Below are 57671 nucleotides of genomic sequence, written 5' to 3' on the forward strand. Positions count from 1 at the left end.
TTTCTGTTAAATTATGGGAATGGTCGAAAGATTTCTTTGTTAGCCTGAATGTTTTCCCCGAAGCAATATGTTCAAGAAATATATCCTTTTCATCCTGCCCTTTATAAAGAAAAAAACCACGTATTCTTTTGGAGATATTTAAATATGCATCATGAAAAGGGTGTTCTTTACCAATAATACCAGCCACCCATTCCTTCCCTTTTAAACCCAACAGACGAGTACAACTGTTTTGTAACGTAGTCTCCCTGTTTTCATTCAAAAACATCATAAGGTTTTCATCCATCCCATTTTCTTCAATTATTCCGGCTTCACTTTCTTCAAGCCGGAATAAAGTGTCGGGGTAGAACAGGTAAGTTTTAAAAAGTAATGTATCAATGAGATTCCGGGAATCGTAATAATCAGCATCTTCACTAATTGTGTAAATTCTTTGTAGTACATTATTCTCCGGCGCATACTCCCAGGCTTCATCAAAAACAGTAAAAACATTTTTGGTGCTTTGTTCAATAAATTCGTTATAAGGCGAAATAAATTTATCGTTTTGTATGGTATTCATAAAATACCAAATAAGAAAGCCTAAGTCTTGCGGGTTAATTTCGTCGTCGAAATACTCTTCGCAATCGTAAAATGGCAATGGTTTATTGTACAATTGTTTGTGTTGCTTCACAAAAGTACTGTATATATTTGTGTCGGAAATCAGGTCTTCAAACCAGGCGGTTAAAAAACAGGCAAGAAGGTTAATGTCTTCTTTTTCTATGTAGCTATAAAAAACTACCGATGCTTTGTCTGAAAGTAAAGCTTGTTTAACCTTATTACAAAGTTTAAGATAATAGCTATCAGTTAGTGTTTGATTTTCGTATGGTTTTAAAGTTAACCAGTCATCAATATATATTTTGTCTTTTTCCATATTAAAGAATATTACTTCAACCCTCTAAAGCAATGTTTTCGTTACCTCCACGAATTATAAGTCAAATATTATTATGGGCTAAATTTACAATCCCTTTCACAAAATACCTACATTTTCGGGAAACAAGAAGCCCTCCAGGTTTTCAAAAGCTTCCGACATAAAGCCATTCATTCCAAAACCGGAAGAGTTAATTTCTTCCATCGCACTTTCCTAATTTCAAAAGGACTTAACCTGCGTTAACTCCGGTTAAAACTTTTTGAAATCCTTCATTAACACTTCTGCTTTTTCCATTCATTTTTTATTTCTTTTCCTTTTGAAAATTTTCCGAAAATGTTTAACGCGGTGTTTACGGGTTTGAAATAGAGTCTTATGCTTAATATATCTGCAAGATAGTGTATCTTTATGGAGAAATAACAGGCGAAATTAACACCGATATAAAAAACTGATATTTTCACATCATATTTACATCTCGCGCAATTCGAGTACCATATAAGAATCTAATAATGTGCCTATTACACAAAAACTACACATTCTGTATCGGAAAGTAATCCTAACTATTTAAACACCTCCAAAATTTCGTCCAGTGTAACATTTCCAAAATATTCCGAAAGGTTCACGGATGAAAGGATTTTTTGGATATTCTCTGTTTCGTGTTTTTCGCCACCAAATTTTTCTTCCAATTCTTCAATCGGCTTGGAAGCAAAAAAATCACCAAAGATTTTTGCTTTTTGAATGGTTCCTTTTTTTACATCGAGATGAGCTTCAATAAAACCAGCCGGAACTTTAATGGCTTTATTAAAATTATATGCCGGTGAAACACCAAAATTCCAGCCCCAGGTACTGTATTTTTCATCGGCCAGTTTTTTAATTCCTTCCAATTCCTCCTGCGTTAATTGATGAATTCCCGAATTGGGTTGGTTCTCTTCCAGAATCTGAGTAATCAAAAGCGTTTTAAAAGATTCTACCGTAGTTTCATCCGGCAAATAGTCTATTAGATTGGTAACGCGGGCCCGGGCAGATTTTACTGCTTTATCTTTAAATTTCAGAGGATTAATTTTTAGTGCTTCGCTCAACACTTTCATTTCGGAGTTTAGTAAAATAGTACCGTGTTGAACTATTTTTCCGTTTCGCGCCAGTTTTGCATTACCGCTAAATTTTTTCCCATCAACCAACAAATCGTTGCGTCCTTCCAAATTTGCGGGAACATCTAATTTATTTAATAGATCGATAACCGGCTGTGTGAACTTCGAAAAATCAGAAAAATCATCGTCGCCCATTGGCGCGTGAAATGAAAAATTCAGATTTCCCAAGTCGTGATAAACTGCTCCCCCACCAGACAAACGGCGCACAACTTTAATTTTATTTTCCTGTACATAATCCAGGTTGATTTCAGCAAGCGTGTTCTGAAAACGCCCAACAATTATTGACGGGGCATTTACATACAACAGAAAAATTTCTTCATCAGGATATTTTTGAAGCAGAAATTCTTCAGAAGCAATATTAAAATAAGCGTTATTTGAAGGAGAATCAATTATCAGCATAAATAAAAATTTTCGCGAAAATAAAGATTCTTTGGCTTACAATTAATTAATATTTCCTAAAAAATAACAAAACGCACATATGTTCTTTTCAGAATAGTCAGAAATATTTAGTTTTATCGCTCAATATTTCCAACCAATATTCCGCACGACAGAGGTTGGATACTTTAAACAATGTTAAATTTCAAAAAGCCAAAATGAGAAAACTTCTTATTGTTTTATTTATTTCAATCGCCAGCTTTACAAAAGCGCAGGAACAATTTATTGGAATCCAAACTGGTATTAACTTTACAAATATCAACAGTGATGGTTTGGGAGATATGGAAAACAGAACAGGCTTTACCGGAGGTATTAGTTACGAATACCAGCATTCTTCGAACTTTCAATTTGGAGTTGATGTTTTATATTCGCAACAGGGTTTCGCCAGCGAACTGGACTTAGTTAATGAAACAGGGAATTACACAGGAGATCATGACCTTAAATATAAGTTCGACTATTTTAATTTACCGATAAAAATAGGATATGCTTTTGGGCGGTCAATAAAAATAGTTCCCAGAATTGGTATTGAGCCAGCCTATTTAAATAAATGTGAATTTGAAGTTCCTGCTTTAAATATGAATGGCAAAATTACCGGCTCCGAAATTTATGAATTAACGGATAAAGCTACCCGGTTTAATTTAGCAGGATTAACAGAACTGGGAATAGAAGCCAAACTATCAAACAGGATTGTTTTGTGCCCAGCAGTGAGTTTTAAACAGAGTTTTACTTCTGCCGACAATACAGACTTTTTTGAAGGCTCATCTCTGAAGCACCATGGGCTTTCAATCACAATAGGTGTTAAATACGAGCTGTAAATTTGCAACCGAATCCAATGTACTACAACTTACCATAAAGAGTTTGTGTATAGTATTATCTCAACATTAATGTGTTACATAACCTGAAGAAAATGCTTTATTCCAAATTGTATACAAAAAAAGGATTGGCATCATTTACCGAGGCTAAATACAGTTTATTTCTTTGTTCATCAACGCAAAAATAGCCCCAGTTATCCAGTTTGTATTTTGCCACCGGATTTCCGTTCCAGTCGTATTTCTCAACAAAGATGTAGTACATTTTTTTTCGCCATTCCTTGGTTACATCAACCGGTGAACGCCCACTATATAAAATATATACAAAATCGTTACCTGCTGACATTCCCCAATAGTGGGTTGTATTTTCCGGACTCATAATTGAAACAGCATTGCCTTTTTTTGCTTCACCTGAATTGAACTTCAGGCTTCGGGATGTGTTGTTTTTTAAATCAATAAAAACAAGCTGTTTAAAATATTTGTAGGCATAAACCACACGTTGTTTCCCGGCGTTGGCACCAAAATCACCGATGTAAGAAGCCCAGCTTTGATGTTTCTCTGAAAATGAAAGATTATAAATCATTCTATTCTGAATGGAGTCGTTTTGAAAAGAGAAATCAAAAACAGCCTTCCCTCCTTTTACTGATTCGGCATATACAAATTCATGGGAAGAAAAGCTCACAAGCTGTTTGTCATTGATCTGTTGTCTTATCTGAGAGTCGGTCAACTTAAACGGTAACGCTGAAATGGTTAAATCCTTTTGCAGAGAAAAAATATGATTATTTGCCTTTTCATAGATATAACATAAACAATCTTCGTTTTTTGCCGGAACCAATTGAGGGTATTGAAATTCTCCCGGTCCCCGCCCCATTTTCCCAAATGACTTTACCAACCCGAACCCGGGAAGTGAAAAGGCCATAAACATATTTTCACTGTTCAGGTTGGCCATAATAAGCAAACTGTCTCTTACCAGCATTTGAGTTTCCCTTACTTCAAAAATGGCATCGGTTGTTTTTTGTTCTCCCTGCAATTCAATGATTTCGCCAAAACAGTCCTCTTCAAGCTCGATTTCGCCCGGAACTAAATCGGGATACGTTTTTACAACTGTTGACTTGTCGGCCAGACTGTCAACCACTGGTTGTTCAGATTGTTTAGAGCCCGAATCTTTCGAATTGCAGGCCGAAAACAGGATTAAAAATACAAAAAGATAAAAGGCAGTTTGTTTTAACATGGTTTTGACGTTTTAATATTATTCTACAATTACCAAAAACGGATTCTCTTCCAATCCAATTTCCAGTTTCTGATTTCCTAATTGAATATTTGTTTTATCTGCGGTTGAATTCTTATCAAAAAAATCGGTTGGATTGGCCGCAAAGACGAGGTAGTCCTCATTGATTTCACAGGGATTCTTAAACGATTTTACCTTGGGCAAATTTAAATAGGCGGAGATTGGGCCATTAAAAAAAACATTGCTTCTATTCTTTTCATTAATAGCATAACACGAAAAATATTCATCACCAAGAATTACCAGATTATAATCATTAAAATAGAAAGAAGCTTTCATATAAGGGACATATCCGTTATTCAAAGCTGCTTTTTCAAATGCTGCCATTCTCCTTCTTTTTTCAAATTTTTCAGAAAATCCTGGCGGTACTTTTCGTGTTCCCAAATCGTAGCTAATTATTTTTTCAAATTGGCCGTCTTTGAACTCATAAAGGCCAAAAACAGTAGAATTTGCAAAAAATAGTCGGTTTCCTTTTTTGATAAAGTTATTGGTCATTGACCACATTAACAGTGGATAATCACTCTCTTTCGCCGGAATAAATTTTTGAGTTATAGAATCTTTGCTTAAATCATATTTCCCAATAAAAAAAGGATTGCTATGTAAAGGAGAGTTGTTTTGTAAAAAAAGATATTTTTCATCAACAGGCTCAACTGTGAGCATGTAAAAACTCTCTTTTAATTTATCATTTTTCAATACAGTCCCGTCATAGTCAATTATGGTAATGTAGTTAGCCAAAGCCTGATTAACAAAAATCAATTGCTGTTTTTTATCCACAGAGAAAGTTATAATATCATACAGTTCTTCAGGCCCCTTTCCTTTTTTTACTTTTGTAATAAAGTACCCTTTTGCGTCAAAAATAAACAAAGTGCCGTCCGACAAAACGAAAATCCGGTCATTCTCACTATCAACAGCAGTTTTCATAACAGAACCAAGTAGCGATTCGGGAGAAGTCTGCAGTTTTATAATTCGTGTTGGTTTTCCGAGATTAAGTTTCTCTTTATGTGTTGGTTCCAGGCTTACAACATTATTTTGTTCAGAACTGTTACAACTACATAGAAAAACGAACACAAGTATGCTTAAATAAGAAGATAGATTTTTTGATTGATGTTCCATTTTCACCATCTATTTAACCACAACTAAAAACGGATTCTCTTCCAATCCAATTTCCAATTTCTGATTTCCTAATTGAATATTTGTTTGGTCTGCAGTTGAATTCTCATCAAAAAAATCGGTTGGACTAGCCGCAAAAACGAGGTAGTCCTCACTTATTTCCACCGGCAAGCTAAAAGAACGAATATCAGGTAAGTTAAAATAGCTTGTGATTGGTCCGTTTTGAAAAACTTTTCCCTTGTCTTTTTTGCTGATGACATAACAACTTCTTTTACTGTCTTCGATAATTGCCAGATAAAAATTTTTATAACAAAATGAGTTGATCAAATACGGTACAAGATTATCGTTTAAAATTTCTTTATCGAAGTAACTTTTTCCTTTTTCCGTTGTATTTTGAATTATACTTTCCGGTATCTTTCTATTCCCCAAATCATAAGAAATTACTTTATAAAAAACACTGTCTTTAAACTCGTATAGCGCGAAAATATTTGTTGTGGAAAAAAAATATTTCCCTTCTGTAATAGTAAAAGCGTTGTTAATAATCTTTGCTATTTTGGGATAAGGGCTGTCATCCCGATGAATGAAACGTTGAGTTATTTCCTTTTTTTCAAAATTATAAATTCCAACAAAATAAGGTTCTTTGTCGTAAACACTAATGCTAACTAAAAAAACATTATCATCGTCAATAACTTGTATATTTTTTCCATAAAATTCACCTAAACGATAATCACTTTTTATATCTCCGTTATAATCAAAAACACATATCCGGTCAGAATTATCAAGAACGTAAACCGATTGGTTTTGTTTATTTAAAGAAAATGAGATAATCATTGAAATCTCCCCCGGCCCTCTTCCTTTTTTTAATTTGGAAATGAATTTTCCATTGGTGTCAAAAATAAAAATATTAAAATCTGCAAGCACAAATATCCGGTTATTTACCCCATCGATAGCAGTTTTCATAATAAATCCCAACTGTGATTCAGCCGAGGTTTCCAGTTTTATTATTTGTATTGGTTTCCCAAGATTCAGCTTCTCTTTATGTGTTGGTTCCAGGCTTACAACATTATTTTGTTCAGAACTGTTACAACTGCATAGAAAAACGAACACAAGTATGCTTAAATAAGAAGATAGATTTTTTGATTGATGTTCCATTTTCACCATCTATTTAACCACAACCAAAAACGGATTCTCTTCCAATCCAATTTCCAGCTGTTGAGTTCCTAGTTTAATTTTCATCTTATCTGATTTAGAAAATAGCTTAATGAAATCAGTTGGTTTGGCAACAAAAACCAAATAGTCTTCATTTACTTCCATGGGCAAACTCAAGGAATGAACTGCCGGCAAATCAAAATAGGAAGAAACAGGTCCATTAAGAAAAACTTTATTTCTATTTTCTTCAGGGATTGAATAACAACTTCGCTCTTTATCATCTAAAATAATCCAATAATGACTTTTAAAGTAAAAAGAGTTTAAAAGGTATGGAACATACCCTTTTTCAAGCGCTAATTCGCGAAATTTAATTCGGTTATTGGTTGCCGTTATATTATTGACAAAGCCAGACGGAACTTGCCTACTGCCAATATCAAAGTTTATTATTTTTTGAAAATCATTGTTGGCAAACTGATAAAGACCCCAGATATTGCAGCAGGAAAAAAAATGCTTTCCATTGGCAAACGTAAAATTTCTTCCTTTTATCATCGCCAGGTCCGGATAAAAGCTTTCACTGCGCGGAATTAGCCTGTGTGTTATTTCTTTCTTTTCAAAATTAAAAATAGCAACATACCAAGGATTAATTTCATTTGCCCTAAAATTAAACAAAAACATATTTCTGTTATCAATATATTATATGTCAATTACGCCCGCAATATTTTTCAAATTTTGTCTGTCAATGAGGTTTCCATCGTAATCAAAAATGTAAACTCTGTTATTATTGTCAAGGACATAGAAAAGCTCCTCCTCAATAGCGAGCGAAATTGACACAACCATTGTCAGTTCTCCCGGTCCTCTTCCCTTTTTTAATTTTGTAATGAATTTGCCTTCAGAATCAAATATAGAAACGTTGTCGTCCGACAAAACAAAGATCCTATGAGCGTCAAAATCTGTTAAAACTTTTGTAACTACCCCCAGGTTCGATTCAGCCGAGGTTTCCAGTTTTATAATTTGTGTTGGTTTTCCTGATTCAAGTTTTTCGCTTTCTGTAGGTTCAAGCGTAACGATGTTGCTTTGTTCGTTTTCCGTACAGCCAACAAAAAGAGAGACAACAACCGCAAATAAAAAGATTCCTTTGAGGTTTATTTTCATTTTAAAGGACTTTGAAGTTAATTCCTGACTTGCAGCAAAATACAGACCATAATCCTTAACACACCAATAAAACTACCGGTTTATGTTTAATTTATATTGAATCAAAAAAGTATTTTCTTCAATCCGATCTTTTCAGTTTTAAAAACAACGGCAGATAAACAATTATCGCAACCATTGAGAACAACAAGCCGCCCATTGCTCCTGCTGCAAACGCAAACCAAAATACCTCTTTTTGTCCTCCCCATACAAAAGGAATTAGTCCCAATACGGTTGATAAGATTGTCAAAGTTATGGCAACAATCTTCTGGTTAAATGCTTTTAGAAAGGTTCGAACAGTAACTTTTTTGTTTTTGCGCGATACCAGATTATTAAAGTCGTTAATAATGTAAATGGCTGCGTTTACAACCAGTCCGCTTAGTAAAATAAACGAAGCAAATCCTCCCTGGTCGAAATTGAATTCAAAGAGATAAAACGTAAGAAACACGCCAATAAATGAAATCGGAATCAGGCTGATTACGGCCAGCGGTTTGAGCAGCGATTCAAATAAAATAGCCGTAATAAAATAAATAATTACAATAATCAGCAACAAAAGATAATACTGTTTTTTATCCTTATTATCCCAGTACCAGTATCGTTCAGGCTCCTGTGCTTTATAACCCAGTGGCAGTACTTTGTTTATTGCTTCTATTTCGCGTTCCTTTACCATTTTGGAAAGCGGCCCCGGTCCCACAAAGTTGTAATTCAAATATATTTGATACACCTGATTCTTTTTAATAATGCTCTTCCCCGCCAATAACTTGTGAATTTCGCCTGCCTGCGAAAGTTTCTTTTGTCCTTCGGATGTATTAACCGGAACATTGTAAAAATCCCATTTATTATACGAATCGCTTTGATTTGAAAGCAAAACCACGGGTTGAAGTTCTGTTTCATTATAAAACGGTGCGAGGTTTTGGGAATACAGCTGGGTAAAAAGAGAGCCTGTGTAGTCGTAATAATTGAGGTTTTGTAAAGCCAGTAAGTCTTTATCCACTTCTAATTTATATTCGTAACGTGTAGTCGAGCCCCAGGAATTGGAACTGTTTATCTCGGTGTTGTTCACCCGCGGGTTTTGCAACAGTTTTTGTTCCAGTTGCTCGGCATATCTGTACAATTGGTCGTAGTTGTATCCGGTCAGCAAAATGTGGCTGTTTTTGTAATCCATATTCAGTGCATTTGAAAAACCTTTTCCTACACCGAGAACACTCCAATCCATACCCCCCAGAGAAATGGCTTTTGATTCCACCTGGCTTTTTAGCATAAAGGGAAAAGAAGATTTCTCCGCTTCTTTTGTAAACTGGATGGTAATGGACGAATTCCGGTAACTGGTAATGCGTGTTTCAAACTGCTCTACTTCGCTAAATTGGCTGATATATTGTTCCATTTTCCGCACTGCATCGTTGAGTTGTTGAATGGTGCATCCTTCGGGCATTTGTCCGCGTACATACAGTTTCGTTTTTCCGGGGTCAGAGTAAAAACTACCCTCAAAAACAAATTCTGTAAACAAACGGAGTGCCCCTCCAAAAACTTTTTCAAGAACAGGTTTTATATTTGACTGAAATTTTTCTGCTCCCAGCGTTTTATTATAAAACTGTACAACTTTGGTTTCAGGGCTTGTATCGTTGTCGTTTTTTTCAATTTCGCCGGGAATGGAACCCACCGGCAGTCCAAAAGCCAGAATAATCAAAATAAAAAATGCCCACTTATAACGTTTTTCAAAACCGATAAACCGTGAATACGCTTTTGTAATTTTTACTACTCGTTTTCGCACTCGTACCGGCGCTTTGACTTCCGATTTTTCATGATATAGCTTCTCCATCAGCGAAGGAACCAGGAATAACGAAACGACCAGCGAAACGGAAAGGTTTATCAGCATTACATAGGTAAAATCAATTAACAATACTTTCTGATTTTCTTTTAAAAAGAATACAACTGAAAGTGCTCCCAGTGTGGTTAATGTAGCTGCCAAAAGCGAAATAAAAACACGCAAACCTTTTTGTTTCTGCAAATGGGTAACCATTAAAATGCTATTGTCAATAATTATTCCGAAGGAGACGGTGATTCCAGCCAGTGAATAGATATGAATTTCAACTTTCAGCAGATAATAAAACACACAGGCAATAAGTAAGTTGGCTATCAGAGAAACGGAAAGAATGGCCAATACGCGAAATGAGCGGCTGACAACCAGCACAAAAAGCAGTAAAATTATTAAAGAAAAAAGTGTTCGTAAACCTATTTTTGTGAGCTCTTCGCGAATATATTCAGTACTGTCGGAGGCTACCTGTACAGAGTATCCAAAAGGTAAGTCCTCTCTTATAATATCAAGTTGATCGTAGATTTCACCTGAAAGTTTTATCTGGTTTTCACCCTGAGCCGAATAAATAACAAGATTGATTGTATTCTTTCCGTTGATCCGGTAATACGATTCAGGCGGTTTTTCTTTTAATTTTACGCTGGCAACGTCAGAGAGTTTTATGATGCGTCCGCCTTTGTTGGCAAGAGGTAAACTTCCCCATTTTTCGGGTTTTATGTACTTTGTGGAAGCCAGCACCGGAATCGACGAACCCGATACATTTTCTTGGTTACCCAAAAAAATTTTATCCCCCAATCGGTTTAAAGCGGTTGCGATCTCGTGGGGCGAAAGTAAAAAGTTTTCGAGCAGTTCAGGGTCGAAATTGATTTCCCACTGATAAGGAGTGGAGCCATAAAGTGAAATATCGGCAATGCCCCTGATTTTTAAAAGCGACGGGATGACCTGCTGATTAGCTACTTTTTCAATATAATGAGTGGAAGCACTGGCATTAAGTGTAAGCACCATAAAACTGACTACGTCATCGTTGTCTTCTGCATTGGTAACAATTTCGGGATAGCTCATCCCATCGGGCATGTTGCTTCGAAGCTGGCGGATGAGTGTAGAAACCTCGTAGCGTTTTTTGTTTAAATCAACTGTTTTGTCAAATTCCAGCATAATGCGCCCGCTTCCCACCGAAGATGTGGATTCAATGCTTTTCACCTGTCCCACTTTCCCAAGTACGCCTTCTATTTTCGAAGTTTCTTCTTCAATTACTTTAGGTGAAGCATTTGTCCACCGAAAACTAATAGTCAATTGTGGCAAAGTGCGATCCGGTTTGTAACTGATGTTAAGCATCGGAATAAATGCAATCCCGATAATCATCAACGCCAGGAAAACCACAATGACAGAAAAAGGTGAAAAGGCTGATTTTTCTTTAATAGCAGGTTGCATCTTGTTTGTTTCAGGTTTATTTGGCAATTTAACAAAAAATGTGCCTTTGTGTCTTATTTTTTATTAAATTGAAATATTTTCAAAACAAGATTATTTTCTTCGCTAAAAGAAGGTGTTTTTTCTAAGTAGTTTACTGTTTTGGTTTAGCCGGATTTTGAAAATTATTCTTCATTTTGTCAAACGGAATAATCTCCCATCCAGTTGAAACTATGGATTAAAAATCAAATTATTGCTCCAAATACAATTTTGCTTACAGTTGTTAGCTCCAAAAAAATTAGAAAGAGCAGCTAATTAATTTTTTCCGGGTTTACGACCAGGTATTTAATTGATTTTTTGGTTTCACCGGTTCGCGAAGAATAGGTAATATGAAGCAATCCATCCCGGGTTTGAATAAGACTCGGATAAGAATAACTTCCCCCACCCTGTTTTGAGTCGTTTTCCAGGTATTCTTTCCATTTCCATGTCTCTCCCTGGTCTTCAGAAAGCATCAACACCATTCGGTACCTGCCATCGTCAATATCATTTCCAACAAATGCCCAGCGACCGTCTTTTAAAACCAGAATCTCAACACTGGCTGTGTTTGGAATATCTGTTTTTACGGAATAAGTCCAACTCTCACCTTTATCTTTCGAAATACTTTTATGAACACGTGCCGGAGCATCTCCGCTATCACGCATAAAAGCAACTATGTCACCATTCGTTTTTAAAGCAAGAGCAGGTTGAATCGGCCCTCTTCCAACTATTGGTTTTGAAGGCCGCCACGTTTCGCCGTCATCATCGGAAATCGCACAAATCGAAAAGTTATAACCATCCGAATAGAGTGGTAAAATAATCCGCCCACTTTCCAGAATAAGTGGCTTTATCCGGGTCATCCAGCCAATGCTTCGGTTTACTTTGTTTTTACTGGCTTCAATAATCAAATTGTCATAAAGAGGAGCATAACCTGCCCACCCGTGCTCCAACTCCGGCATTTCAGCGAACTTTTCCTCTACTTCACTTTCAAACTCCTCTCCGGGTTTTAGTAAGATATTGTCTTGCCATTCCCAAACAGGAGATCCGGCCTGATTATAATTTGTTGTGGTGCGCGTACGTATGATTGAGCCTTCCCACATGTTTCCCTGAACAGCAATCCAAACCAAAAAAAGTTTTTTACTGCTATTCAGAAAAAGAACCGGATTACAATCGGGCAAACCGGGTGTATCGGCCATTACAAAAGGTTTTCCCCAGGTTGTTTTTCCTTTTTGAAGCCGTGAGCCCATAATCCTTACATCATCCGATTTGCGTTCGCCACTTCCCTGAAACCAACATGCCAGGAAATCACCATTGGGCAATGCTACAATACTACTGCCATGTGAATGTTCGGATTGAGGTGTAAAAATAAACTTCTCTTCCACAATCGATTTATATTGATTTTTCTGCTGTGCCACAGAAGCAAAACTCAGCAAAGCAAAAGTCAGACATAATATTTTATTCATTTTAAATTCAATTTTGTTAAACAATTTTAGAAACACCTGCAATTTCATTTAAAAAAGCAGGTGTTTAACAAAATTAATTCTTACGAACATAAAAGGATATCCACAAAATATAAAGCATACAAATACCCACAACTGCTATACTCGCCAGCGGAGAAACTGCGGTACTAACAAACCCCATTACCGGAGGAACAAAGGCACCACCGGAAACAGCCATAATCAGCAATCCTGAAATCTCGTTAGCGCGGTCGGGCATTTTTTCCAATGCCAGCGAAAAAATAATCGGGAACATATTTCCTGCCCCCAAGCCGACGACAAAAATAGCTACCAATGCCAAAATATAGGTTGGTGCAATAAAAACACCAATTACTCCGGCCAGCGATACAAGAGCCACCAACAAAAGGAAAGGACGCGGTTTAATCCAGTTTAAAGTAATTGCTCCTGTTAAACGAGCTATCGTTTCTCCTGCAAAAAACACGCTAATTCCAATTGCAGCTTTTTCCAGTGTTAGTCCAAACTTGGCAATTAGAACTGTTGTAATATTTGTATTTACAGCAACTTCTGCTCCTACAATTAAAAAAATTGAAAGCGCCATTAAAGCGACAAAACGATTTTTCAACAGCCCGAAACAAGAAGCAAAAGTGGCCGGGTCTCTTTCCGGCTTTGACTCTGTAATTGGAGTTGATGCCAACCAAATTGTCGCAAAAACGGAGGCAATTCCATAAACGGCAAAAACCAATCGCCAATCACCAAACTGAACAGCTAAAAAAGTTGCAATCAGAGGCCCGGCAAAAGATACCATAGCTTTTACAAACTGCGAAGTGCTCAGAAAACTAGCCAATTTTTCAGTAGGAGAAACGTCCTGAAGCAGCGGATTTGCCGAAACCTGGATAATGGTATTTCCAATTCCTAAAAGAATAAAGGAAGCGAACATCATTCCAAATGAATAATGCACAAAGGGCAAGCCCAGCCCTACAGCCTGCAAGGCCATCCCTGTATTTAACATATTTCGCTTCCCTACTTTGTCCTGTAATATCCCAACAGGTACTGAAAGCACAAAAAACCATAATAGCACCATCATTGGCAGAAATTGCGCAATAAAATCGGAAACTTCAAAATCCTGCTTCACGTAGCCCACAGCAACACCAATAATATCGATAAATCCCATTACGATAAAAGAGAGAAAAACGGGGAGCAATTTTCCCCACTGAGTTTTTTGAGTTGTCATTGTTTGATTTTTTTTTGAATTTTAAACGGTATTTAGTTTATTTTATTTAGTAAATCCCAATATATCAATTACTTAAATATATTTTATTTAAAAGAAACCGGAAGTGTACATTCCTGCAATTTTTTACCAGTTCCTTCGCGAATCCAGGAATCGAATTCTCTTTTTCCTTCTTTCAAAACAACCACTCTGCTCCCCAGCCCCGGTTTTTTCTGGTTTCTGATTTTGGACGCCCGCCCGTAGGCAAGGGCAATATCGTAATAATTTACTACAAAATCGTTATAATGGTCGTGCCCAACAAAAGTTCCCATTACATCTCCGCATTGAACCATTGCAGCAAACATTCCGGTATTAATATCAGGACAACAAATTGGTTCCCTCTTTTTTCCAATCTTTGAGGCTTTTTTGTCGTTCCAGGCCAAATCATATTCCGGAAGCGGTATATGAAAGTAAGCCAAGGCAGGCAAGGGTTCGCCGCCGTTCAGCATTGTATACTTTTTACTGTTTCTGATATACCATCCAATTTGCGATAAATCGAACCAGCCATAACCATCAACACGAGGCTGCAGTGTACTTCGGGAGTTTGAATCCAGACAATATAAAAGTGCTTCTGCTTTTTCCGAATCACCATAAACGGGTAGTACAAAATTGGAACTGCCGGTGACACCCCCGTCATTGGCCACATTCAAACAAAAAGGTAACGATTCCAAAAATAAAGCAATATCTTCACGCGAAGCGCTGTCCTTTGAATCGTGATTTCCAAATACAACAGCCCACGGAAGTTTCTCTGTTTCAAAAAGCTCTAAAAAAAAAGGATAGGCTTCTTTCCACTCATCCTCTGCAACTACATCTCCGGTAACCATCACCAAATCCGGCTTTTCTAATTCAATAATTTTCTGAAATTGTTCAAAAATATCAAGGTTCTGCCCTTTTTGAATATTTACATGAGTATCAGTAAATTGGATAATTTTGAATTCACCGTTTGGGTTAAATTTTAGTTTAATTTTATTTTGTGCACTTAGTATAAATTGGGGAAATACACACAATAACAGAATAAAGATACTTTTCATATTTTAACTTATTTCTTTAAATTTAATGAATCAATTATATTGTTCTCTGAGTCTATTGATTTATAAATCAACTGATCGTCATCTATTTTAATATACTGATAAAATTGCCCTTCCATTCTTCTAAGTTCAGCGTAAGGCTCTTCTGTAAAATTTTCAGTTTTTGAAGGGATACCAATCGAGATAATATATGCTGTTCCATCGTTGTATGATGCAAGCACTTCGCCTTTTTTCAAAGGCTTTGAACGCATATAATAGTGGATATGGCCTCCAAAAACCATGTCAACGTGGTATTTGTCAAATACCGGCACCCATTCTTTTTGAATATCCAAATAAGGTTCCTCCCAATTGTAAGGTGGAAAATGAAATACTGCAAACGTCCAGGTTGCATCTGAATTTTTTAATTGATTCTCTATCCATGCCGTTTGTTTTTCAACTGGTGAAGTGGCATCAATCATTAAAAACAAAGAATTCTTATAGGTAAATGCATAGGTTTGTTCCGGGTTAATATCATCCGGTCCGTTGCCGGGATAACTAAACATATCTCGATACATTTTTGCACCAAGTCCGAGGCGGTTATCATGATTTCCAGGTACATTCATAAAAGGACGCTGACTGATAATGTCTTTGGAGTATGCGAACAGTTCATCCCACTGATTTCGATGCAGGCCATCGCTTACCAAATCTCCGGCAATTGTATAAAACGTGGCATCCGGGTGATTTATGAACGCAACATTGGCCACCTTACCCCATTCAGGTGAATAATGAGTATCGCCAAACCAGATGAATGAGAATGAATCACTTTCGTCTTCGGTTGTGAATTTATATTTTTCGTTCCATTCATTCTCAGGGCTTATCTGATATTCGTATCTTTTTCCTGGTTTTAAACCCCGGAGTTGAGCCGTAAAACGATTACAAAACCGATCGTTCATCAACCTTAAATCTTCCATCGTATATTTTTCTGCATTAACCGAAAAAAATTCACTGCTACCCTCTTCCCTGTAAACGACACTGCCACTGTTAACTGTTGTATCTGTGCGCCACTGAATATCAATACCCGTTGCCGGATTGGAACTCCAGGTCAGCATTACCTGATCAGGAATACCGGATGAAGGATAATTTGTTTTCCGAAACGCGCCAACCAAGTGCGTTTCTACGCCTCTTCCCCGTATAGTTGTTAAAAGTTTTTGTCCTTTCAACGTAGCAGGTACATCTTCCAGCACCAGTTCATCCCAGTCGTGATAGGTAAACGCACCATTATCCATTGTTCCCACATATTGATTTTCGGGGAAAAAATTGCTCAAGATCAATTTATCGTCTTTATTCTGCGGGCCAACGGAAACAAAATAGTGCAAGCCGTAATTCCCCCAACCATTTATACCAAGCCCAACTCTCCCTGAATCAAATTCTTTTTGCCATATTTCGTAGGTGGTCATTTCATTTTTCAGGCTCATTTCGGTTTTTGTAAATCCACCATTTTCCAGCCAAAACGGAGTATTTTTTTGTTTTACACTTCGAATTACCGAAACAACAACAGGTACATTTACATCAAACATCCAGTGCTTGGATGCCAGGGTTTGCTTTTCTTCTTCTGAAAAAAGCGCGAATGCCTGTTCATTTGTCAACGCTGCCAGTTCTTCCTCACTTCGGGTTTGATACAGAACCGTAATAGCCTTATCTATCACACCTTCAACAGACAAATTGTTTTCCCGCTTTTTTGTCTCACACGCAGAGAAAACAAAAATTAAAAAGGTCAATCCAAAACTCAAATTCATCAATCGTCGCATACTCATCCTTCTTTCCTTAATTTTTTGTTTTATGTACTTTAAAAGATTTCAGGTCTCGGTTCACCTTTGTATGGTTTAGCCCCTTTTTGTATTTCTCTGTTTCTTTTTACCGAGATAAATTCAGAATCGGTAGCAGTTGGAGCCTCAATAAAACCGTGATAACGCCCCATCCAATAATCGCGAAGAAAACCAACCGGTTCCATCACCCTTTTTCCGTTAGAACCACCATCCAAATCTATCGGACTCCGGCTGGCACGTTTAACACTCATTTCCCGTGGAGAAATTCTTTTTCTTCCTCCTTCATAAGAAAAATAACCAGATTCAACAAACAGGTCGTCTCGATGTGAGTTTTGGTAACTGTATTCTGTACAGTCAAGCACCCATTCTCTAAGATGCTTTATCATTTTAGCTTCATCGCAATCATTACCGGTAATTGCACCGTATACAAAATTAAACCACGGGATTTGTTCCATCCGTTTTACTTCCCATGTTCGTTCCAGGCTCCGCAAATACATGTTTCGAAGACGGGGATCTTCCGCGTAACGAAGTAATGTATAGTAGCTACGGAATGCGTGATTATCGTCCCATGTTGCAATATTTTCGGGCGGGAACACATTTTTTTGGCGAAGCGTGTTCTCCGGATACCCCCAATCAATCAACTGTTGATAACCTTCTTTAAACTTTTCATCACCGGTTAAAGCCCAGGCTATTTTGGTAAAAGCCAGTGCTTCCAACCCATTAATTCCCCGATCTACATAGCCATAAGGACGCAGCAAATACTCAGGGTTCCATCGTCCCCAGCGGGTTGGCTTTCCATCCATGTCATTTAAAACCCAACCACAATCGATGATATACGAAGCAATTCGTTTTAAATGCTCCTTTGCTATGTCTTTTTCTTTACCTCTTGCAGCCAGTTCGTAAAAAATAGAAACCGAATAGAAGTGAGCAATGACTTCATCGCTTGAAGTATCCCCTTTCCAAATCCATTTCCCGTCAGAAGTTTTATACCATTTGGCAGGCAAACCACCGGAGCCGTGTTTCGACATTTCGTCTTTGTCGCCGCCGGGAGAGTATATGGCCCGTGCAAAAAATCCCTCCACAGGACTGATTTGTTCCAGCCAAATCATCGCTTTAAAAGCATCAACAGCTTTTTTTCTGTCCTCTTCATCGCCGGTTACCGCATATTTATAACTCATTGCCGCCAGATAGGGCGATGTGTGTCCTCCATCGTTGTCGCTGATTTCACGTATCCATTTGCCCTCTTTTTGATACAAAGTATGAATAAATCCAAGTCTTTTATGTCCCCACTCTTCCAAATGACGTTCATAATAATCCGCTTTTTTTTGTAAGGTAAAAGGCTTGTATTTTATAATTCCTAAGCCTCCGTCGGTGGCAATATAAACCACGCTGTCACCGGCGGCAATATCGTTTACATTGTTATCAGGAAGCCACAGTCCGGCTCCAAAATAGTGCCACTCGTTTTCCAACATTCTAACGGCTCCCCGTTGGGTTCCGATCCAAACGTCGCCATCAAAACCTTTTGTCAGACAGCTTGTGTTTTCTACCGGCAGTCCGTCTTCTCCTTTTAATGTTGCCAAAGTTGCTCCCCGCAATACAGCCAGTCCGCGGTCGGTGTTTATAAATAACCTACTGCCCAGCGAAAGCATTTCACCCGTATTTTTTGAAGGCAAAGACCCCCAGTCAATAAAATCTTCATTAACAACCAACCCGTCAAACAATACCAGTTGTCCGGGACGCAAAACATACAATGTTCCGCTGTAAGATTCAATTTCGGTAATGGGCCCCAATTCTACCGGATCAGCGTGAAGCTGGGTCCCATCTTCCATAACCATGGTCAGGTTACTGGAATAATATCCGTGTTCAGGTTTTGTATTTATAAATTTCTTTCCGTCAAAGCGGTAAATTTGATTTTTAGTAGCGGCATGCACAGCTTCGTTATGCGTGCAAATATCAACATATTCTTTATTGTCAATTTTTTGCCAACTACTTTCTTTCCGTAAATAGATTCCGTCAGAAGTAAGTATCCAAAGTGAATTATTTTCGTTCTGTATTTTTTGAATTCCAGAAGGAGCAGAAGGTTCAGGCGACAAATTCCCATTATGTAGTACCTGCAATTTTCCGTCTAACACTACATAACATGTTCCGTTTAATTCAGCAACACTTTGGACAGGTTTTTTTGTGCTAATCTTTTCAGCAACTTCCTGAGGATAAACCTCGTCTTGTTGCGGTTTCCAAATATGTTGCTTTCCCCCGTACAATTGCTGTCCGGCAAGTATTTCTGAAAAAAGAACAAAACATGTGCAAGTTAAAACTGCAATTTTGTCTCTGAACCTCATATTTCACTTTTCTTGTTGATTATTTTGTTATTTCAAGTTCCTCGAAAGCCTGAACTTCCGGAAATGTTTGGTGCGGTTCTGATTGATACCAATATGCGACTGATGACAATTCATCTTCCAATTGTTTATAACGTCCTTCACTTTTCCAACCCAAACTCTGAATTGTAATTCTGATGTCTTTTTTAAAACGAACCGGGTCCATCACATGCCAGCGATACTGTCCAATCATACTTCGGTATTTTGGTCTTTCTTTTAAATCCCTGAAATAGTGAAATCCGGTGTAGGGCCCGCTAAACGGCGTATAAACTTCATAACCGTATTCATTTCTTCGGTCGTTGTATCCATATGAGCCACAGAAATAATCTTCTTCGCCGGTTCCGCATATTGTTGGAAATTCGCCGTCGCCGTCAATATAAAATTTCACTTCGCCCTCTCCAAACCATCCTGAATTAAATGCGCCACGAGCCAGATACATTCCAACAAACTGGCCGGCTCCCTTTATGTCATCAAGAATGGTAAAAACTTTACCCTCCGGCAAAGCATCCACATGGCGAAACTGGGCGTGAAAATACGCTGCATCTTCGGGAACATCCGTTAACGCATAATCAATCTGGTAATACAAACGCAAACCTTTTTGGTCGGTATTTTCCATGGTGATTTTGCATTTATTTCGGAAAGGCATTTGCCAATAAGAATTAAAGCCGCTTCTGGGATTCACACAAATCGCAAAAGAGTTGATCTGCGGTTCGTAGCCCGAACCCCAGCCGGAGGCAAAGAAATCGCCAACCGGAACTTCCACCGAGGGCGTTTCCTCACCATCCCAGTAAAATCGGATAACATTTCCACGGTAATCGCCGGCCGGTGTCATCCAAATATGCTGAATTACACCCTCGCCTTCAATTTCAGCTAAAACAAAAGTTTCACCCGGTTCGATTAAAACATAGGGATTAACTTTCCAGCCCTGTCCTAACTCGCGGGCTGCCCGGGCAGCACTTCCTTCTTCCAATGTTGCCATTCCTCCTTTTCCTTTTTCGCCTGTAAAATTCTCCGGGCTTATTGATCGGGACTCGGCTTTGGAGAGACGATAGAGGTTGCCCATATTCAAATCCATTCCATTAAAATTACCCGCTTTTTGAGCTGAAGCAAAAACTGCTATAAGCAGCATAACAATAATTAATGTAACTTTTGTTTTCATTTTTTTAGTTTTTTGAATTAGTTAGTATTTTACGTTTATAAAACTCATATTAATCACATTGTCGACGACTGAAAGTTCTCCCGATTTTTGAATGGTTACATTTTCCAGTTTTACATTTTGAATGGGCATCTCCGGTAAACCGATCATACTTATGGCTTTTTCCTGAGCTATGTTACATTTCAAATTCCGAATCAGAATATTTTCAAATGCGGTGGGATTGTTTCCGCCACTGTAACTATGATACTGGTTGGTAAAACTGATACAGGTTTCAGCGGTGTCTATTTGAATATTATCAAGAATAACATTCTTCAGGTAGCCCCCTCGATCTTTATTTGACTTAAATTGAACACCATAGCTTCGAACCTTTTTGAAAGTAAGATTTTGGCAAATTACATTTTCAATTCCGCCGGAAAGTTCACTCCCAAAGGAAATACCGTGCAAACAGTTTTCCGAAACACAGTTCCGGATTAAAATATTTTTACTGGGTTTATTCACTCGCCACCCGTCCTGATCGCGACCCGACTTTATTGCAACAAAATCGTCTCCGGTATTAAAATTACAGTTTTCGATGAGCACGTTCGTATCCGAATCAATATCAACACCATCGTTATTTATAAAGCGACTGTCAACTTTTACACCCCTAACTGTAATGTTATCGCAATAAGTTGGCTGAATGAGCCAAAATGCCCCGTTTTTAATTGTAATATCTTCGAGCAAGATATTTTTACAATTCAAAAGATGGATCAATTGCGGCCGCAAAAAATGGCCTTTGCCAAAAATCCGTTCATCTACCGGAACGCCATTTTTCCCCATTTCGCGCAGTTTGTTCTGGTCTTTTTTCTGTAACGACCTCCATTCCCTAAAACTCCCTTCAGCAGAGCCATTTCCATCAATACCCCCCTTACCTGTGATGGCAATATTTTCAACATCTTTGGCATAAATAAAAGGTGAATAATTCCAGGCTTCTGTTCCTTCCCAACGAACCAAAACCACTGGCAAATAGTCTTCCGGATTCTGGCTGAAAACAAGTTTTGCATTCTTTTCCAGGTGAAGGTTTACATTATCTTTCAAAATAAGCGAACCTTCACAAAAATACTCTCCCGATGCCAAAACTACTTTGCCACCTCCGGCTTTGGAACATTCGTCTATTTTCTTGTTAATTACATCCGCAACATTTTCTTTTTTTACAGTTTCTGAACTTATTTTAAAGATTCTGTCAGGGAACTCAGGTTCACTTATCTTTTCCAGAATTTCAGAAGCATCAACTTTCCAATCCAGTTGTTGTGATTTTGCGCTAACTGTCGCCAAACAGAGAAATACAATTCCTGTAAAAACTTTTATGTTCATCGATTTATTTTTTTTTCAGAAAACACATAAAATTAATGTTTAATTCGAAGAAAAACCTGTAAAAATCTTTGTTAAACCTGCACTTAAGAACTCTTGTTAAAATCACTCATGTTTCGATAATTTATTACTAAAGTTTAGAAAAGAAAAGACGTACCGCAAATTTTCTTATTGGTACGTCTTTGTGTTTAACCAAACCAGAAAAACACAGTTGTAACTAAAAACTATTTTTGAACAGGTTCTCCAATAACGCCTAAATAGCGCCCGATCCAATAAGGAAGCAACCAAATATCTCCGGCGCTGTATTCCGAACGGCCATCACTGCCACCATCCAAATCAAAACGATTGGCGTTATGGCGTGAAATTCGCAGTTCATCAGGCGGAAGAACCTCTTTTATTGTTTGTTCTCTAAAATTTTCAGGAATAAGTTCAATGTCCTTTCTGTGGCTGTTTTTCACTGTCCAGTTCACCAAATCGAGCGGGTATTCCTGCAAATACCAGATTGCTTCTTCAAAATCATAATCATCGTCACCAACAATCGCTGTCATAATGTTCCATAAGCCTTCTTTTTCCGGTCGCTCTGTTTCCCAATGATCAACAATTGCTTCTTTGTATTTTGCTTTTAATTCATCGTTAAACGCATAACGGTACAAGCCCCAGTATCCACAGTAATACATTTCATCATCGGAGTGATTCCAGCTTTCAGACAACATTCTGCTCCAATCGTCAGCAGTTTCCGGAGCTCGGCTGATTTCGCTCATGGGTCGCACGAGATTTTCCAGATAACCATGTTGATCCATCAAACCGAACGCTGTCTTTTTGTATTTTTCTTTTCCTGTAAAATGATATGCTGTCTGGAGCATGCCGATGTAATTCGATGAATTAATTTTGCGGTCACCCACCATAATCGGGCGCGCGTTAACATATTCCTGGTTCCAGCGTCCCCAGGTTGTTGGTTCATCGTTCCAGTCAACCAGATAATGATCATTTTTTATTGTTGTTGACATTAAAGTGTCAATTAATAAAATGGCCCTACTTTTTAATTCGGCATCATCAACCAATTCGGCAATGGCCCCAAATACAAAAATGTGACCGATGGCTTCGTCACTGCTCGTTGTGGATTTCCAATCCCATTCCGGATCTTCGGTTCTTCGCCACTTTTTATCGTGATATTTATAGCCGCGGCGTTCAAATGAACGTGATGGAAAGCCCGGAATTTCGTTGATTGTATATAAACGTTCCATCGCATCGAGCGACTCCCTGATATTTTGCAAGGCATCCTCCGATTTTGTCACTGCGTAGCGAAAAACCTCACCTGCCAGGTACATCGAGGTCCACAAGCCATCATTATCCGAAGTTTCCATACTTCCACTTGTAACATCACCCTCTGTCATACCTGAAACAGTAGCATTAAAACCGTTACGGATATGACGTTCACGAACCTGCTTTTCAAAAAACATGGCTTTGTCAAACAATGTCATTTCTTTTCTGCAAATTCTTGCCAAACCGGCATCGGTTAAAATCAAAACTGAATTTTCAGGGCCTTTTGAAATATCAATCACATTATCAGAAGGGAGCCACCTTTTGGAGGCGTAATAGCTAAATTTATCGTTTTTTTCAAATTTAAAAGCCCCATGTGTTGAGCCAAACCAGATTTCGCCATCCACCGACTTTATGGTTGTTATTTCAGGCCATGGTAACTTTATTTCAATCTCACTGATTTGCTTTTTCGATTTAGCATCAAATTCAAAAAAACCGTCAGAAGTTCCGGCTAAAACTTTTTCACCTGCCACTTCAATACAGGTTAATTTATCGTTTTGAAGAACAAGTTCCAGTTTATTCTTTTTAGGTGAGAATGAATAAATTTCTCCTGTACTCAATATAAAAAACTGGTCATTTTCCGAATCATATTTTATGTCTTGAATTTCAGTATTTAAACTTCCTTTCCACAGTGTTTCCGAATCTTTTAACAAGTTCAGTTTCATTTCGTCGGCTATCAGAAATTTAAAATCCTGACCTGCGGAAACTAATTTTGCATTAGGTAAATCATGTCGGGAATATAAATTCCCTGCCCACGCATTACTCAAAACCGCTTTATCATCAATGTATATTATTTGATTTTTATAAATATCTGCGTCTGTAATTCCTTTGTCTGATGTTGGGCGATATTGCACATCATTTACCAATTCTCCCGGAAACAGAAATTGCCCCGCTTTTGGACGCAACAATCCGTGAGAGGAAAGTACCTGTATGTATCCATTACGATCGGACACAACACTGTTTAATGTTACGCGCTCATTCGTAAAATTGTATTTTATACTATATTCCTGAACAAAAGGTTTATCAGCGATGAAAATAGTTGAACGTTGTCCAAAACAGAAGGTTGTTCCCAATGCAGCAACCAGCAACAGTGTAAATATTATTTTCAATTTTGTATTCATTTCAATCTGCTTTTTTTATTCCAAAAGGCTGTGTTCCGGTTACAGACTCCGGTCCAAAAATCTCAGCACGCACATAACCCGATAGATTTGGAATTTCAGAGAGACTTAATTTTCCACCTCGCCCTACTACATTATTTCCTGAAATCCAACGAATTGAATCTTGTCCGGAAGACACGATTTCGATTGTTGCTTTTTTGGAATTCACTTCAATCGATTTAATATCAGGCACCTCAGGACCATTGTGCCCATTAACCGCATAAACATAGAAAAAACGTCCTTCAAGCATTCCTATCCGAATCCACTCTTCGTTTAATTCCGGCAAAATAAATACGTTCCAATTACGTCCCAACCTTTCCATTCCTACATGGAAATCGTCGTTTGAGTAACCCCAAACATTCCTCCCGGGCATCGTTTTTTTCAAAACTTCGTCCCAAAATTCACGGTCATGCGGATACCGATCCCCTTGATTATAGACTTCCATTCCTGTAAGAAAATCATAACTATTAAATATGTCAACATACCAGTTAACATTATATTTTTCAGGATTTCGGGTTGTGTAGCGCCCCGGATGATTTAAAAGTGCAAGCCCGTTCTTTTTACCAATTTCCCCTAATACGACATTCTCTTCTCCGGGTTGCTCCTGATAATCAGTAAAATAACTTCCTGTATGATGTGGAGCTGATACTTCGTTTCCCTGAATAGCAAACATTTCCATTTCCCCGGGATTGCGGTTTTCGAAAACCAGTTCATCTGATGTTATATCTCCCCGCTCAAGTCGCTCATGAGCGGATTCACTGGGCAACAATTCAGAAAAGTTTGTCCAGGGATAGGTAACTTCATTATGATCTGTAATCGCCAGTATTTTATACCCTAAACTGTGATAACTATCCACCACTTTTTGGGGACTCATTCTTCCATCGCTCCGTGTAGTGTGGGTATGCAAATTGGCCTTATATTTCGTGTGATTTTCCCAATCCACATTTTCGTACGGATTATTAATTTCCCATTTTGATGAACATCCAGAAAAAATAAATCCGGATGTTAGTACCATTATTAAAACCTGAAATAAGCTTTTCATAATATAAATTCTCTTGGTTTTTTTATTTTTGAATATTAAAAATATCATTTAGTTCATCCATAGCCAGTTCCATCACAAATATTTGCATGAAGCCGCGTTCTTTACCCGTATTTTTATTGGGCTGAAAGATGTTGTATGCCAACATTTCTCCATTTCCTGAGACCACCAGTTGATTTCTGTCCTGTTTGTCGTTTGTTAACATTACACTTTTTCCAAAATTATTCCCAGGCTTTGTACATGAAGCAGCAATATTTCCGTTAACTATCGAAAGAACCCAGTTACCGGATGGGTGCCAGCGCACACAGGAAGCGTGGTTGGAAAAATGACTAAGCTGCAAAGGTTGTTTTCTTTTGTCAGAAGAAAGTTCTGAACCATCAGCGTCGATAAGAAAAATCTGCTTAACTCCTTCTTTATCGCCGGCCAGGTAAGCAATCTTTTTTCCATCTGCAGATCCTCTTACAATATCTGAAACTGATCCGGAATAAGTTAAACGGCGAATCTTAATACCTTCCGGTGGCTTCGGATAAGTGTCTGAATCACCGGAAAATGCTGTTGTTATATCCACATTATCGGGAATATCAGCAACAAAAAGAGAGGTGTCATAGTCCAGACCATTCCCGGCCCGTACCTTTCCAATAAACGCACGCATTGTTCCTGCAGAATCGACCCATGAATCTCCATATGCTTTTTCAATCTGTCCGGCTTTTGACCTACCTTTCCCGGCAGGTTTAACAATTACTGAAAAATAATGCGAGTACCCCTCAGGCGAATCTTGATTTTTTTCCATATAACCAATAGTCCGGTCAATATTAGTTACCAAAAAATCATCGTAAGTAAATCCAATTCGTTTTCCGTTTCGGGAATATTCATGGCGATGTGTTCCTCCCCGTTGTGCCCCCGGAATGGTTGGCCCTTCGGTTGAAACATCACGCATATCAACTTTTGTTATTGCTCCTTTTCCATCAGTGCTGACTTCCACACCCGTTCGGTTTTGCTTGCCATAATATCCTCTCTCTTTAACTTCCTCAAGCAGAGGACCTTGAATAAAAATAACTTTTTCTTCCGACGGATGCCATGACACCGCCCCAACGCCGGGTGCTGCCTGCTCGCCTGTTATCGATTCAGGTTCATACAAAATAGTTTCTCTCCCTGTTGCAATCTCAATCTTTTCAATGGTTTTACAATTGCCAATATCTTCATTAAAAATGGTGCCCCGGGTATCGTAACATAAAAAATTACCATCGGGGGAAAAATTATCGTTGTTGTCCAGTACATGGTTTTTATCCGAAAAAGATATTTGTTTTTCTTTCATTACTATTTGTGAAGCTTCATTTTGATTTTCTGTAAAGCATCCGGCAAGCGCCAATAAGGCAAGCCATAAATATGCGTTTATACTGTTATATTGTCGTTTTCTTTTCATTTATTCAGCTGGTTATTTCACCCTGAAAATACGGTTTTCCTTCCAGATTTGGTTAAACATATCTGTAGTTTTAACGGTAAGGGTGTATGTTCCCGGATCTAAACCATTGGGTAGTTTCCCCTGCCACATATGATGACAAATGCTGGGGTAATCCATCGCATAGCCAAACACTTCGTCAAGCGGCTGATTATCTACTATTCTTTTTAGAAAGCTGCTTTTTTTATACATCTCAAAACATGCCGGATCAACAGTTTGAACTGTATCCATTCGAATCCAGTTTTTATCCTGGTTGACTGACATCTCTACTTTTGAACGGAATGAACCGGCAAAAATATTTACCAAGACCTTTGTTTTTTCCAAAGCGTCTGTTTCTATCTCTTCCGGAATATAAATATTCATCTGATAATCGGTGGGGCGCCGGGCAGCTTTAAACCGAACGCTATATGTATTTCCATCGAAAGTAATAATGGAATACCCATTTGGTGCTCCGTCATTCATAGTAGCATGCGGAATACCTCTTTCATCTTTTAAACCACACCACCAGCTTCCACAAACAGTAGCATTGATAAGGTGATGATGCATTGCTTTCCCCTGCCACCCCATTTCACTATCTACAAAAACATTAATTTGCTCGTGTACATGTCCGGAAATCGAAAATGTATGCTCCCTGTTTTGAATTAGCTGATACATTTCCTTCTGGTTATCACAGGCAATAATTGGTGCGTGCATCATTAACACGACGAGTTTATCCCTGGGAACAAATTGCAGGTAATTTTTTATAAAAGTTAGTTGCTTTCTGGTGAAGTGAGGATGATATTTCCCCTTCTCGTCAAAATAAATATTATTTATTGAAATAAAGGCAACCTGCCCGTATTCAAAAGCATAGGTGCTTGGGCCAAAAAAATGTTCAAACGTTTTGTCTCTTTCCCGGTTGGTTTTTGCATTACGATCGTTGTCATGATTTCCAAAAACGTTGTACCAGGGGATTCCTATTTGCGCTATTCCCTGGCTGACATCATCCATCAGCCCGGGATCGTCTGCGACAATATCTCCCAAAGAAACGCCAAAACTTGCGTCAGTTGTCCCAATCAGCTCTTCCGCAACGTCATGAAATACATAATTAACTTCCTTCATTCCCCGCGCCTGCGGATCTCCAAAAAACAAGGCAGAAAAAGTATTCTTTTCTGCTTGCTGAACCAAAGGAAAATTAATTGATTTTACATCTTTTCTGTTCAATTCATCACCTGTTTTGAAATAGTATTTTGGCGAATTAAAAGAATTTAAAGGAACCTGATATCCTGAAGGTTTTATTATAAAGATTGTAGCTCTTTCATTGGTCTCCAACTGCCATTTTCCATCCTCGTCTGTTAAAACAACTTCTTCACCATTTGTTACACAAACATTTTTTACACCGATCTCTCCTTTGTCAAAAACTCCGTTATTATTAAAGTCGATATAAACTTTACCAGTGGTACTGCCTGTGGTTGCAAATAAAATGTTCGTTACAAATACAAAAAGAAAGAACAAAAAACTTTGGAAATATTGCATGGTATTTTTATTATCGAAAAAGAAGAGTTGAACTTCCACCTGTAAAAGAATATAGAAAAATAAAGAAGACAGGGAGACTCCCCTGTCCTCTTATTAATATATTGTTTATGAGAACTAATATGGTTCTCCGGTTCCTTGCAAAAGCCATGTTTTTGAATAAACGCTGTTTTTACCAATAAGCCCTGAATACTCTGTTGTTTCGAGTCTTTCAATAGCAGCATTCACATTTGACGTGTTATTATTGAGTTCATCACTCCCGTACCCAAAACGAAGTGCAGGGTATGGCGCCCGCGCGATTTCATCAGAAAGAGTAAACTGAGGGTACCCAGTACGTTTATAGTCGTTCCATGCTTCTGTTGCATTACAAAAACTGGCAACCCATTTCTGCGTTAAAACCTGGTCTTTAGTACCATTAAAGGAAACTTCCGTAATAAAAGCATCATAGTCATCCTCAACTCCCCAGGTTTCAAGAGATGCTCTGACACCTTCATTGTAGTGGTTTTCAGCATCTCCTACATTCCATCCATCCAAAGCCATTTCAGCCAGGGTAAAATGCATTTCGGCAGCAGAAAGAATCCGTGCCTGGAGTAAATCTCCGGGTTCAGGACTTCCATCCATAAATATGGAGTTCAACATCGAAACGTGATAATTATGTCTTCCCTGTGCTCCGTTTTCACATCCGTTAAAAGAATGAATATCGGCTTGTAGCAGTCCAGGTGGGACTCCAACGTATTCGCTGTCGTTACGCTCTACATCGTTGGGGTTATACAATCTTGTATATTCAACCTCTGTTCCCTGATAATCAATCCAATCAGGTAATATTGGCGTTGGAACTCCGTCGGCCAACATATCTGAAGCCTCTCCTTCAATATTAGTATCAGCAACCCATTTTACTGCAACAGGTGCAAACCAGACACTTTTCCGGGGGTCATTGGTGACATTCAATTGATCAATTATGGTAGAACACGACAAGTTGCGGGTTGAACTTGTTTCGCTATCATAAACCAATGGCCATGTATCGTCTGAGCCTCCTGTATAATCCATGGTAGCATCTTCCGATGCTGATTTTATATACATTCCGCCTGCAACAATTGCCTCAACAGCTGCCTGAGATTCGGAAGTTTTATTTGAAATACGAACGTAATAACGAATCAACAACGAATTCGCAAATTTTTCCCAGGCTTCAGGATCACCACTAAAATACAAATCAGCATTTCCGTCAACAGAAGTTACGTCTCCCGAAGCAAAAAGAGTTACTGCCGTTTCCAAATCAGAAATAATCCCACTATAAATGGTTTCCTGTGAATCGTATTCCGGATACAGATAATCAATTTCACCAGTATTTCCCTGCAATGCCATGGTATAAGGAGCATCTCCCCAATAATCAGCAATCTGGCCAAATAAAAATGCTCTCATGGTCAAACCAACTCCTTCGTGAAAAGCTAATCCATTTTTGTTCGCATTCTCTATAAGTAAAGCATTTGTGCGTAAAATATCGTAATAGCTTTCCCAGCCTTCGTTATCCCATTCAAAATAATTTGTTCCTCCAGCCCATCCTGATTGTTGTATAAACTGCATAGCACCAGCCATGTTTCCAATACCTAAATTCAAATAATTTTTTGCCGCTGGTCCTAAAACAGATGGCATTAAAAGATTAACGTTACCATCTTCAGCATTTATAGCATTTGGATTTTTATTTAAATCTGTTAAATCCTCACACGCAGAAAAAATTCCGATTGCAAAAATTAAAACCAACAGCTTTATATAATAGTTTCTATTTTTCATTTCTATTCGGATTTTATATTAAAAATTGAAATTAAGCTTAATACCACCTGATGCAGACCAGGGCATTACGTTCTGGCGTTCAAAACCTTGTTTGAACTGACTAACCGTATTTCCTTGTGAGCCTCCATTTGCCTGAAAAGCTCTCTCTGGGTCGATTCCGATATCAGCAGCGGTCCAGAGCATCAGGTTGCGCGTATATAAAGCAATTGTTGCATTTTTTATTCCTTTAATATCAGGTAACTTGTATGAAATTGACAACTCACGAAGTTTAATAAAAGAAGCATCGAAAGTTATGTTTTTGTTGTAACTCCAAGGGTATGTGTCAACAATGGGAATAACTGCAGTTCCTTCTCCGCCAAGATGTTCAACATAAACATCATCACTATAATCGTCAGGCGTATCCTGTCCGGCAGTTTGCACAACTCCGGGAATAAAAGCACCATCATAGTTTCCATCCTCCAGAGGCATTCCACCAGTTTCCTGGGTGTGGCCTCCTACCCTGGGGTAATTTCCTCTTCTCGGAATAATATACCTTTCGGGGTCTGATTTCAACAGAGCGATTAATTCTTCTTCTGAATAAAGGCCTCCGGGAATTAAATCATCTATCTGACGTTGGGATTTCCAGTCTGATTCTCCGTAACGATATGTATAAGAAACAAATTCTCCCCCTTGTCGCCAATCAATACTTGCACTAATTCCCCATCTGCCCATACTAAGGCTTGTTTGCATACCGAGCATAAAATCAGGATTAAAGTTACCTACTTTTTCCCAATCTTCGGTATTCTCAAGTCCAACCCACTCGGTTCCCTCAATAATAGGCCATTTATAATAAGGTGAGTTTGGATCTTCTACCTGCGCTATACCATAGCTGTAAATATCTCCAATTTTATCTCCAATAAAAGAATATGCTCCCGCATTCTCTCTCCATATCTGAATAAATTCCAGGTCATCAGTAAGTTCCTCAACAGTTGTGCTGTTGTTGGTGAAATTAAAATTAATATCCCAGTTTAGACCTCCTACATTAGAAATGGGTGTGCCTCCGATTGATACCTCCCATCCTTTACTTCGAATTAATCCAGCATTAATTAACTGACTGCTGTATCCGGAAGATCTTGGCAACGGTACTGAAAATATCTGATTTACATTATCAACGGTATAATAAGTTCCGCTAAACCTGAGTCGATTGTTATACATGTTTAGATCAATACCGCCCTCAACAGAAGTTGCTTCTTCCGGTTTCAAATTTGGATTCAGCAATGTACCTGTTACAGATTCGGTTGTGAGTGAATTCCAGGTTCCTGTGACTAATGTTGGTTCCAAACGATATGGTTGAGTGTCGTTACCAACTTTCGCCCAGCCTCCTCTCAGCTTAAACAAACTAACTGATTCGGGTAGCTCAAATGTATTATTCACCAACCAGCTCAAAGAAGCTGATGGATAAAAATAAGACCGATTTTCTTCAGGCAATGTACTTGACCAGTCGTTACGACCTGTAATATCAATATAAACAGTGTTTTTAAATCCGATTGATGCCAGGGCATACAAACTATAAATTGCTTTTTCTAAAGTATTGCTGTTTACGCTAATATTTGACAAAGGAATATTACTCACCGTATATAATCCCGGAATAACCAATCCATTTCTTCTGTCGCTACCTGAACCAACAAACGAGTCTGCGTTATCGCGATTCATAATGTTTCCTCCGCCAGAAATACTTACATCCCAATTTTCAATTTTCTTTGAATAGGTTGCGAGGATATCAGCATTATATTCCTGAAATGTCAGATTTTGAAGAGAATAATTTCCCTTTGGCATTCTCAGTGCGCTAAACGGTATTTTTGTTTCCCTTTTTTCATTATATCGATCTAATGAATAGCGCGCCTTTACAGAAAAATCTTTGGAAAATGTGTAAGTTAAAGCAGCATTTCCGTAAACTCTGTCGCGTGAAAATGAGTTAGACATAGCATAAGCAATAAAATAGGGATTATCAGAATCAGGAAGAGCATTTTGCTGAACGCCTTCCTGTCCGGGCAACCAGTATTGTTTCATTCGTGAAACAGGTATGTGCGACACTGAATAAACAGCCTGTAAAGGATTATTATTCCGGTCGCCGGTACTGGGAATGTCATTCGAATGTGTCCGGGCAATTGTTACATTCGAAGAAAAAGTCAAATTATCAAGCAAATTGTAATTAATGCTTGTTTTCAAACTATTGTTAAATCGATCATGATTTGGTATCATTCCCTGCATCGACATATTGTTATACGAAACCCTAAAGCTCCCTTTATCTCCGCCGCCAGTTAATGCTATATTATTGGTTGACGTAACTCCGGTATTTAGAAAGTCTCTCATATTGTCGGGATAAGACTTAAGTTCAGCAGGCTCATCCAGGCCCCACTGTTCAGAAATAATCCCGGCATCAAGCTCCGGCCCGGCCCAGTATGCTGAACCTTCCGTTAAAACATGGTTTCTTTCACCGTTTGCATATTTATAGTGAAAATCCAAGAGTTTTGTAGGAACTTCAAATAAAGTATTGGATGAAAATGAAACCCCCAGTTCTTTTGATTTCTTTCCCGATTTAGTGGTAATTAATATAACCCCGTTACCAGCCCTGGTTCCGTAAAGAGCCGCTGCACCCGGCCCCTTTAGCACTGTCATTTCTTCAATATCATCGGCATTTAAATCAGATATTGCATTTCCATAATCCACCTGATTACCACTTCCCATTTCTGAGACGTTATTAAGCGTATTATTCATGGGGACGCCATCAATTACAAACAGGGGTTGATTGTCGGTAGTTAAAGATGTTGCACCTCTAATGACTACACTTACAGACGACCCCGCAGTACCTGTTTGATTGATTTGAACTCCGGCGACTTTTCCAGCCAGAGAATTAATCACATTATCCTGCGAAACCGATGATAATTCTTCTCCACCTACCTCGCCGACAGAATATCCTAACGACTTTTTCTCTCTTGAAATTCCTAAAGCCGTTACCACTACTTCGTCAACGCCTATGGTGCTGGTTGCCAATGTCACATCTATAACCGATCTGCCATCAATCCGAACCTCTTGTGTTTGCATTCCCACAAAAGAAAAAATCAAGGTTGCTTGTTCGTTTGGCACAGAAATAGAGTAGTTCCCGTCAAGATCGGTAACGACTCCGTTATTTGTACCTTTCTCTACAATAGATACACCGGGCAACAACTCACCCTCATCGCTTTTTACAGTACCCGTAACATTTACCTGAGCAAATGACGTTACAGCAAAAAGTAAAAACATACCTAAAAAGAATGTTTGCAAAATACTTTTTTTCATACAACAATAATTTGGTTAAATATTTACTAACGATTTTTGAAATCGTTAGTAACAAAGTTCTGTAATGAGCTGTATTTAAACCAGTGGAATTTTATTACATATACATTAAATATTAACCCAATATCCTATACGAGAAATAAAAAAAATACAATTATGTTAATATTTAATTAATTATAATTTAGCCTCTTAATGTCTCTTTTGTGGAAGCTAATATGTTTTTAAAATAAACTGGTAAATCAACCAAACCGATTATGGGCTCCGGCCATCTCTCCATGAATACTAACAGAAATCAGTGATAAAATTGACACAACAAATAGTATTGCAATCAAATATTGTATATAATAATTACTCTTCTTCTTATTTACTATTGTCACAGGAAATTTTATAAAACTATTTTTCAGCAGCATAAGAATTACAACCAAATTTGCGATATATAAAATATGATTTAGCATAACTTTACCGGATATTATTCCTGTTACAAGAAAACTTAAAACAATATATAAACCAAAATAGATGGTTGTAACCCATCGTACCTCCCGTCGTTCAGCTTTGAAGTTTAGCTTTCTAATTAGCAACCATATAAACAGAGCAGCCAAAACGATAAAAAATGCTGATAAAATTGCACTAATAAGCGAGATATCTCCTGATTTATCAAAAATCTGAAATCTGGAAACAAAATTTTTCATTTGCAACGACTCACGAAAAATGATTAATGGAATACAAACAAAAACCGCAAGAAATGAAATATTATTTTCCCATTTTTTTGTTTTTTTTTCAGATACCGGCCATTCAGAAGTAAATATCGCATATGCCATTGAGCCACCTCCAAAAAAACCTATACTATACTCCATCACATTCCACATGTTAAAAGGGATTTCGAGAACAGTTCCCACAGTTTGTAAAAAATTACCAAAGGCAAAGCCAAAACCTGCTCCCAATGAAGTATACAGGGCCACCCGAAAAGAATTTACAAAACCGTTTCTCAACATATACCAAACCATGGCAAGCCCCGCCCCTAAACTCAATGCCCAGGCCTCAGAACGAGGAGGAGTCATCAAAACTTCTAATTGAACAACAAGAAGTCCGTAAACAATTAGTGCGCCCGCAGTCATTTCAACAATTAAAGACGGCCAGATAACTTTTTTATTTGTTGTTGAATCAAGGGAAAGCGCAGTTAAACCGCCTCCAATCAAACCAAATAAACCACCAATTACAAAAAGCATAGACAAACCGTAGAAGGCATTGACAAAATCATCGCTTCGTCCATAGCCTACTACCCTTCCGTAACTTATCATTCCTGTTAATCCCCACCCCAAAGCTGAACTTAACGTAACCGGAAGCATTTTTGAGTACCAGTCTTTTCTTTGTGCAACTAATATAAGGACAAGAGTTCCAATTCCTCCTGCCCAGGCAGCTCCCTGCTCATGACCGAATTGCCCGCGAATCGCCCAGGAAGTTCCTAAAGCCATTGCAACCACAAGAACGGCAATCCAGCTATCTGTTTTATTTTCTTTCAACCCCATTTAATCCGTCGGAAGCTATAAATATCCTACTACTTCTTTCAATTTATATATTGCAAAAAACAAATTAAAAAGTAAGGTCTTGCGATGTGCGGCAACCTTACTTCTGATTAACTAAACCATTCAAATTTAATGTTGCCATTATGCATTTTCATTTTATTAAAAACGAATTTTATTTTTTACAATAAGCATCTGATAACAACAATAAATCATGCGCTTTTTGATACCAGTAAAATTATGAAATTTACAAAAAAAGAGTTTCTTATATTTTAGGCAATACACATTAAATTTTAACCAAAACAAATAGAAACAGACAAATCAAAACTAAATTTAAATCAATATAATTTACATATTAAGAAAAACGCTGAATCGTAGGCAGGATAAGCGTTTTAGTGCTAAATCCTTTTAGCTGTTTGCGCTTAAATTGCTAAATTTGAGACAAAAAATAACCAACAAAGATGCCATTAAAAAAAATAATGATATTTATCCGACAGATATGCCTTAGAAATATATTTTACAAGGACACTGACTGCAGTTCCTGCAACAGATCGTCTAAAAAAACCACTATCGCCGATAAAATTCCAATCATAATCTTTAAAGCTTTTAAAACTTTCAATGTTCTGTTGTATCAAAATAAATCGATTTTAAAAGTTAAAATTTCATAAAACAGAAACAAATTTCTATTTGTTTACCATTTTACACTTCCTTAATTTTAAAGACGAAAAGTTAAAATAATACAATAGCGATATAAAAGAGAGAAGCGTTTTTATGACTTTAAAGAAGGCTAATGTTCTCTGATATTTTCTAAATCATATCTTCAACACATTTATTCTTAAAATGATAACACAACTATTTGGAATTACTTTAATCTAACTTTATTACTATGAAGAAATTAATCCGTTATTTATTTTTTTGTTGTACAATTGGAACTTTTATAGTACTTCAATCGTGCGAAGAGGAAGCTGAGCTACAGGTATTTCCGTTATCTGCCGACATTTTTCACAGTGTAAGCGATAAACAGGTTGCTTTTACAGCATTAACGCACAGTGCAGTAACCTGGTCGTGGGATTTTGGTGACGGGCAAACCAGTAACGAAGAAAATCCGGTACATATTTATGATGAAGGAGGTTATTATGTTGCCACACTTACTGCGACAGATAGTGAAGGAAATACGGCAACGGCTGACGTAAATCTTGCAATTGCCCTAACTCCTTATGCTCTGCTAACAGGTGATCATACAAAACCTGATTACGATGGAAAAACATGGAAATTATCTCAAGCTCATTCGCTTAACGATAAACTTGTAAACCCGGATGCTAATTTTACCTTACTGGATGAAGATATCGAATATTTGCCAACCGGAGCCTTTGATTTATATCTCGGATTAAAGGAAGCTTATAACGACGAGTTTACCTTTTATAATGATGGCAGTTACAGGCACGACACCAAAGATGGCTCTTCTTTTGGAGGGATTGTTTTTGCCATGGTTATGCAACAGTTCGGACTTTCAACTATTACAGAAACAGGAGGAGAAGCTGTTTTTGGTGCCGATGCATTTGCTTTATCAACATATACACCTGAAGAAAATGCGACATTCACATTTGTCGAAAACGAAGACTTTTCCATTCCTACCATTCCAAATTTTGCAACCGGTGTTAATTCATTGAATATACCGATAGTTACGTATCCCGGCGTAATGACCATTGATTTTCAAAACTCAACAGAATTTGTGGGGATTAAGGATTTCCATCGGAAAGTTATTGTAGAAGAAATAACAGATAACTCAATGAGACTGGTCATGTTTCTTACGCTCAGTCCCGATGCCATAGTCAGTCAGGATCCATTAATTGCTTTGAGCACAACTGCAATGATTCTCTCATTTGAAGTAGTAGAATAAAACACCAAAATAACAGACATGAAATATAAAAATTCATTATATAAAACGGCAAAGAACTTTGTTTTTATTGTTCTTTTATTCACATTTACTCAAAGTGTTTTTGCCTCTTCAACAGAAACTAAATTAGATGATGCCCGGCAAAATATGACAGTAACAGGAACGGTTACATCTGCAGGCGACGGACTAGCACTTCCGGGATTGAGTATTTTGCAACAGGGAACAAACAACGGTACAGTAACTGACATTGATGGAAAATACAGCATAGAAGTTCCTCAAAATTCTACTTTGGTATTTTCTTTTATTGGATTCAGAACACAGGAAATCGATGTTCAGGGAAGAAATACCATAAATGTAAGCATGGAAGAAAACATTGAATCTCTTGATGAAGTTGTGGTTACAGCACTTGGTATAAAACGCGAAGAAAAATCGTTGGGATTCTCTGTGGGCAGAGTTGCCGGAGAGGAATTAACCCGCGTTGCACAGGAAAATGTTTTGAACTCCATGGCAGGTAAAGTCTCAGGAGTAACAATAAGCTCAACAGGTGGAACCGGTTCCACCGTTAACATGGTTATTCGCGGTGCCACTTCACTGAGTACCGACAACCAGCCATTGTTTGTTGTAGATGGTGTACCGATGAATAATACAGCAGATAATGTGGGTGGTTTTGGGTCAGATAACCGGGTCGATTATGGAAATGCCATTGCCGACCTTGATCCGGAAAGTATTGAAAGTGTATCCATTTTAAAAGGGCCCAGTGCAGCAGCACTATATGGAACACGGGCCGGTAACGGAGTCGTACTCATCACTACAAAAAAAGCCCAGGCGAATCAAGAATTAAAAGTAACTGTTACATCAAATACCGTATTTGATATTCCTTCTCGCTTTTTAAATGTGCAAAAACAATTCTCCACAGGATTTTTCTCTTTTCGTCCGGAAGACGTTGGCAGCAACATTCTGCCTGAAATTACGGCAGGTGATGCAACAGGTTCGGGGCCGGAAACGGACAAAGGTTACTGGGCAGTACAATGGCAGTCTCCTGTTGATGCAAATGGTGTTCGTGTGCCAGTGGAGGTTGTCTCCTACCCCAACAATGTAAAGAATTTTATTGATGATTTTGCAATTACAACTACAAATGGAGCTTCGATTGCAGGCAGCAGTTCAAATTTAAATTACCGTTTGGGAGTGACCAACATGACACATAGTGGGCTGGTTCCCAATTCCGACTTAAACAAAAATAGCGTGTCTCTTTCTGCTAACTCGCAGGTTCGAAAAAACTTTAACGTAAGCACTGATGTCAATTTCACAAACAGCTGGGCTAAAAACAGGCCTGCATCCAACCGGGGAACCAATCCAATGCAATGGGCATACAACCATCCGCTAAATACCGATATCAGAGATTTACGTGATTACAATACACCCGACGGAGTTCTTCGGGTTTCCGGAAATCACGAAAATCCGTATTTTCTGGCTTACGATGTAAACAACAGTTTCAACCGGTATAGAATTTATGGTAATATCACAGCTACGTGGGACATAACTTCTCACTTTAGTTTAATGGGAAGATATTCGTTAAATAAAACTGATGAAGTACGTGAAACAAAAATCGCTCCGGGCTATACCAACGAGCCTAACAATGGAGCATATGGGATAGTAAGTGCAAATGGTCTGGAACGAAACATGGATTTTTTAGCCACCTATACCAATAAATGGGGCGATTTCGATGTATCTGTTTCCGGAGGAGGAAATATTTTGTATTCCAGATCTTCCAACATAAGCAATTCGTCAAAATCAGGCTCGGGATTAAATGTTCCCAATGTATTTACCGTTCAGAATATTAGTTCAGGAGCATTAAATTACACCAACTACAGAAACGAACGTGAAATTAATAGCTTGTATGCTATGGCAAATCTCAGTTGGAAAGAAATTGCATATCTTGATCTGACTGCTCGTAATGATTGGTCGAGTACATTACCCGCCGAAAACCGCTCCTACTTTTATCCTTCGGCCTCATTGAGTTTAATGGTTGACCAGATATTTGATTTGGGTAACAAAGTTAACATGTTCAAAATAAGAGGTGGCTGGGCGCAAGTCGGAAACGACACAAATCCGTACCGTCTCTATCCCGTATATCAGGATGCGGGACAATGGGGTGAGGCAGTCAGATTATCCAAACAAGGTAAACAGTATACTTCAAACCTTTTACCGGAGGAAGCTACTTCCTTTGAGATAGGTACTGAAATCAGATTGTTTTCTAATCGTTTGCGCTTTGACGGAACATATTATAAAGTCGATAACAAAAACCAAATCCTTGATGTTCCATTAGCGTCATCGACTGGCTTTAGCGAGGTCCAAATAAATGCAGGCCTTTTACAAAGCAAAGGTGTTGAGTTTTTAATTGGGTTTACTCCTGTAAGAACGAGCGATTGGAACTGGGATATAAATATAAACTTTTCCAAAAACGAAACCCGGATTCTTGAACTTTCTGATGGAGTTGAGTTTGTTGAATTCTGGGATGAGGCAAGGGTTAAAAATATCGCCTACGTAAAAGATGGAACACACGACGGATTGATAGGAAATTTGTATTCCAGAAAGGTAACGCGGGTTGAAGATGAAACCTCACCGTATTACGGTTATCCAATTTTGGGGAGCGGACTCGATGCCGAATGGGTAGCAGAAGAAGAATACTCTAAAGTTGGAAATTATAATCCCGACTTTATTATGGGGATGCAGACCTCCCTTTCATACAAAAATTTCTCACTAAGTATGACTTTCGACTGGCGTTCAGGAGGCCAATATGTATCACAAACCTACCGTTATCTTTCAGAATCGGTGATGACGCAAACCTGGCTTGATGAATTGGTACATCCCGGAGATTTAGGTGGCGGAGCAAGCCAGGAGTTACGTGATTGGGTCGTGGCAAATGCTGACCAATTGCTGCTGGCAGACCGCCTACGCCCGGTAGGTGGACCTACACCGGCCTATGGAGGTTTTCCCGAAAGTTTTAGTGGTTTTACTGTATATGATGGAACGTTCGCTCCGGGTGTAATGGGAGAGTATGATGAGAATGGGAAATTTATTCTGGAACAGGAAAACCTTGGTGGAGAGGGAACAGTATTCCTTCCTTATGTAGTTAGTTATCCGTGGGATATCGGTGAAGCAAACCTTTTTGATGCAGATTACATAAAACTTCGGGAAATTTCGCTTAGTTACAGGCTTCCCAATCGATATTCGGAAAGACTGGGTATGCAAGATGTGAACTTCTCCATTTACAGTCGTAATATTATGCTTTGGACAAAAGATGCAGACCTGGGGATTGATCCGGAAAGGGCTTTCCAGGCAGAAGGAAATGGAAAATTTAGTCAGGGAGTTGAAAGGTATAATGCCGATCCCTGGGTAGTTCCGGTAGGATTTAAACTAAATTTCTCCTTCTAATTTTAAATTATGAATGTCATGAATAAAATAAAAAATAGCTTTATTATCGGTTTAACTATCGTTTTTACTTTAGTTGTTTCATGTAAAGATTTGGATGACTTAAATATTAATCCAAACGGAGTAGACCCTGAAAATGCTGACCTTAATTTGTTATTGCCAACGATTATTACCGGCATAGGGCAAACTGTAGTCAATTTGGGTTTTGGAGACATTGCCGGAGTCATGCAACATACACAGTACGATGGATGGTCGAGCGGACACAATGATTATGACTGGGATAACCAGGATAAAAGCTGGTCAGGATATTATTCCATTTTGCGAAACGTTGACGAATTTTACCAAAAGGCCGTGGAAGGAGGATATGAATTTCATCAGGGAGTAGCGCTGATAATAAAAGCCTACACATTCGGTCTCATCGCTGATCTTTGGGGGGACGCACCTTATGCGGAGGCGCTTAAAGCAGAAGAAGGATCAGAATATTTTAATCCTGTTTTTGATGATCAAAAAACAATTTATGAAGGAATTCTCGCTGATTTGGAAGTGGCCAATACCCTATTGTCTGGCGCCAGCAGCTCTTATGAAAATATAAATGATACGCAAGACGTACTTTATGCAGGAGACGCAACAAAATGGAGAAAATTTGCAAATTCTCTTGCATTGAGGTATTATATGAGATTATCGGCAAAAGAACCTTCTCTTGCTGAACAAGGCATAAGTAAAATTACTTCTGCACCAGACACTTACCCAGTGATTACATCTGCAAATGACGACGCAAATGTTGGTTATGTTGGTAATTCTTCTTCTGATTCATGGCCAAGTACTATGGAATTTGAAGAAGATCCAAGTGGAACATACATGCGTAACAAATTATGCGCAACGTTGGTTGATGCTCTTCAGGAGTTAAACGACCCCCGTTTGGGAGTTTGGGCGAACAAAATAGAAATTCCGTTGGTTTTAGTTAGTGGCGAAAAAGTCGACAGGATTGTGGATGGCAAGCGCGAAATTTCACAGGATATCGTTGACGACTATGAAGCAGCCTGGGGCGTTGGAATCGATTACGATGAAGATTTTGTAGGGATTCCTCCGTCTGTTTTTGCAGCTTCTCAATATAATTTAAATCCAAATCTCGATCAGGGAGTATATAACCCCCACTGTTCTCAATTGAATGATATCTACAAAGAAAGTGACGGGCCGCTTTTACTTATGCGATTGATGTCGGCAGCCGAGGTACATTTTATTCTTGCTGAAGCTGCATCCTACGGATGGGTGTCCGGTACGGCAGAAGAACATTACATGGGGGGAATTCAGCAATCATTTAACGCATGGGGAGTTGGAGACCAGTTTAGTGCATATATTGATGGCGCTCCTTATGACGGATTGGAGAGTATTATTAAACAAAAATGGATTGCCAGCTGGACAGCTGCGGCAGAATCGTGGTTCGATTATAGGAGAACCGGACTACCCGAGCTGCAAACAGGTGAATCGGCCAAGCGGCAAGCTTTACCTTTGCGTTTTTATTATCACTATGATGATGAAATTTCAAAAAACACTGAAAATGCGGAAACTGCGATTGCAAAACTGGAACCCACCCAATATAAGGGTACTGATGTGAGCAACAACAGTGCATGGTCAAAATTCTGGTTATTGCAGGGAACAAATAAACCCTATTAAAGCATATTTATCCCATTTTTTTAATAAGCAGGCAATTTATGCAGTTGCCTGCTTATTATTGTATCAAATTCAAATAAAATATTTAAATGAAAAAACTGATAATAATTTTTCTTACTACACTTTGTACAGCGGGCTTTGTATTTGCAGGAGAAAATGATCCGGTAACACCCGAGAATGCACTTCAATCGTATTTAAATAACGGAGATAAATCTTTTGCTTGGGAAGTTGAAGAAAAAATGGAAGCAGATGGCGTTACGCTTTACAGAATCATATTCACGTCTCAAAAATGGCGCGAATTGATTTGGAAACATGAACTTACTGTTATGGTGCCTGATGATTTAAAATACCAGGATGCTCTCCTGTTTATTACAGGAGGAAGTATTAAAAACGGCGAGCCCAACATTCACGAATGGGATAAGGACGAAATCATTTTATTTAGTCAAATTGCAAAAACCAATAAAGCCATAACAGCAATTGTATGGCAAATTCCCAATCAACCAATTTTTGACGGAAAAACAGAAGACGAAATTATTTCATACACTTTCCACAATTTTCAAAGCGACAATGACTATACCTGGCCCCTTTTATTTCCAATGACAAAAAGTGCAATCCGCGCAATGGATGCTATCCAGAAATTTGCAAGCTCCGATTTACAAACCAAAGTCAATGAGTTTGTTGTTTCGGGTGCCTCAAAACGAGGATGGACAACCTGGCTAACAGGGGCAAGTGATAAACGCGTAAAGGCGATTGGCCCGATGGTTATCGACATGTTAAATATGCCCGTAAATATTCCTTATCACAAAACTGCGTGGGGCGAATACAGTATCCAGATTGAAGACTATGTAAAATTAGGTGTTGCGCAGCAGGTAGGCTCTGAAGAGGGAAATGCCCTGGTAAAAATGATTGATCCCTATTCGTACCGAAAAGCACTTACAATGCCTAAAATGATTTTTAACGGCAGCAACGACGAATACTGGCCTGTTGACGCAATCAAAAACTACATCGACAGTATACCGGGCGATAATCATCTTTGTTATGTACCTAATGCCGGTCACGGACTTGGAGATAAAACAAAAGCGATAAACACCCTCAGTGCATTTTTTGGCGAAGCCATTACAGGAAATGGTCATCCAAAATGTGATTATACTGTTAATGAAGAAAATGGAACGGTTAAACTGAAGATAAAAGCTAATGAAAAAATTCTGAAAGATGCTGTGTTGTGGAGTGCCGAATCTGATGATCGTGATATTCGCGATGAAACATGGAAAGAAAAAAGCCTTGGGGAAAAAGGGAAAAAGGAATTTACGGTAACTGTAAAATATCCTGAATCAGGGTTCAAAGCATTTTATGTTGATCTTGTTTATCAACCTCCTTTTGGAAACGATTATACACAAAGTACCCGCATATTCTTGATGAATGATAAAGAAATACTCCTGGGCCGCGGAGAGTAAAATCACTAAAATGAAAAAAAGTATAATAATTGTCTTTGTATTGTTCTTTGCAGCAATACAAGGACAAACACAATCGTTTAAAGCCGGTGCTGCAATGCGTGATATAACCCCGGAAAATCTTATCCCAATTTCCGGAGGAATGGGAACTCCGGTTATGCCTGATGATTTCCGGGGAAAACTTACTGTCCGTGCACTGGTTCTGGAAGAAGGTGATACAAAAGTTGCTATTGTTGGAATAGACAATATTGGCTGGCCCGCATATTTGGGAGATCGTTCCCGAAAATTGATAAAAAACATTGCGCCCGAAAATATAATGATTGGTGTTACTCACACCCATAGCGCTCCGGATGCTTATGGATTTCCAGATGAAAACGGGAATACAGGTGCTGATTTAGATTATCTGAACTGGTGTGTTGTACAAATTGCCGATGCTGTAAATGATGCGGCAAAGAACCTCCAACCAGCAGAATTAAAAACAGCCGTTGCCAAAGCAGAGGGAAAAATTGCCTACAACTATTATGCTCCACGCCTGTACGATCCGCGAATGGGTGTAATACAGGCCGTTGCAACAACAGGAAAAAACAAAGGAAAAACAATTGCTACGTTGGTGAATTATGCTACTCACCCGGAAATTCTGGGAACAAAAAGTAAACTAATTAGTCCTGATTTGTGTGGCCCGTTATACGACCGCATTGAATCAAAAACAGGTGGCGTTGCCATTTATATAAACAGCGCCCAGGGAGGAATGGTTACTGCTGATAATCGAAGAGAAAACGGAGAAGAAGCAAACGACTGGCAGGAATGTATGCGGATTGGAAACCTGATGGCAGATGAAGCTTTACGTATTATTCAAACCGCTCCTGTTCAAAAAAAACCACAACTTTACTGTATTTCCAAAATAATTGAATTGCCAGTTGACAATGAAGCAATGCAATTTGTATTTCAACACTCACCCGTTGCACAACTGGGCAAAAAAAGGGTTGACGATTTTAGTAAAGTTTCAACACAAATAAATCTGGTAAATATCGGAACAGCACAGGTTTTAACTATTCCCGGAGAAGCATTGCCCAATATTGGCTTTTATTTGAAGCGATATATGAAAACAGAGCAACCTTTTCTCTTTGGTCTAACGAACGATGCTTTTGGGTATATACTTACTAAAGAAGATTTTAATAGTTTTGAAAGATACAACTATGTTTCAAGGACATCGTTGGGCGAAATGACAGCTGAAATATTGGAAAATGAGGCTTTAAAACTCATCAACGAAAATCCGGCTGCCGGAAATTGATAATAAATTTTCGCTACCCTACTTGTACATTTCCCTGGCTGTGTAAAACCTCCAAAACCGAATTTTTGTAGCTTCTTCCTATCGGAAGTTCTTTTCCGGGTAATTCTATACTGCTTGATGTAAAAGCTTCTATTTTTTGCACCGATACGATATATGATTTATGAATACGTATAAATCCCGAATCCGGTAATTTTTCTTCCATATTTGTCATACTCGTTTTTGTAATTATCTTCTTACTATCGGTATAAATCTGGACGTATTCACTCAACCCTTCAACATACATTATTTCATTTAAATGAATTTTAATTACTTTTTTATTTTCCTTCACATAAATAAAGGCTTCTTCATTTTGAACGTTTGCATTCACCGGCTGCTCTGCGATCAAATCTTCCTGTGAAACCTGGTAATACTTATTAACCGATTTTAAAAATCGCTCAAAAGTTATTGGCTTTAGAAGATAGTCAACCACATCCAACTCAAAACCATCAAGCGCGTACTCGCGATATGCAGTAGTTATTATTACTTTAGGCGGGTGTTTTAATGTTTTTAAAAATTCGATACCAGTAATTTGTGGCATTTGAATATCCATAAACATTAAATCAACGGAGTACTTTTGCAACGCATTAAGTGCTTTCATTGCGTCGCTGCATTCTTCAACTATTTCAAAATTTTCCAACTTCTCAATGTGGCTTCGCATCAAATCACGCGCGAGGGGCTCATCATCAATTACGAGACATTTTGTTTTCATGGCAAAAATGGGTTAGCTTTTGTTATCTGTAGCTATTAAGTTAGTAATATTTAAAATCAAATCATTACATCTTTTAATGAAACAATTCAATACTAAACTCTCTAAAATTATCATCAATGTTTTCAATTATTCTGAATTTCCCGGGAAAACTATAATTCAATCGTTTTCTCGTAATTTCAGCATTTTTGTTTCCTGTTAATCCAAACTGTTTCTCGCTCCAAAACGAGAAAGAAAAAAGTAAGTATTTCTTTTCTCCTTTTATAAGGACGGTACTTTCGAACGATTCGTTACACGAATAACCTAATTTTATCGCATCATTTAAAAACGGCAACAACAAAAAAGGCGGCACCAGATACGACTTGAGGTGGCCACTAACAAAAAAATTACTGATCAATCTATCTCCCAATCCCAATTTATGAATTTCAAGAAATTCCTCAATAATCTTGATTTCCAGTTGTAAAGGAATTAATTCATCGTCGCCTTCGTATAAAAAACGATTCAGAAAATTGGAGATTTTGATAATCATATTTGGTGTATGTGCTTCCTTAGCCTGCGATATCTCTTCAAGCTCCTCCATTAACGACAGGATAAGTATGGGTTGCAGTTGATAACGATAAATTTCAAGCTCCGTTTCCATATTCGACTGCATCAGGTCTTCCTGTTTGGTTTTTGAAGTATACCAAGACCTCCCCGCTTTTATTGCCAAAAAAACAAGAATAATATAATGATTTCCGATACCGCTGATAATGATATTTTTTATATTCAGGTAGTTGGGAGCAAATACTTTAGAAGAATCAAAAGGCTTAAAAATTAACTCATTGCTGATTACCAGCTCAATAATTGAAAACACAATAAGAAAGACAAAAAGGGCAAAAACAAACAAAAAATAACTACCTCTGAAAAAAGTTTGCGGTATAAGCAAATAAGCAATTAAATAGGTATGAACCATAAAAACGGGAAGTGTAACAATGTAATACATAAACCAGATAAAATACTCATCTACACCGAATCCAAGACTCTGAATCAGAGTAAATGAAACAACCCACGAAAGCCAAAAAATGGCGTGCAGCATTATTTCCGATCTAGCGATATTTTTTCCGGCTAACTTCAACTTCTTTTTCTTTTAAAAATAAATCAACTTTAAAAGAATCATTTTTGCTTACGATATCAAGTTCATAACCTTGTTTTGAATAAATTAAATCGAGGCGCTTTTTAAGATTCGTATATCCCCTACCCTCCATCTCATCGTTTTCTTGCTTTAAATGGACTTTAGGCCTGCTGTTTTCTACTGTCAGGAAAATTTTTCCAGGTTCAACTGTAATTTTAATTTTAATCCACGGAGTTCCCGCATCCAAACTACTTCCGTGCTTAAAACTGTTTTCTACAAGAAAAAACAAAATCATTGGGGGTATCTTAAAATATTTTACTTCTCCTTCTTGCTTAAAATCGATTTTCAAACGTTTTCCGTAACGCAATTCCTCAAGTTGAATATAATTTTTAACCAGTACAATTTCATCCTCTAATTCAACAAACTCTTTTTGGCTTTCATCAATTATATAAATCAATACCGTTTTAAACCGGGCAATAACATCGAGTGTTTTTGCCGGATTAAGCAATGACAGCGCATAAAGGTTATTAATTGTATTAAACAGAAAATGAGGATCAAATTGCGACTGAAGAAGTTTTCCCTGGGCCTCCTTATTTTGCTTCTCAAGCTTTTTATGGAGACTCTCGGTGTATAAATAGTCCTTTACATATTTTCCAATACAAAACAATGCCACAATAAATGTCATGTCTTTTGTATTCACAATGATAAATCGAAAATTTACAATCCCCTCTCTTTCAATATTCTCAGGAGAAATTGAAGAATAAAATATATTGTTTGACACCACCAGTTTCAACGCTGAAAGCGCAACTCCAACCAGAATAAATAAAAGTATAAACCACCAAATGTTTCCTTTTAAAAGGTACTCGGGAATCAATAAAAAAATGGTAATGTATGCATAACTAAAAAAGAAAAAAGCGTTTATAAGCGTTACCCAAAATGAATGCAATAAATTGTCGGTTTTGTTCTGAACATGCAAAATGATGGTAAAAACAAAAACAGTAACAAGGAAAAAGATAACATGTCTTACCGCCCGATACTTAAAACTATTTTCAAAAAACAGCTTATTCATTTTTAATTTTCAATGCCTAAATACACTTTAAATTTAGTTTTTTCTTGTGTTATTTCAAGCTGATATTTTCCTGAATAGAGAATATCCAGTCGTTTCTGAACGTTCTGTAAGCCAATTCCTCCTGCCCTGTTTCTTTTTTCAACTCTATTTTTAGGAATACTGTTCTCAATCGAAAATTCAGTTTTTGTATTTGAAATTTTTAAATCAATAAAAATAAAAGGATTCTCGGGGTCGTTACGGCTCCCGTGCTTAAAACTATTCTCAACAAAGGTAAAGAGCATCATTGGCGCTATTTTCTTTTCACTGGCTTCGCCTGAAATATTAAACTGAAAATTCAATCTGTTTCCATATCTCATTTTCTCCAGATCAATATAGTTTTTTATGAGATTCACCTCCTTCTGCAGGCTGATTTCTATTTCATTACATTCATATAAAACAGAACGGAGTAATGCTGAAATTTTTGCAATTCCCTCCGATGTTTTTGATGATTTCTCAAGTGAAAGGGCATACAAATTATTCATTGTATTAAACAGAAAATGAGGGTGCAACTGTGCTTTCAATAAATTAAGTTCAGTTTGCAAAGTACGTTTTTCCATTTCCAGTTTTTCTTTTTGCTGCTCAATCCACTTTTTCACAATTTTTATGGCAAAAGCGATGCCTATCATAAAATTGGTTTCCAATAAAAGATACAGGAAAGTAATCCCAAAAATACTATCAACTGTTAAGGGCAAAGAATTTAGTTTCCGAAGAAAGATACGTTCACCTAGAGTCACCAAAAACAATAGAAGAATTAATAAAAAAACAGATAAAACAAGTTTTCTCTTTTTTAGATAAAAAGGTAAAATACCATAAATAGTTCCGTAAGTAGCTATCATTACAAAAGGCAACATACAAAGCGATTCAAGAAAATACCATTTGTAATCGTTGCCGTATTTACCATAAATCATTCCAAAAAAAAAGACATAAAAAAGCCAGAAAAATACATGGGGGAAAAACCGCTTGTGAATTGCTTTGTCAATAATCTTAAAACTCACCCGATAGATTTTTCTTTAAATATAGTCTATAAATCATCTCCGGGAAAACGGAATATGCAAAAAAAATAAATCAAACACCTGAAAAACAAGGTTTTTGGCAGACTAAATTAAGTCGTTGGCAGATATTTTATTGTTGTTAATTGAAAAACCCTGCATGAATTAAAATGCAGGGTTTGAATTGAAATTCAAAAATTCACGGCTCCTCATACCGTGTTGTTTTGTTCTCTTTCGCAAAGGGAATGAAAAAGCTCCTGTCCTCTGACAGGAGCTTGTATTTTTCATATCTCTATGAAAAAAATTGCGCTGTTTTAGTATCTATCTAATTCTTAAAATGAAGCCTGATATTCATCGTTGATAAGGTTTGGAAAGTAGCAGGCAATCAATCCTAAAAGTTCGTCTTCGGTTTTTGGATTCTGGCAAATTACACGTTGAGCGTAATAACTCACTTTATTTAGTTTTTCGTTATTTGAAGCAGTTGGTAAAGTCTGGAACTTTTTGTCTATTTTTTTTACTCCAAATACATGTTTGTTACACTCGTACATTACTTCAAATTCATCAGAACGAACAACAAAACTGGTACAATCTTTTTCCTTTAAAACTCCAATCCGAACACTGCCGTTTACGTCGTCGTACATTAAATCATAGGTTTTTACCACTTTGTTATCTATTACCATTGGAGCGTCGGAATTTACAATGGTATATTTTCCAAATTCGGTTAGTGAATTTCCTGATAATGCTTTTCCGTCTCTGATTTTTGCATTGGCACCCAGGCTTAGAAGTGCAACACAAACGATTAAAAATAATACTCTTGCTTTCATCTTTTTTAATTTAATTGTTTTACTATCTCAAATTTACGTAAGCCCCTGGTCAATAAATTCTTATTTCAATTAATGACCTTCCAATAACGACAAAAATGTCTTTTAACTCTATCAACTGTATTTCGTGTCGTTTGCAGACCCAAAAGCGCTGTACACAGGCGATTTTTTGTTTTCACTGATAAAAAGGTGCATTTTACAGCTTAATGAATTGTTCTTAGAAATAAATCTCCCAAACAGATTATGTAATTGAAATTTGTATTTATGCAGACTACACAAAAGAACAAGAAAGAAATGGGTAGCTTATGTCACTTTTGATTTTCCTTACACAGAAACAATAAAAAATGAAAGCGGAAACATTATTTACAAGTATCGACAATGCAAGGGAGATTCTTACTATCGAAATCCCTGACAAAAATTTTGAAGAAATATTAGCAAAACATGAAAACATATGGAACGAACTTCCGGGAAAAAAGAAATGAAACGCGGCATACTCAATTTTCTAATAAAATGATCAGCTGAAGTATCTCAATGATGCACAAGCTATTTCTATCGGGAAATCTATAGAATTATGAATGAAAATTAGCTATAATTAGGTATTTCAAATGAGGTAGAATTGCGATAAGTTTGAATTTATCATATAATATTAATACCCAATCGTATGAAACCTGTAAAAAACTTTGTTTTAATTGGCCTTACACTATTTATTGTAACTGGCTGTGATGAACTAATAAAAAAAAATGTTGATGTTCCAATTACTTTTGAAGTTTTTCAAGAGATAGATAAACAAGAAACGAATGAGCAAAATCCCACTTTTAGTTTTGAGGGATATTTCGATATTCTATCGCATCCTGATGTTGCCAATGCAATAGGAACACCCGATAAAATAAAAAAGATAAAAATCACTAAAATACAATACGAGTTCCGAAATTTTGAGGGAGATGTAGATGCGGTGATTAACGGAAAAATTTATTTACCGGAAGAGAAATCAGTTTCAGATCCGAGTCCTGAATACTATACATATTCAATACCACCTGTAAAGGTTGCAGAATCTGTCTTACTTAAAGAACTATATACACTCGACGGATATTTCAACAAGGTAAATGATTATCTTACAGAAACTACTGTTTTTGAATACTCTTTTCATGGTTACTCATCTCATTATCCGGTCAATTTTTATATGGTTTTGCATGTTTCTGCCACAGTTTCTGTTGAAGCCAGTATTGACTATAAGGGAAACTACAATTAAACTGAATAAAATTCAAAATGCAGCTTATTTATTTACTTTGATGAATGTAACCCACATTCTTTTCCTGAATTTTGTTCCCACCACCACCGACCTGCACGGAAATCTTCACCAGGCCTGATAGCACGGGTACAGGGAGCGCAGCCAATACTTACAAATCCTTTATCGTGTAAAACATTGTATGGTACGTGATTTTTGTATACATATACCTTCACATCTTCCAAACTCCATTCCAACAGTGGGTTGTATTTGATAATCTGGTTGCCCTCATCCCACTCAAATTCCCTCATATCACTGCGGTTATCCGACTGTGAAGCACGCAGACCCGTAATCCAGATTTCATTACCGTTTAAAGCGCGTTTTAATGGAATCACCTTCCGGATAAAACAACACTCTTTCCTGTTTTCCAACGATTCGTAAAAACTAAAGGGTCCCTTCTTTTCCAAAAGTTCCTCCACCTTCTCAGCGGGTGGGAAATATGCCTTAATTGGCTTTTTGTATTTTTCTACTGTACTGCGATAAACTTTGTATGTTTCTTCAAACAAACGCCCGGTATCAAGCGTAATTACCTTAATCGGAAAATTATGCGCGAAAATATAATCAGTTATCACCTGATCTTCGTAACCAAAACTGGTTGTAAAAACTATTTTCTCCGTATATGTTTCAGCCAGATATCTCATTTTTTCAATCACCGACATCTGATGCAATTCTGTATTTAAAAACTCTGCTTTATCTAAACCGTTCATAATTTTATCTTTAAGTTTACCAGACTATTCAACATATAAAACCAGCCCTTTTAAATATTCGCTTTCCGGATGATAAATATTTACCGGATGATCAACGGGTTGAGTGAGCTGATGTAAAATGCGCACTTTTCGCCCCGAAATGGCTGCTGCCGAAAAAACAGCTTCTCTAAACCTATCTTTCGAAACCACCTGCGAACATGAAAATGTAAATAAAATGCCTCCGCTCCTGATTTGTTCAAAAGCACGTGTATTTATTCTTTTGTATCCCTGAAGTGCCTGGTGTAACGAATTCCTATGTTTCGCAAATGCGGGTGGATCAAGAATAATTAAATCATATTTGTTTTGAATATCTTTTAAGTATTCAAAAGCATCAGCGGCAAAAGCATCATGACGTGAATCTTTTGGAAAATTTAATTCCACATTCTCTTTCGTCAGGTCGATTGCCTTGGCTGAAGCATCAACCGAATGAACCAGTTTTGCCCCTCCTTTCATGGCATAAAATGAAAAACCACCGGTATAACAAAACATATTTAAAACCTCACGACCTTCTGCATATTTCTGAACCAACAGCCGATTCTCCCGTTGATCAATAAAAAATCCTGTTTTTTGCCCGGTTTCCCAGTCAACTTTAAATTTCAGCCCGTATTCCAGAACTTCCGTTTCGTTGCTTTCGCCAAAGAAAAAACCATCCTCAGGTTCTATTTCAGCTTTAAATGGCAATGTTTTGGCGCTCTTATTATAAACTGCTTTTAAATGGTCACCCAAAACATCCTTCATTACCTTAACCAACTCTTCACGAATAAAATACATTCCTATAGAATGCATTTGCATCACAGCTGTTCCATTGTAATAGTCAACTATTAATCCGGGCATTCCATCTCCTTCAGCATGTATCAGACGAAAAACATTGGTTTCGGAGTGCTCAACAAACCCCATTTTTTTTCTGAGTTCCCAGGCACTTTCTATTTTACTTTTCCAAAAATCGTAATTGGGTTCTATTTCGGTGAACGAAATAATCCGAACAGCAATGGATCCAATCTGGTAATGTCCAATTCCCAAAAACTCATCTTTGTTGGAATAAACAGACACCAAATCGCCTTCATTCAAATTTCCATAGGTTTTTTTTATGGCTCCCGAAAATACCCAGGGGTGAAAACGCTTTAATGATTGATCTTTTCCTGATTTCAGGACAATTCTCGTCTTTTCCGCCATACAATTAATTGTTTGAAAAATTCTCAAATATCTCCAAAGCCGTCCAGGCATCGGTTGCAGCATAAATCTCCTGCGCTTCGGTTAAAACGTCAGCTTCCCAATTTGAAAGCTGTTGTGATTTTGAAATTCGAAATCCCAGAGCAATGGCAGCCAGTTTTTTGAGACTAAAATTCTGAATTCCCAATTCTTTGGCATAATCCTGTAATTCGATAAACCCACCAGGTTTAAAATAAGAAAGACTTTGCAGCCCTTTTATATCGTCGCGAATAGCAACGCCTGGTTTTATAATACCCGGATTTGCAAGAATATCAATGATTTCTTTGGGTAATCCTATTTTATTTAAACGAAAAAGGAAAGCTTGTTTTTTTGTAGAGAGTTGAAGAAGAGCAACTTTATTCACCACACCTTTTTTAAATGACGGCCTTGTTTCGGTATCAAAACCGATAACCGATTGCCCGGCTAAAACAGTTGCGGCATAATTTATTTTTTCTACATCGTCAACCAGAAAAATATTACCTTCAAACCATTTTAAAGGCAAATCCGTCATTTCTTCTTTTGAAATACTTTCTTTAAACATATTATTCATCCTCGTCGGTTCCGGTTCCCCAAAATTCGTCAAGCCATTTCGGATTGCCGCTTCCCGGTTTTATTTTTTCTTTATCATCTGCCTCGTCAAAATCAACTTCTCCGTAAACCAGCTGATGAACCGCACGCAAAACATTCACAAGATTTTGTCCCCAATATTCCTCGAAACTATAACTACACTGAAATAATGCATCATTCATCACCTCGTCATTTCCCATGCTGTAAGCCATCAGAAAATCTTTTAACGATTGATAAATATCCATTAAATTTTCAGCAATGCTGGCAGTCATTGTTTCCTGTCCGAATTGTATTGAAGGATCAAAAACTTCATAAAAACTATCGTGCTCGCCCAATGCCTGTAGCCATTTCTGGTGAAGGACATTATAATCCAACTCGCTTACATATTTCTCCAATTCATCATCCTGCACACGTTCTGTTTTGGGGAGCATAGTAGTTTTCAGATATAAAAGTGGTAATATTTTCTGAACTTTCTGTAGATTCTCCATCACCGGAAACCTGTTAACCGCCTCAATCGCTTTGCAAAATTCATTTGCAACGGTAACAAATTCAATCACAGCTTTTGAATAAACCAATTCGTGTATTTTATCCTCCATTTTTTTTATCTCGAAAACCGATGCAAAAATATAAAAAAGATTTTATGAATATACCACAAAGAAAACAGCTGTATAAATACCTACATAACACTTTAATTTTCAATCCATTCAATTTTATTATCAACTCTAAAAACAATTTTATTGTTATCAAGAAGCCACTTTACCGTTTGGCGCATTTTTTCCTGATTGCCGGTAAGTTGCAATAACAAATTCTCATAAGAACAGGGTTCTTTTATTATTTTTTTTATCTTTTTTGAAATCTCTTCAAATTCGATATTACTTATTTCAAGCATTTCAACCGATTTGCAAACATCGCAATGTCCGCATCGAATAGAATCCTTTTCCCCAAAGTATTCTAGCAAAAGCTGACTGCGGCATTTTGTTTTGCTGCTTGCGTAATGAATTACAGCGTTTACCCGGTTTAGAAAATCCTTTTTACGTAAATCGTAATTTTCTTTCGAAACCTTCAGGCGCTCAAGCTTTATTCGTTCCCGGTTAAAATAAATAAACGGCGTTTGGCTTCTGGGAATGTAATCGATTATTTTTGATTTCCGCAAGTGTTTAAGATAATTGTATACCTTTTCGCGGTCAAGTTCTGCGCGTTTGGCAAGAAGTTCTTCGTCGATGGCAACGTATCCTGAAAACAGCCCTGTGTACGACCGAAGGATTAGTTTTATAAACCCATCAAAACCCGCATTCGCTACCTGGAATTTATACAAATCATCGCGTGAAACCATAAAATAAACCCGCGAGGGATTATCTACTTCTTCTGTATACTCAAGATAGCCCTCACGTTGTAAAATCCTGAGGCTGTTGTACACCATAGCCTGCTGATATTTGAAGGCCTGCGCAAAACTTTGAAGACTAAATTCAAACACCTGAGATTTTCCGTAACCTTCGGCAATTTGAAGAAAGTTACAGAGCGACTGGTAAATCTTTTTTATATTTTCAATTTCCGGGAAAGCAACTGTAACGTGTTTTTTTAGTTTGGTTGTATCCGCGTTATTAAATAACAAAACTGCAGCTGCCTTTTTCCCATCGCGGCCTGCCCTTCCTGCTTCCTGGTAATATGCTTCCAGCGAATCCGGTGCATCCCAATGAATTACAAAACGTACATTTGCCTTATCGATACCCATTCCAAATGCATTGGTTGCCACAATTACCCTTGTTTTTCCCTCAATCCATAAATCCTGTTTATAACTTCTCACCTGGTTACTCAATCCGGCGTGATAAAAATCAGCTGAAATCTTATGCTTTCTAAGTTCATCCGAGATTTCGCGCGTAGCTTTTCTGCTACGTACATAAATGACGCCCGATCCCGAAACTTTCCGCAAAGTATCCAATAGGTAACCAGCCTTATTCTCCACACTCCTAACAAGATAATTCAGATTCTCGCGGCGAAACGACATTTGTAAAAGATTCTTCTTTTTAAACCCAAGCTTTTCTTGAATATCTTCCGCAACTTTAGGGGTGGCTGTAGCTGTTAAAGCCAAAAATTTAACATCGGGTAAAACTTCACGTAATTTTATTATTTGCAGGTAGCTTGGACGGAAATCGTATCCCCACTGTGAAATGCAATGTGCTTCATCAATGGTGACTAAATTAACATCCATCTGTTTCAGTCGTTCCAAAAAACGTTCTGAACTCAGCCTCTCAGGCGATACATATAAAAACTTATAATCGCCCCAAACAGCATTATCGAGAGATATCTTAATTTCAAGCGACGACATTCCGCTATGAATTGCGAGTGCTTTTATTCCCCGGCGGTTCAGATTTTCTACCTGATCCTTCATTAGAGCAATCAGTGGTGTAACAACAAGACAGATTCCTTTTGTTGAAAGTGAAAATATCTGAAAGGTAATGGACTTTCCCCCACCTGTTGGCATTAAACCAAGTGTATCTTTGCCATCGGCAACTGATTCAATAATCTCAAGCTGCAACGGACGAAACCGCGAATACCCCCAATGTCGTAATAATATCTGCCTGAAATCTTCCATTAATACAAATTAAGAAATGATTTTAAGGTTTAACAATTTTTATTGTTCAAAATGGTCTCAACAAAAAAAATATTCCTTAGTAGTACGCTATTTTTTTGTAGTTTTGCGCATTATTTAAATCATAAAAAAACAGTTGCACATGTCGTTTCTGTCGGAAAAAGTTGTTTTTGAAGGATTAACATTTGACGATGTCTTGTTACTGCCTTCGTATTCAGAAGTATTGCCACGCGAAGTAGATCTGTCTTCCAAGTTCACAAGGTCAATAACCATTAATACTCCTATTGTTACAGCAGCAATGGATACGGTTACCGAAAATAAAATGGCGATTGCCATTGCACGTGAAGGTGGAATTGGTGTCATCCATAAAAATATGGGGATTGAAGAGCAAGCTCACCAGGTTACAACAGTAAAACGTGCCGAAAACGGGATGATTTATGATCCGATTACCATAACACCGGAAAAGAAAGTAAGCGATGCGCTTGACTTTATGGCAAAATATAAAATTGGAGGAATCCCGGTAGTCGATAACAACGGCTATCTGGTTGGTATTGTCACCAACCGCGATTTGCGCTTTGAAAAAAATATGAACCGAAAAATTTCTGAAGTGATGACCAAAGAAAACCTGGTCTCCACAAGTGTATCAACCGACCTTGAAAAAGCGGCTGAAATTCTTCAGAAATATAAAATTGAAAAGTTGCCGGTAGTCGACAAAAACAATAAACTAATCGGACTGGTAACCTATAAAGATATCACCAAAGCAAAAGATAAGCCACTGGCGTGTAAAGACGAAAAAGGTCGTTTGCGTGTCGCCGCCGGAATTGGAATTGCAGCAGATACGATAGAACGTGTGGATGAGTTGGTAAAAGCGCAGGTTGATGCATTGGTTATCGATACAGCACACGGCCACTCTATAGCAGTAATCGAAATGCTGAAAAGAATAAAAGCAAAATATCCTGAAAAAGATGTGGTTGCCGGAAATATAGGAACTGCTGAGGCTGCAGTTGCCCTGGTTAATGCGGGTGCCGATGCAGTAAAAGTCGGTATTGGACCTGGCTCTATTTGCACAACAAGGGTGATTGCAGGTGTGGGAATCCCCCAGCTTTCTGCTATTTACAGTGTCGCAAAAGCAATAAAAGGTTCAGGAGTCCCGATTATTGGCGATGGTGGCATTCGCTATTCCGGCGACATTGTGAAAGGTTTAGCGGCAGGCGCGAATTCAATAATGGCAGGCGGACTGTTTGCCGGAGTTGAGGAATCGCCCGGTGAAACGATTTTATACCAGGGGAGAAAATTCAAATCGTACCGTGGAATGGGATCAATTGAAGCCATGCAAAAAGGTTCAAAAGATCGCTACTTTCAGGATGTTGAAGAAGACATAAAAAAACTTGTTCCCGAAGGAATTGCTGCGCGTGTCCCATACAAGGGGTCACTTTATGAGGTGCTATACCAACTCATTGGGGGTTTGCGTGCAGGTATGGGATATTGCGGTGCTAACAACATCGAAAAATTACAAGATGCCAAATTTACGCGTATTTCGGCAGCCGGTGTACAGGAAAGCCACCCGCACGACGTAAGTATAACAAGGGAAGCACCAAACTATAGTAGCCGCCAATAGATTTACTGATTGGGTGTGGTTAACATTTTTTAGAAAATTAAAACATACGATTTAGCCTGAAATGTTGTTTTAACAACTAAATAGTTTGAAATGGTTAAAACATTAAGTTCATTATTCTTTTTATGTTTTTCGTTTATTGTGGTTTGGGGACAAAAAAGCGAAACCCTTCTTACCATTGATACAACAAAGATAAGTCTTGATGAATTTGAACGTATTTATAAAAAAAACAACAGCAATTTACAAAACGATAATGATAAAAAGTCTCCCAAAGAGTATTTGGAGCTTTTTATCAATTTTAAATTAAAAGTTATTGAGGCACA

At 37.8% G+C, this 57671-nt stretch carries 42 protein-coding genes (2 of these 42 cut by a window edge); 10 read left to right on the forward strand and 32 right to left on the reverse strand.

The features are described 5' to 3' along the window. Together K5G00_RS11540 and K5G00_RS11545 are read right to left on the reverse strand one after the other, a co-directional pair. Positions 1–904, reverse strand: partial view of a DUF3843 family protein gene (locus tag K5G00_RS11540; RefSeq protein WP_238766315.1) — the 5' portion only. It extends 716 nt beyond the left edge of the window; the window shows 904 of its 1620 coding nt (coding positions 1–904); the start codon lies at positions 902–904; the stop codon falls past the left edge of the window. A gap of 554 nt (positions 905–1458) precedes the next feature. Next, the gene (locus K5G00_RS11545) at positions 1459–2445 is read right to left on the reverse strand and encodes a lipoate--protein ligase (RefSeq protein WP_238766316.1); all 987 of its coding nucleotides are present in this window, start codon (positions 2443–2445) and stop codon (positions 1459–1461) included. 194 nt (positions 2446–2639) lie between these two features. Between K5G00_RS11545 and K5G00_RS11550 the strand changes: the two genes are divergently transcribed. After that, positions 2640–3296: an outer membrane beta-barrel protein gene (locus tag K5G00_RS11550; RefSeq protein WP_238766317.1), complete on the forward strand. Its 657-nt coding sequence runs from the start codon at positions 2640–2642 to the stop codon at positions 3294–3296. Between the two features lie 97 nt (positions 3297–3393). On the opposite strand, the gene K5G00_RS11555 is transcribed toward K5G00_RS11550, so the two are convergent. The 20 genes from K5G00_RS11555 to K5G00_RS11650 all read right to left on the reverse strand — a co-directional run bounded on the left by K5G00_RS11555 (position 3394) and on the right by K5G00_RS11650 (position 34820). Next, a complete protein-coding gene (locus tag K5G00_RS11555; protein ID WP_238766318.1) occupies positions 3394–4521 on the reverse strand; it encodes a BF3164 family lipoprotein in 1128 nt (375 codons plus the stop codon). Between the two features lie 18 nt (positions 4522–4539). Then, positions 4540–5688: a 6-bladed beta-propeller gene (locus K5G00_RS11560; RefSeq protein ID WP_238766319.1), complete on the reverse strand. Its 1149-nt coding sequence runs from the start codon at positions 5686–5688 to the stop codon at positions 4540–4542. A 9-nt stretch (positions 5689–5697) separates the two neighbouring features. Next, positions 5698–6837 carry a 6-bladed beta-propeller gene (locus K5G00_RS11565; protein WP_238766320.1) on the reverse strand — a complete coding sequence of 380 codons (1140 nt, stop codon included), beginning with the start codon at positions 6835–6837 and terminating at the stop codon, positions 5698–5700. Between the two features lie 9 nt (positions 6838–6846). After that, positions 6847–7509 carry a hypothetical protein gene (locus K5G00_RS11570; protein WP_238766321.1) on the reverse strand — a complete coding sequence of 221 codons (663 nt, stop codon included), beginning with the start codon at positions 7507–7509 and terminating at the stop codon, positions 6847–6849. A gap of 18 nt (positions 7510–7527) precedes the next feature. Further along, on the reverse strand, positions 7528–7986 hold the full coding sequence (locus K5G00_RS11575; RefSeq protein ID WP_238766322.1) for a 6-bladed beta-propeller: 459 nt from the start codon (positions 7984–7986) through the stop codon (positions 7528–7530). A 118-nt stretch (positions 7987–8104) separates the two neighbouring features. Next, entirely contained in the window at positions 8105–11266 is a 3162-nt protein-coding gene (locus K5G00_RS11580; protein ID WP_238766323.1) for an efflux RND transporter permease subunit, read from the reverse strand. A 287-nt stretch (positions 11267–11553) separates the two neighbouring features. Then, positions 11554–12741, reverse strand: coding sequence for a sialidase family protein (locus K5G00_RS11585; RefSeq protein ID WP_238766324.1), 1188 nt, complete (start codon positions 12739–12741; stop codon positions 11554–11556). 73 nt (positions 12742–12814) lie between these two features. Further along, positions 12815–13966 carry an MFS transporter gene (locus tag K5G00_RS11590; protein ID WP_238766325.1) on the reverse strand — a complete coding sequence of 384 codons (1152 nt, stop codon included), beginning with the start codon at positions 13964–13966 and terminating at the stop codon, positions 12815–12817. A gap of 83 nt (positions 13967–14049) precedes the next feature. After that, a complete protein-coding gene (locus K5G00_RS11595) occupies positions 14050–15033 on the reverse strand; it encodes a metallophosphoesterase family protein (protein ID WP_238766326.1) in 984 nt (327 codons plus the stop codon). An 8-nt stretch (positions 15034–15041) separates the two neighbouring features. Continuing rightward, positions 15042–16823 (reverse strand): purple acid phosphatase family protein, encoded by a 1782-nt coding sequence (locus K5G00_RS11600; RefSeq protein WP_238766327.1) that lies wholly within the window; start codon positions 16821–16823, stop codon positions 15042–15044. A gap of 32 nt (positions 16824–16855) precedes the next feature. Then, positions 16856–19174: a ligand-binding sensor domain-containing protein gene (locus K5G00_RS11605; protein ID WP_238766328.1), complete on the reverse strand. Its 2319-nt coding sequence runs from the start codon at positions 19172–19174 to the stop codon at positions 16856–16858. Between the two features lie 19 nt (positions 19175–19193). Further along, positions 19194–20369 carry a glycoside hydrolase family 172 protein gene (locus K5G00_RS11610; RefSeq protein WP_238766329.1) on the reverse strand — a complete coding sequence of 392 codons (1176 nt, stop codon included), beginning with the start codon at positions 20367–20369 and terminating at the stop codon, positions 19194–19196. 21 nt (positions 20370–20390) lie between these two features. Next, positions 20391–21716, reverse strand: coding sequence for a glycoside hydrolase family 28 protein (locus K5G00_RS11615; RefSeq protein WP_238766330.1), 1326 nt, complete (start codon positions 21714–21716; stop codon positions 20391–20393). 221 nt (positions 21717–21937) lie between these two features. Continuing rightward, positions 21938–24154 (reverse strand): ligand-binding sensor domain-containing protein, encoded by a 2217-nt coding sequence (locus tag K5G00_RS11620; protein ID WP_238766331.1) that lies wholly within the window; start codon positions 24152–24154, stop codon positions 21938–21940. A gap of 1 nt (position 24155) precedes the next feature. Further along, the gene (locus K5G00_RS11625) at positions 24156–25232 is read right to left on the reverse strand and encodes a PHP domain-containing protein (protein WP_238766332.1); all 1077 of its coding nucleotides are present in this window, start codon (positions 25230–25232) and stop codon (positions 24156–24158) included. A 22-nt stretch (positions 25233–25254) separates the two neighbouring features. Then, a complete protein-coding gene (locus K5G00_RS11630) occupies positions 25255–26652 on the reverse strand; it encodes a DUF3748 domain-containing protein (RefSeq protein WP_238766333.1) in 1398 nt (465 codons plus the stop codon). A gap of 12 nt (positions 26653–26664) precedes the next feature. Next, positions 26665–28200 carry a calcineurin-like phosphoesterase C-terminal domain-containing protein gene (locus K5G00_RS11635; protein ID WP_238766334.1) on the reverse strand — a complete coding sequence of 512 codons (1536 nt, stop codon included), beginning with the start codon at positions 28198–28200 and terminating at the stop codon, positions 26665–26667. Between the two features lie 114 nt (positions 28201–28314). Next, positions 28315–29985 carry a SusD/RagB family nutrient-binding outer membrane lipoprotein gene (locus K5G00_RS11640; protein WP_238766335.1) on the reverse strand — a complete coding sequence of 557 codons (1671 nt, stop codon included), beginning with the start codon at positions 29983–29985 and terminating at the stop codon, positions 28315–28317. An 18-nt stretch (positions 29986–30003) separates the two neighbouring features. After that, a complete protein-coding gene (locus tag K5G00_RS11645; RefSeq protein ID WP_238766336.1) occupies positions 30004–33303 on the reverse strand; it encodes a SusC/RagA family TonB-linked outer membrane protein in 3300 nt (1099 codons plus the stop codon). Between the two features lie 236 nt (positions 33304–33539). Beyond that, entirely contained in the window at positions 33540–34820 is a 1281-nt protein-coding gene (locus K5G00_RS11650; RefSeq protein ID WP_238766337.1) for a hypothetical protein, read from the reverse strand. A gap of 886 nt (positions 34821–35706) precedes the next feature. Here K5G00_RS11650 and K5G00_RS11655 point away from each other — a divergent pair. The 5 genes from K5G00_RS11655 to K5G00_RS11675 all read left to right on the forward strand — a co-directional run bounded on the left by K5G00_RS11655 (position 35707) and on the right by K5G00_RS11675 (position 44562). Beyond that, entirely contained in the window at positions 35707–36720 is a 1014-nt protein-coding gene (locus tag K5G00_RS11655; RefSeq protein ID WP_238766338.1) for a PKD domain-containing protein, read from the forward strand. A gap of 18 nt (positions 36721–36738) precedes the next feature. Further along, positions 36739–40152, forward strand: a complete 3414-nt coding sequence (locus K5G00_RS11660) for a SusC/RagA family TonB-linked outer membrane protein (RefSeq protein WP_238766339.1) — start codon at positions 36739–36741, stop codon at positions 40150–40152. Positions 40153–40170: 18 nt separating this feature from the next. Next, complete coding sequence (locus K5G00_RS11665; protein WP_238766340.1) at positions 40171–41823, forward strand: SusD/RagB family nutrient-binding outer membrane lipoprotein; 1653 nt, start codon at positions 40171–40173, stop codon at positions 41821–41823. Between the two features lie 86 nt (positions 41824–41909). Continuing rightward, a complete protein-coding gene (locus K5G00_RS11670; protein WP_238766341.1) occupies positions 41910–43274 on the forward strand; it encodes a PhoPQ-activated pathogenicity-related family protein in 1365 nt (454 codons plus the stop codon). A 10-nt stretch (positions 43275–43284) separates the two neighbouring features. Then, on the forward strand, positions 43285–44562 hold the full coding sequence (locus K5G00_RS11675) for a hypothetical protein (RefSeq protein WP_238766342.1): 1278 nt from the start codon (positions 43285–43287) through the stop codon (positions 44560–44562). A 13-nt stretch (positions 44563–44575) separates the two neighbouring features. On the opposite strand, the gene K5G00_RS11680 is transcribed toward K5G00_RS11675, so the two are convergent. The 5 genes from K5G00_RS11680 to K5G00_RS11700 form a co-directional block, all read right to left on the reverse strand. Continuing rightward, positions 44576–45310 (reverse strand): LytR/AlgR family response regulator transcription factor, encoded by a 735-nt coding sequence (locus K5G00_RS11680; protein ID WP_238766343.1) that lies wholly within the window; start codon positions 45308–45310, stop codon positions 44576–44578. Between the two features lie 73 nt (positions 45311–45383). After that, positions 45384–46421: a histidine kinase gene (locus tag K5G00_RS11685; protein WP_238766344.1), complete on the reverse strand. Its 1038-nt coding sequence runs from the start codon at positions 46419–46421 to the stop codon at positions 45384–45386. Next, positions 46393–47487 carry a sensor histidine kinase gene (locus K5G00_RS11690; RefSeq protein WP_238766345.1) on the reverse strand — a complete coding sequence of 365 codons (1095 nt, stop codon included), beginning with the start codon at positions 47485–47487 and terminating at the stop codon, positions 46393–46395. Before K5G00_RS11690 ends, K5G00_RS11685 begins: the two co-directional genes overlap by 29 nt. Positions 47488–47489: 2 nt before the next feature. Continuing rightward, positions 47490–48521 (reverse strand): sensor histidine kinase, encoded by a 1032-nt coding sequence (locus K5G00_RS30040; RefSeq protein ID WP_238766346.1) that lies wholly within the window; start codon positions 48519–48521, stop codon positions 47490–47492. A 326-nt stretch (positions 48522–48847) separates the two neighbouring features. Then, positions 48848–49339 (reverse strand): hypothetical protein, encoded by a 492-nt coding sequence (locus K5G00_RS11700; RefSeq protein WP_158871067.1) that lies wholly within the window; start codon positions 49337–49339, stop codon positions 48848–48850. 341 nt (positions 49340–49680) lie between these two features. On the opposite strand from K5G00_RS11700, the gene K5G00_RS11705 reads away from it, so the two are divergent. After that, entirely contained in the window at positions 49681–49818 is a 138-nt protein-coding gene (locus tag K5G00_RS11705) for a glycoside hydrolase family 92 protein (protein WP_238766347.1), read from the forward strand. Between the two features lie 179 nt (positions 49819–49997). Next, a complete protein-coding gene (locus tag K5G00_RS11710; RefSeq protein WP_238766348.1) occupies positions 49998–50585 on the forward strand; it encodes a hypothetical protein in 588 nt (195 codons plus the stop codon). Positions 50586–50617: 32 nt separating this feature from the next. Here K5G00_RS11710 and K5G00_RS11715 read toward each other — a convergent pair whose 3' ends face one another. The 5 genes from K5G00_RS11715 to K5G00_RS11735 form a co-directional block, all read right to left on the reverse strand. After that, positions 50618–51328 (reverse strand): phosphoadenylyl-sulfate reductase, encoded by a 711-nt coding sequence (locus K5G00_RS11715; protein ID WP_238766349.1) that lies wholly within the window; start codon positions 51326–51328, stop codon positions 50618–50620. 24 nt (positions 51329–51352) lie between these two features. Next, on the reverse strand, positions 51353–52540 hold the full coding sequence (locus K5G00_RS11720) for a class I SAM-dependent rRNA methyltransferase (RefSeq protein ID WP_238766350.1): 1188 nt from the start codon (positions 52538–52540) through the stop codon (positions 51353–51355). Positions 52541–52544: 4 nt separating this feature from the next. Beyond that, positions 52545–53126, reverse strand: coding sequence for a 3'-5' exonuclease (locus K5G00_RS11725; protein WP_238766351.1), 582 nt, complete (start codon positions 53124–53126; stop codon positions 52545–52547). Then, the gene (locus tag K5G00_RS11730; RefSeq protein ID WP_238766352.1) at positions 53119–53739 is read right to left on the reverse strand and encodes a DUF5063 domain-containing protein; all 621 of its coding nucleotides are present in this window, start codon (positions 53737–53739) and stop codon (positions 53119–53121) included. Before K5G00_RS11730 ends, K5G00_RS11725 begins: the two co-directional genes overlap by 8 nt. A 92-nt stretch (positions 53740–53831) precedes the next feature. After that, positions 53832–55736 carry a RecQ family ATP-dependent DNA helicase gene (locus tag K5G00_RS11735; RefSeq protein WP_238766353.1) on the reverse strand — a complete coding sequence of 635 codons (1905 nt, stop codon included), beginning with the start codon at positions 55734–55736 and terminating at the stop codon, positions 53832–53834. Between the two features lie 139 nt (positions 55737–55875). On the opposite strand from K5G00_RS11735, the gene guaB reads away from it, so the two are divergent. Together guaB and K5G00_RS11745 are read left to right on the forward strand one after the other, a co-directional pair. Beyond that, on the forward strand, positions 55876–57351 hold the full coding sequence (gene guaB, locus K5G00_RS11740) for an IMP dehydrogenase (protein WP_238766354.1): 1476 nt from the start codon (positions 55876–55878) through the stop codon (positions 57349–57351). Positions 57352–57441: 90 nt separating this feature from the next. Then, on the forward strand, positions 57442–57671 hold the 5' end (the start) of the coding sequence (locus tag K5G00_RS11745; protein ID WP_238766355.1) for a peptidylprolyl isomerase. It continues 1660 nt past the right edge of the window; 230 of the gene's 1890 nt are visible here — the first part of the coding sequence; its start codon is at positions 57442–57444; the stop codon falls past the right edge of the window.

The sequence above is a fragment of the Maribellus maritimus genome (assembly GCF_022267315.1).
In the GTDB taxonomy this organism is placed as follows: Bacteria; Bacteroidota; Bacteroidia; order Bacteroidales; family Prolixibacteraceae; genus Draconibacterium; species Draconibacterium maritimum.

What these genes read in the sequence shown, in the direction of transcription:
- K5G00_RS11615 (WP_238766330.1), bottom strand. Translation starts at nt 21,716, where the DNA reads ATGAACATAAAAGTTTTTACAGGAATTGTATTTCTCTGTTTGGCGACA.
- K5G00_RS11655 (WP_238766338.1), top strand. Translation starts at nt 35,707, where the DNA reads ATGAAGAAATTAATCCGTTATTTATTTTTTTGTTGTACAATTGGAACT.
- K5G00_RS11670 (WP_238766341.1), top strand. Translation starts at nt 41,910, where the DNA reads ATGAAAAAACTGATAATAATTTTTCTTACTACACTTTGTACAGCGGGC.
- K5G00_RS11700 (WP_158871067.1), bottom strand. Translation starts at nt 49,339, where the DNA reads ATGAAAGCAAGAGTATTATTTTTAATCGTTTGTGTTGCACTTCTAAGC.
- K5G00_RS11575 (WP_238766322.1), bottom strand. Translation starts at nt 7,986, where the DNA reads ATGAAAATAAACCTCAAAGGAATCTTTTTATTTGCGGTTGTTGTCTCT.
- K5G00_RS11545 (WP_238766316.1), bottom strand. Translation starts at nt 2,445, where the DNA reads ATGCTGATAATTGATTCTCCTTCAAATAACGCTTATTTTAATATTGCT.
- guaB (WP_238766354.1), top strand. Translation starts at nt 55,876, where the DNA reads ATGTCGTTTCTGTCGGAAAAAGTTGTTTTTGAAGGATTAACATTTGAC.
- K5G00_RS11560 (WP_238766319.1), bottom strand. Translation starts at nt 5,688, where the DNA reads ATGGAACATCAATCAAAAAATCTATCTTCTTATTTAAGCATACTTGTG.
- K5G00_RS11600 (WP_238766327.1), bottom strand. Translation starts at nt 16,823, where the DNA reads ATGAGTATGCGACGATTGATGAATTTGAGTTTTGGATTGACCTTTTTA.
- K5G00_RS11705 (WP_238766347.1), top strand. Translation starts at nt 49,681, where the DNA reads ATGAAAGCGGAAACATTATTTACAAGTATCGACAATGCAAGGGAGATT.
- K5G00_RS11675 (WP_238766342.1), top strand. Translation starts at nt 43,285, where the DNA reads ATGAAAAAAAGTATAATAATTGTCTTTGTATTGTTCTTTGCAGCAATA.
- K5G00_RS11550 (WP_238766317.1), top strand. Translation starts at nt 2,640, where the DNA reads ATGAGAAAACTTCTTATTGTTTTATTTATTTCAATCGCCAGCTTTACA.
- K5G00_RS11715 (WP_238766349.1), bottom strand. Translation starts at nt 51,328, where the DNA reads ATGAACGGTTTAGATAAAGCAGAGTTTTTAAATACAGAATTGCATCAG.
- K5G00_RS11735 (WP_238766353.1), bottom strand. Translation starts at nt 55,736, where the DNA reads ATGGAAGATTTCAGGCAGATATTATTACGACATTGGGGGTATTCGCGG.
- K5G00_RS11630 (WP_238766333.1), bottom strand. Translation starts at nt 26,652, where the DNA reads ATGAAAAGAAAACGACAATATAACAGTATAAACGCATATTTATGGCTT.
- K5G00_RS11690 (WP_238766345.1), bottom strand. Translation starts at nt 47,487, where the DNA reads ATGAATAAGCTGTTTTTTGAAAATAGTTTTAAGTATCGGGCGGTAAGA.
- K5G00_RS11565 (WP_238766320.1), bottom strand. Translation starts at nt 6,837, where the DNA reads ATGGAACATCAATCAAAAAATCTATCTTCTTATTTAAGCATACTTGTG.
- K5G00_RS11605 (WP_238766328.1), bottom strand. Translation starts at nt 19,174, where the DNA reads ATGAGGTTCAGAGACAAAATTGCAGTTTTAACTTGCACATGTTTTGTT.
- K5G00_RS11585 (WP_238766324.1), bottom strand. Translation starts at nt 12,741, where the DNA reads ATGAATAAAATATTATGTCTGACTTTTGCTTTGCTGAGTTTTGCTTCT.
- K5G00_RS11610 (WP_238766329.1), bottom strand. Translation starts at nt 20,369, where the DNA reads ATGAAAACAAAAGTTACATTAATTATTGTTATGCTGCTTATAGCAGTT.
- K5G00_RS11625 (WP_238766332.1), bottom strand. Translation starts at nt 25,232, where the DNA reads ATGAAAAGCTTATTTCAGGTTTTAATAATGGTACTAACATCCGGATTT.
- K5G00_RS11710 (WP_238766348.1), top strand. Translation starts at nt 49,998, where the DNA reads ATGAAACCTGTAAAAAACTTTGTTTTAATTGGCCTTACACTATTTATT.
- K5G00_RS11680 (WP_238766343.1), bottom strand. Translation starts at nt 45,310, where the DNA reads ATGAAAACAAAATGTCTCGTAATTGATGATGAGCCCCTCGCGCGTGAT.
- K5G00_RS11665 (WP_238766340.1), top strand. Translation starts at nt 40,171, where the DNA reads ATGAATAAAATAAAAAATAGCTTTATTATCGGTTTAACTATCGTTTTT.
- K5G00_RS11555 (WP_238766318.1), bottom strand. Translation starts at nt 4,521, where the DNA reads ATGTTAAAACAAACTGCCTTTTATCTTTTTGTATTTTTAATCCTGTTT.
- K5G00_RS11660 (WP_238766339.1), top strand. Translation starts at nt 36,739, where the DNA reads ATGAAATATAAAAATTCATTATATAAAACGGCAAAGAACTTTGTTTTT.
- K5G00_RS11720 (WP_238766350.1), bottom strand. Translation starts at nt 52,540, where the DNA reads ATGGCGGAAAAGACGAGAATTGTCCTGAAATCAGGAAAAGATCAATCA.
- K5G00_RS11580 (WP_238766323.1), bottom strand. Translation starts at nt 11,266, where the DNA reads ATGCAACCTGCTATTAAAGAAAAATCAGCCTTTTCACCTTTTTCTGTC.
- K5G00_RS11620 (WP_238766331.1), bottom strand. Translation starts at nt 24,154, where the DNA reads ATGAATACAAAATTGAAAATAATATTTACACTGTTGCTGGTTGCTGCA.
- K5G00_RS11640 (WP_238766335.1), bottom strand. Translation starts at nt 29,985, where the DNA reads ATGAAAAATAGAAACTATTATATAAAGCTGTTGGTTTTAATTTTTGCA.
- K5G00_RS11645 (WP_238766336.1), bottom strand. Translation starts at nt 33,303, where the DNA reads ATGAAAAAAAGTATTTTGCAAACATTCTTTTTAGGTATGTTTTTACTT.
- K5G00_RS11595 (WP_238766326.1), bottom strand. Translation starts at nt 15,033, where the DNA reads ATGAAAAGTATCTTTATTCTGTTATTGTGTGTATTTCCCCAATTTATA.
- K5G00_RS11635 (WP_238766334.1), bottom strand. Translation starts at nt 28,200, where the DNA reads ATGCAATATTTCCAAAGTTTTTTGTTCTTTCTTTTTGTATTTGTAACG.
- K5G00_RS11570 (WP_238766321.1), bottom strand. Translation starts at nt 7,509, where the DNA reads ATGTTTTTGTTTAATTTTAGGGCAAATGAAATTAATCCTTGGTATGTT.
- K5G00_RS11590 (WP_238766325.1), bottom strand. Translation starts at nt 13,966, where the DNA reads ATGACAACTCAAAAAACTCAGTGGGGAAAATTGCTCCCCGTTTTTCTC.
- K5G00_RS11725 (WP_238766351.1), bottom strand. Translation starts at nt 53,126, where the DNA reads ATGAATAATATGTTTAAAGAAAGTATTTCAAAAGAAGAAATGACGGAT.
- K5G00_RS11730 (WP_238766352.1), bottom strand. Translation starts at nt 53,739, where the DNA reads ATGGAGGATAAAATACACGAATTGGTTTATTCAAAAGCTGTGATTGAA.